Genomic DNA, 57,334 nt, shown 5'->3' on the forward strand with positions numbered 1-57,334 from the left:
CCACTGGCCGGTGCCGCAGCCGACGTCGAGAATGCGGCGCGGCTGCCCAATGGGAGCCAGATAATTGCTGTGCAGGGCGGCGCGCAAGACATAATGCTGGAAGTCGAGGCGGTTGACCTCGCCCAGGTCCTTGGGGAGCAGATAGGGCTGTTCCTGCAGGTAGCGGCGGGACCCCTGCAGGCGAGGGAGAGCGACCTCGCCCAAGTGCCAGCCGGAAGAGGGCTGGACGGGGTCGGCAGCGTGAGCTGCGGAGAGAGAACCACGAGAGCGGCGTCGAAAGAACCACCAGGGCATGAGCAAGACCTCCTTTCTCTGTTGTTGGTGAGAGGTAGAGGTAGCCGAGAAGCTGAGCGCTGCGGGCAGGCAGCGTCAGCGGGTCAAGGCTTCTGACCGTAAGCCACCGTGAAAGAGCAGCAGGAATGCAGCTCATTCCACTCCTGGCAGGCCCTGTCAATGAGTTGGAGCACATCCTGCTCAGGGATCTGGAAGCGAGCCGCCAGCGGGGCACTGATTGCTGTCCACATCGTGCGGAAGTCAAGAGCGAGTAGAGAGCCGATGCGGCCCCCCCATTCGCCTACAGGGATCTTGATGGGACGACATTGGATCTGGTGCAGACGAGCCTGGGCCAGATAGTGATCGAGGGAACGTGCGACGAGGCCCTCGCTATCCAAGCCTCGCAGAGCAGCGAGCTGACCGATGAGAGATGCCACTTGCTGATTGGCTGGCCCAGAGGGAGTAAGGTTGCTGATATGGATGCTTGTCTCGACGAGTTCGATCCAGCCGCCGGGAGCGGTGACCCGAGCCAGCTCCTGAACAGCCGCCGGCCAGGCTGCTTGGGGAATAGCCAGCACGAGCAGGCGTTGATGGACGAAGTCGAAAGAGTTGTCGTCGAAGGGGAGGCCGTGGAGGATATCTCCCTGGACGAAGCGATAGTTGGGCGGGGGGGAAGCAGAGGCTTTGACCAGTTCGAGGTCGAGGCCGATGACCTCGGCCTGGGGGAACTGCTGGGCGAGTTCGAAGGCCCACTGGCCGGTGCCGCAGCCGACGTCGAGAATGCGGCGCGGCTGCCCAATGGGAGCCAGATAATTGCCGCGCAGGATGGCGCGCAAGACATAATGCTGGAAGTCGAGGCGGTTGACCTCGCCCAGGTCCTTGGGGAGCAGATAGGGCTGATCGTGCAGGTAGCGGCGGGACCCCTGCAGGCGAGGGAGAGCGACCTCACCGGGCTGCCAGCCGGAAGAGGGCTGGGCAGAGGTGCTAGCAGGGGTGGTATTCCGAGAGTGGCGGCGGAAGAACCACCAGGGCATGAAACAGACTCCTTTCTTCTTCAAGGCACTCCTGAAATCTGCTCTTAATCGCTGGCGTAAGAGTAACAGTGATAGCTCTCTATGAAACAGGCCAAGCAATTGAAGAGATTCCTCTGACCCTCTGCGTTACTGTCGATCAAGGACAGCTCGTGTACCACTGCTGAAAAAAGAGAAGCCAGGCTCTGCTACTCGGGGGAGAATCATGCGTGATTTGCCTGGTCCCGCCTATAGCTTGCTGCCTGACCTGAGCCATATCTGAGAATTTGATAGTCTGGCACCAGAGAGAGTTGCCTCTCCACAGAGACGCCCACGCTCCCAATAAAGCCGGTGTGGCCATAGATATCGCTTGCTCTTGCCGAAAACGGACGGCCTTGACCGGTGCGGCTCCTTCGCTTAGAGTTTAGAAAAGATGAATGTCATCTGTCAATTTGAATATAATGAAAATGGTGGACACGGTCTATTTTAATGGATTTTTAATGCACCGTTGCCAGAGGCGGGAGTCGCGGAAAGGACGGCCTCAACTGATGGGCGAGTGGTCGTGAGCAGTAGAGCGGAAAACAATAACAGGAGGATGAGCCAGCGTCTGCTTTATAGCCAGTCTAGCAGAGCCACTGGGGACCACTATGGCTGTTCAGTCACCGCAACTCTAATGCGACGAGCAATGCTTACAAGCGTTTGCTCCTGGGTCGCAGGAGGCAGAGTAGCAAGCGGCTTCTGTGGGTCGTTAGCAGGTTCGAAGCTCTGCAGCCCGCTCTCTTCGAAGAGGCAGGGGCTGACAATGATAGGGATAATCAAGGTGCCAGCCAGGCGGGCCCTCTCCAAGAGCTTCGGCAACTGATTGGTCATAATAAAGTCGGACGCCAAAAGCGTAGCGCTGACCAGAACAATGGCCACGCCCGCGCGCAAGATGGCATCCTCCAGCGTCTGCTCCCAGCGACTGCCTGCGCTGATCAGCGTATCGTCCCAGACATCGAACACTCCCTTCTGTTCAAGAGGAGCCAGATGGCTACGCAGACGCTTCAGCCACCGCTTATCTTGACGAGCATAGCAGATAAAGATTTGCTGTCTGCGTGGTGCAGGGCGTTTGCCGACCTTACGAGCCAGCTGCTCCAAATTGCAGTGGCGTAGATAGAAAATAAGGGTCGGATCTTCCGCCAGCAGCACGCCAACTGTGGGATCACAGAAGAGATGATACGCCAGATCGGGATAGGAGGCGATGGCTTGAGGCCAGCTTTCTTTGAAAAAGCGCTCCAGGTCGTGGGCGTGACCTGGCTCCTGCTGCTGTAAAAGTGAAAGCCAGAGCACTCCCTCACGGCTCTGGCTTAGCTCTTCCAGTAGAGAAAGACTGGTTTGATCGTAAGGCCCGCCTGCAACGGCGAATTGCTTGATGGCAAGGTCAAATTTTCTCTCCAGCGTTTCCATCACATCCTGAACAGCCGTAGCAAGGTGATGCCGAATAGCAACTGGTGATGGCTGCGTCTGAATAATATTATTTTGCATGCAAAGATAGTAGCAGAGAAATTGAGCCAGAATAAAGCTACCGTCAACCAGACGGAGAATATCCTCCTTACACTCAAAAATCACATTGAGAGCCTGCTCTCCCTGCCTGATCAATTGCAAAATCTCCTCATCGCTGGCGTGGCCCATCTTGAAGCGATCGAAGCGCATAGCCATATCGAAAGAGGCGGAGCTGATGAAGCTCTGGCCCGTGCCGGGAATGCCGATAATGACAAGCTTGCGATCTTCGGGCTGGATATCCGCCAGTAGCTTCAGATAGTCCACCAGCTCCTGACGCAAGCCAGGCTCCAGGCGATGGAAATCGTCGATAATCACCACACCGCGATGCCACTGCGAGAGAGTACGGAGCCGTTCGCGGTCAGCGGGCGCACGGGCACTCAGGAGAGTGATCGTCGGTCGCTCTGCTCTAGCTATCTCCTCCTCTCCAAGTTGCTGGACAGCTTTTTGCACCGCCGTGGTCTTGCCGATGCCCGAAGGCCCCTCGATGACCACGCCGCGCCCCGGCTCAACAAGTGCCAGCTTCAGGGGCTCGAAGATGGAAGGCGGCACAAAGGTCACTGTGGGCAGCCCCGTACGCTTGAAGACCTCATCCAGGCGGTAGCTCGTGGGAGGCAGCCCTGGTGCTGTCAGTCCGCGTGTCCTGCTCTCCGAAGAGGCAGCCGGTGAGGAGGGCGAAATGCGTCGCCGATTCCGAAGCTCTCTGCAGATCAGGAGGACCTCATGAACGATTTGCTGTAGCGCCCGCTCTCTGGCGATTTCTTCGCTCAGCGCGCGCCCATTGCGTGGGAGCAGTTGCAAAGAAGCGAGCGGTGTTCCCTCAAGCGGGGTAGGCCGGGCAAGAATGGGGATCAGCTGTAACTCACCCCGTTGCGCGCGCTCTAATCCTCGCGAGATGGCTCTTTCATAGGTTGGCGATGCCAGCAGGTCGGGGCTGATCAGCAGCAGGAGCACATCGGCGGACTCGATATGCCAACGTAACTCCGCTGCCATGTGAGCACCAGCCCGCAGATCTGTGGATGTGCGGAGAACGATTCCTGGCAAGACCTCCAAGTAGTCCATTAATGGGAGGAGCGAATAGAGGAGGCGATAATCCTCGCGAGCACAGATTATAAAAACAATGACATTGGCTTCACGGTCAGGCTGCTCCGTTCTATCCATAGATAACCGACTCTCTCCTCGCGTCTCTCCGTTGCCGATGCTGAGGTGCGCGCTCGTGGCTATGCTGGCCTGCCTTAAGCGTGCGGCTGACCAGGATTATATATTATCTAGCTGGGTAATTTTCCACTCACTATTGATCTTCGTCAGCTGCAGATGCACATCATAAGCCACGCCGCTGGAACGAGTGACATGGACAACAACTGTTGCCGTATCGCCGTTGGTACTGCTGCTTGTGATCGAATAGCTGATCACAGGCCCAGCCTGTTGATCGATAACCTGGGCGACCAGCGCGAAGCCGCTCTCCGTTGGGGAGATCTGCTGCCCCTGAATCGCCAGCGTATCGACTTCCAGATAAGAGTAGGCCTCGCTGTAGTTTTGCTGTTGGATCGCCGAATAGTAGTCATTCACCGTCGAATCGGGGTTGACCGTGAGAGCGGCAATAACGCCCACCAGGACACAGCTACCGCAGGCCAGTATCACCACGCCTGCCACGATGGCCAGTGTGATCCAGAGCCAGCGTAAAGAGCGGCGTGGTGGTTGGGGTGGCAGTCCATACTGCACTCCATACTGACTACTATTGACAGTCACCCTGACTGACCCAGCTGGCGGAGGCGGTGGAGGCGTATCATAGGGTAAGCCGTACTGTGTAGGGCCAGCGTATTGCGTCGGTTCGTAATCTCCCCGCAGAGGTGGCGGAGGAGTAGCCTCTTCTCTGCCCTCTGGCCCATAGCTGCTATAGGGCTGATGTGGATCGTAGCTCATCGCTGCTCAATCCCTCACAAACAAATAGCGTGAGTTGCTGATGCCAGCTCCCTTACTCTTCATGGCCAGCGAACATCAGTAGAAACCCTGCAGACTCTTTAGGATGATGGGACTGCTCTGCCCTCCCTTACTAGGAAGAACGGAGCTGTAGATAAAAATTGGGTCATTGGATCTCTTGCCAGATCAGCCCAGCCAGGTAGGTCTATTCCCTCTCCAGGTCCTCCTCTCTGCTACGCTTGGCAACGCCACCTCAGTCGTGTCATCGGAAACGTCGGTTGGCTGCTTCTCTCACAGCCTTGTCGAGAGAGAGAAAGCCCCGCTGATAGTCAAAATTAGCGCCCGCCGAAGGAGAGCAAGGTCTCTCTTGACCGGCACTGGCGGGCAAGTTATGCTCATAAGCAATGGAGCGACGTTCTTTGGGCCTTTGAAGAAAGGACTTCAGGCATGGTCGACAAGCAGATTGCTCCCGAACTCTTTCGCCCGCCGTTGGGCTATCCCGAAGTTCCCTATGACACCCTCGTCCGCGCCGCCGCGGAGCGGCAACCCGAGCGACCCGCCATTATCTACCACAACCTCAGCCTGACTTACAGTGAAGTCATCGCCATGACCAATAGCCTGGCCAACGGCTTGCGTGCGCTGGGTCTGGGCAAAGGGGACATCATCTGTCTCTTCACCTTCAACCGTCCCGAATACACTATTGCCTTCCTGGCAGCCTCCTCCATCGGGGCCGTCATCAGTCCGATGAACCCCTCTTACAAGGAGCGGGAAATCGCCTACCAGCTAGAGAACAGCGATGCGCGCGCCATCCTTGTCCAGCGTGAGCTTGTCCCCATACTCATAAGCGTCCTGCAGGGGCAGACCTTCCCGGCGCTGCGCCATATCGTCGTCACCGGGTCGCAGGTGCCTGAAGCGCTGCCGCAGGCTGTCCCCTTCGCTCGTCTGCTGCGCGAATCCTCGCCGCGGCGTCCTGAGCCTGTTGGCATTGCCCCCGATGACCTGCTGGCTCTCCCCTATTCATCGGGCACCACCGGCCTGCCACGCGGTGTCATGCTCTCACACCGCAATCTAGTCTGCAATCATCTCCAGGTGGTGACCGCGGCCAACCTCTCGCCTGCCGATGCCACCCTGATCTTTCTCCCCCTCTACCATATCTATGGCGTCCTGCTGACTGGTACCTTTCTCATCGCCGGCGGCAGGCAGATCCTCATGGAACGCTTCGAACTGGATACGGCTCTGGCCCTCTGCGAACAGCAGGCCGTCACCTGGTTCTTTGCCGTTCCGCCGATTGTCCAGGCGCTCCTCAATACCAGCGACGAGCAGCTTGCCAGGCTAAGAACAGTCAAATACCTGATGTCTGCTGCTGCCCCCTTAGCGCCCGAGCTGGCCACCCGGCTTCATGAGCGTACCGGCATCAACGTCATTCAGGCTTATGGCCTGACCGAAACCTCGCCCGATACCCACTTCTCCCCGCTTGATCCCGCGCGCATTCGCCCGGCCAGCGGCGGCCTACCGGTCTACGACACTGAACAGAAAATCGTCGATATTGAGACTGGAGAGCACGAGCTGCCTGTCGGTGAGGACGGCGAGATCGTCGTGCGCGGCCCCCAGGTCATGCTTGGTTACTGGAAAGATCCGGCTGAGACGGCACGTGTCCTGCGCAACGGCTGGCTCTACACCGGTGATATCGGCCACATCGATGCTGACGGCTACCTCTATATCGTTGATCGCAAGAAAGAGATGATCAAGTACAAAGCCTTCAGCATTGCCCCTGCCGAGATCGAAGCCGTCCTGCTGGAGCATCCTGCTGTTCTCGATGCTGCCGTCATTGGGGTCGATGATCCTGAAGCCGGAGAGATCCCCAAGGCCTTTGTTGTCCTCCGCCCCGGCCAAACGGCCACGCCCGAGGAGCTGATGGCCTTTGTCAACAGCAAGGTAGCGGGCTACAAAAAGCTGCATCGGGTGGAATTCATCGAGGCTATACCGCGCGTGCCCTCGGGCAAGATCCTGCGCCGCCAGCTCAAAGAGCGTGAGCGTGCGCGTCGCCTCACCAACACCGAGGGACCCATTGTTTAGAGCGCCAGCGGGTCAGCTCAGTTAGCTGGGCGTGGTCTCCAAGCGAGAGCTTTCAACAGCGCCCAGCGCGAGCAGGGCCTGTTTCTCCAAGGCACTCAGGCCCTGCACTCCCTGGATGTTCATCCCTTCATAGGGGCGCGGCAGGCTAAGAATGCGCTCCAGGCGCCCAGTTGTGGCCTCCCAGAGGCGGATCTCTCCCTCGTTGCCGCCGCTGGCAAGCAGAGAACCTGCCTCAGCCGGGGCAAAGCCCAGGGCGCGCACCATATACTCGTGACCACTCCTTAGCACATGGTGCAGCCTGCCATTGCGCTGCCAGAGGCAGAGCCTCAGATCATCGCCGCTACTTGCCAGCCACTGACCATCGCCGCTAAAAGCAAGGCAGCGCACCCGCCCGCGATGGCCCTGGAGACGTTGCGGGCGGGCCTCGCCCTCGATCTCCCAAAGCAGCACCTGGCTATCCTCAGCGCCGCTGGCTAGCAAGCGACCATCGGGGCTGAAAGCCAGCGCGCGCACCGGGCGGCTGTGGCCCATCAGCGTACGCACGCAGCTGCCGCTATTGACGTCCCAGAGGCGCAAAAGTGTATCGTCGCCCCCGCTGACGAGCAGGCAACGGCCCGCCTCGTCTCCCGGCCTGAAGGCCAAAGCCCGAATCCAGCAGCCGGCTCGCAGCTCATGCACCATCTGGCCGCTAGCCAGATCCCACAGGCGCACAATCTCATCCTCGCTGCCGCTGGCCAACCAGTGGCCGTCGGGGCTGAAGGCCAGACTATGCACCCAGTCGCGATGACCGACGAATTGTCGTTGCACCTGGCCATCGGGCATCGACCAGAGCCAGATTACCTCATCCTGCCCGCCACTGGCCAGCCATTGCCCGTCGGGACTGAAAGCCAGACTCAGTGGTTCATGCCGCGACTTGTGGAGTAGCCGCAACAGGTGTCCGCTGCTCCAGTCCCAGATCGCGATTCCTTCCCCCTCATAGGCTGCCGCTAACCAGTGGCCCACAGGATCGAAAGCCAGCGACCGAATGCGGCGCGTATAGCCATGCAGACGTGTCAGCACATGTCTCTTCGCCCAGTCCCATAGACAGATCGTCTGATCATCACCGCCGCTCACCAGCCAGGACCGCCTGCTCTCAGGGTGGAAGCTGACCGTACGGACGCCATGAGTATGGCCCGTCAGCGTAGCAACCTGCTCTCCCGTCTGCGTCCGCCAGAGGCGAACGGTCGTGTCCTCACTACCGCTGGCCAGCCACTGGCCATCAGGACTAAAGGCCACCGTCCAGACACGATTCGCATGGCCTCGCAAGATGGCCCGTTCCGCCCCGCTCGCTACCTCCCACAAGCGCACCGTGCCGTCGTCGCTGCCGCTAGCCAGTAACGTTCCAGCCGCCCCAAAAGCCAGCGAACGTACCTGATCGTGGTGTCCCTGCATTATATGCAGAGGCTGCTCCCAGCCTGGCAGGTGCCAGATCCGCAGCGTGCCCGCGCCGTCGCCGCTAGCCAGCCACTGGCCATCAGAACTCAACGCGACCGCCCAGATGCGCCCCTGATGCCCCTCCAGCGTGCGCAGGCACTGCCCGGTTTCCAGATCCCAGAGGCGCAAAGTCTGATCATCGCTGCCGCTCACCAACAGGCGACCGTCAGGACTGAGCGCCAGGGCCCGCACCCGATTCGTATGCCCCTCCAGCACACTCAGACAGCGACCAGTCTCCAGGTCCCAGAGACGCAGCGTCCGGTCATCGCTACCGCTGACCAGCCGTCGCCCGTCATGAGTAAAAGCCAGGGCCCAGACCCCATCAGCATGGCCTTCCAGCTGCTGGAGCAAATGCTCGCAATCGCCATCATACAGACGGATCTCGCCGCTTGCCGTCCCCACAGCCAGCTGCTGCCCGTCGGGGCTAAAAGCGCTGGCCAGAACGTTGGTCAGGGTACTCTGAAAAACCGTCGCCACGAAATGCGCGAAGGCAAAATTCACCTCCTGCAAGCGTGCTCGTTGCAGGTAAGCCTGGCGGATCGTCAGCCTTGAGAAATCGAACTCGCGCAGATCCCACTGGAGGTAAATCAGCAGCTGAAGCACGTTGCCAGCAAGATAGCCACCATGCGGGTAGTGCGCCAGCCGCTCTCGTTCGAGCGCTCGCTTGAACCGCTCCTTAAGAGCCGTCTGGCCCAGCTCGCTACACACCATCTCGGCCAGCGGCGCCAGGAGCATGCGCACCTGGCTCTCACGCACATAGGCACGTGCCTGCGCTTTCACAAAAGCAAACTGTTCCCAGGTCAGGAACGTCTCCTGCAAGCAATCTTGACAGGCGCGGCGCACCAGCTCATCCTGGATATGTTCCATGATCACCGGTTGCAGAGTAAACTGCCCTTGCTCATGAACCTCGATCAGCGAACGGCGGCGCAACGAATCCAGCGTCTCGATCAGCTCTCGCTGAGCCTCTGGTCGCAGCAGATCAGCTCGCAGCTCTTCCAGGGTAACCGCCTCCTGCTCAATCGCCAACCACGAGAGCACCTCATGTTCGCGCGGCGCCAAACGCCGGAGCTGCTCCTCCAATACCTCACGAATATCGCCGAAGGCGGCCCGGTTTTCGGCAAGGAAGGCCGCAATCTGGCCAGCGAACAACTCGCGGATCGTCTCCGCCACCAGGCGCAGTGCCAGAGGATTCCCCCCATAGCGGCGTAACAAACTGGCCACCTCTTCTGCGCTGCCAGAGATGCCCTTTTCCTCAAGAATAGCTCGCCCGGCCTCACCACTGAGACCCTGCAAGGTCAGTGAGCGCACCGGACTGCTCTGGCCCTTCAAACGCTCAACCTCGCGCAACTTCTCGCGGCTCGTCACCAGAATCACACTTTGATGGGCCTCACTGCCCAGGCGCTCTAATAAGCGACCGTAGACCTCGTACTCGGGGCGATAGGCGCCGGCCCGCTGACCACTTTGCAGGAGGGCATCGAAATTATCGAGCACCAACAAACAGCGACTCTGGCGTAGCAGCTCCATCAAGAGCGAGAGCTGCTCCTCCACTGAAGCAGGTGGGGTACTCAGCTGCTGATTGGAAAAGAAGAGCAACCAGTCCTTCAGCACCTGACTCAGCGGCGGTGCACTGCGCAACGAGCACCAGTAGCCATACTCAATCTCAGCTTCCACCTGCTCAACCAGGCGCGCAACAAGCGTCGTCTTCCCGATGCCCCCGAGGCCACAGACCGCAATCAGGCGGCATTCTGCAAACCACTGGCGCAACGTCTGTAGCTCTTGCGTACGACCGAAGAAGTGGACAGAGGCAGGTTTCGCTCCCCACTGCGTGCGGGGCTGCTCGACAAGCCCTAGCTCTTCAGGACTCTTCTCCAGCACCTCGCACAGCTTACGCAACAGAGCGGGACGAGGCAGACCATCGCCGGTCTCCCAACGCTGCACTGTCTTCTTATCCGAACCGATAAGCGCGGCGAGATCCTCCTGTGACCAGCCCCGACGCTGTCGCTCACGCCTGAGCTGCTGAGGAAATGTGATTCGAAGCATGGCAAGTTCCCCTCTCGTCTCAAACCTGGCGGCTTCTCGCTTGTCCCATTGTCAGAGCGCACTTCACTTGAGACCTGGCTCCTTCCTCCTCTGCTCCGCCTCCGGCTTGCTACGGATGCCCTCCTCCCTTGCGCGGGCCAGTGAGGCGCTCTGTCGCCCTAGTAGCCTCAGAATGTCCGGCCAATGGCCTCTAAGAGGGACTCAAATGTCTCCGGTTTTGGATTTCTCTGCGGCCTTTTTCCAGCTATCTTTTATCTCAGTACAGAAACACACACAATACATCTTGGTAGAGAAATCAGATATATTGATCGAAATTCTCTTTAGTTATACAGGAGAGCGGGTAGCCCTCACTCTTGCTTGCCAGGAGGAGAAGGACAGATGGGCAGTCCACAGCTGTTGGCTCTGAACTGGGAAGAGCTTTATGCCCGACTGCGTCGTCTGGTACGGCGGCTGATTGCGCGCTACAGCGTCGCGGCCTGGCGCGGTCAAGAAGAAGATCTGGTTGAAGACATCGTCCAGGAGAGTGTCAGGCGCTTCATCGAGCGTCAGCCACGTGTTGAGCGTGGAGAGATCGAACCGGTGCGGTCGCCGGAGCATATGCTGTTCACCATTGCCTGCAACTGTTGTCTGGACCTCTATCGGCGCGAGCGACGCCTGATTCACACGGGTGGGGAGTATCTGCCCGTGCTCGGAGGGATGGAGGCTGGGGAAGCGACAGAGCAGGCCCTGGAAAGAGTTTATCAGCAAGAGCTGTTTACCATTGTGGCTCGCGAAGTAGAACACTTCCCCCAGGGGCAGAGGCGTGCCCTGCTTATCGACCTGGCTGAATTGATGAGCTTTGATGAGGAGCCGACAGCGCTCCAGAATGCCTTTCTGGAGCAGGGCATCGATCTCAGCCACTATCGTGACTGGCCGGAGGACCGGCGGCAACATGAACAGCGCGTTGCCCTGCGCAACCACGCCTATCGGCGTCTGGCGCGATTGCCCAGTATCCGTGCCTATATTGCGGGCCATGAGCACTAGCTCCGCGGCTTATAACCCCAGACCGTCAAAAAGAACTGCAGGCCGCAGAAGCTCTCATCCGCTGCCTCGGTGCGCGCCTGCTCATAGAGGCGATTGAAGGCCTCACGGCTCAAGCCGACCACCTTCAGATAGAACGGTTCGAGCAGCTTAAGAGAGACAAGGCCGTTCTGATACCAATCCTCGTAGCGAGGCGTACCGGCGGAAATGCTCTCGGCGTAGGCGCGCATCTGGATCGAGACACAGCCGGCCTCACGTAGCAAGCGCTCCAGCATGGGCAAAACATCGAGGTGGTGCCGTGTCTCCGAGAAGGTATAGCCAGCGCGTGTCAGTCCAAGGGCCAGCAAGAGAGACAGCTCCTCGCAAGCCGGTTTATTGCAGATCGGCAGATCCGCCTCTGTCAGACGAATAATGCCGCCGGGGCGGCAAATGCGCATGCACTCCTGTAGAAAAGCGGGCCAGGAGCGGGCCGGCATGAACGTTGAGATGAAGCGAGCATTGATTAAATCAAAGCTCTCATCCTTAAAAGCCAGCGGCTTTAAGGCATCCATGACCTGGAAAGAGACATTTGGCAACTGCTGAGTCGCGGCCAGTGTGCGAGCGAACTCGATCATCCGCTGACTGATATCGATGCCGACCACACGGAGATGGCGATAGGTCTCAGCCAGCTCCAAAGCCCAGCCACCAGGGCCGCAGGCTACATCGAGCACATCCTGCAGGCCCGAGACATCTGTCAGCTCTGGCAGGGGGCCGCCCATAGCCCGGCTAGCCAGCTGGCCATGATGCAGCAGGCGAGCCAGCTCAGCCGTATTTTCCGCGTCGATAATATAGGTGCCGCTGCTGTTCAAGAGGGTCTCAGCCTGCTGGAGACCGGTCAGCATAGCCCATGTGATCCTTTCTTTTCTTCCCTGGAGCGTGGCATGCGCTGAGCTAACTGTGCTCACTCAGGGGCCTGCTCCGTCCGCGACTGCACAGGAGTGGCCAAAAACGCCGCCATCACCTGCTCCTCAGCCTCGCGACGCGTCAACGGCTGGCCCCGTCGCTCAGCCTGACTCAGCAGTTCATTCACGCGTTGATTGAAGGTTGCCATATAGGCATTCTGGACAGCTTCAGAGGGCATCAAACGCAGCTCAATATCTTTGATATCATAGAACTCATCATCACGAAAAGCCAGGCTCAGCAGATAGGCGTAGTTTTGAATGAGCGCCTGCCGTCCGTGCAAGAAGTAGTCGCGCTGCGTACTGATGATCAGTAAGGCGCCGGCCACCTGTCCCGCGCGCTGCAGGGGGTAAGCGGCGGCACTGCGGGCCTCGCTGACTAGAGCCTGGGGAATGACAAAGTCGGAAGCCTCCTGCAGATTCTGCACCACGATCGGGCGGCATTGGATGACTGCGTAGCCGACCAGCGACTCGGCTCCCAGAAAGTAGCCACGACGGGCGATGCTTGTCAGGGCCTGACTCTTCTCCAGAAAGACCTCCCGGAGACAGGTCACCTTCTGCTGAGGAGGAAGCGGACGTTGACACTGGGCAATGCTGGCGGCAATACCGATATGCTGCGGATCGAGCTGGCGAATCAGCTGCTGCATCACCAGGTTCATAATCGTCCAGGAGCGCAGGCTCTCCACGACCGTCGCGTGGGCTTCGAGAATACGCGCATAGAGCACCGGCGGTACATCCTTCACCACCGGGTCGATGAAGACCGAGCCGGGGTCATCCTCCAGCGCGTCCGGAAACTCCTGGCGGATCAGCTGGATCAGCTGCTCGCGATGGGGCGGTAGCGCCTCAACCAGGCGATTGAGCAGCGAGCGTGGCCGCGGCGACGATTCGTGCGTCGCCCAGCGGGTGAGCGTGACCGGATCAACGCCCATTTCGTTGGCGATGCGCTGTTTCTCTTTGGTATCCCGAATAACAGCAGCGAGGAACTCACGCCAGGTTCTGGGTTCTTGCATGGCTTCTGCCCCATTTTAGAGAGACTGCCATCCAATTATAGCCTACTCTCCCCCGCCTTGTCGATCCTGTCCACTCTCCGCGAGTGAATTATGTGACTTCTGTACAGAAATTTCTCCCTACAGACTATGCAATTGGTATTGACAATTGTAAATGGGGAATGGTATATTCAGCAAAGCAGGAAGTGCCTGCAAGAGTAGCACCCCTGCCGATACCAGAAGAGGGGTACGCTGTGCCCGAGGGGGTAAGGGGGAGAGAAGCTCTCGGGCACCCGGCACGACATTCTACAAAGAAAGGACAGATCATGGAGGAACTACTGACCATTAGCGAGGTTGCCAGAGTCTTGCGTGTTGATGCGACTACCGTGCGCCGTTGGGTAAAACACGGTGTCCTTGATGCTGTATTGCTGCCCCATAAGGGCCGTCGCCACTGCTATCGCATCAAGCGAACTACGCTCAATAAGGTCATGAACTCGACCAACGTGTAGCGCAAGCCCTGGTGCCTGGCCGGCACTACACGACCGGCGGCCTCTGCCCTCTCGTTTCTGCCAGGGCTGAGGTAGTGCCAGCGCGGTGCTCACATCACGCACATGTGATTACGAGATTCTCGCTCGCCGGAGCGCGAGCGTGTAATCAGGGCGGGGCCAGCGATCCTCTGTCTGCAGTGCCTGCAGCTGATCGCTGGTTATCGCCCTGGCTGATTTTTAGAGTGGAATAACATTACATCTCACTGAAGCATAATCCCACTGCAAAACCCCCTCTTCCTTGCAGTCGCCGCCCGTAGCCTCTCCCCAGCTCCCTGGTTGGAAGTCCAGCTCCACGGGTGATATGATGTTGCTGGCCAGGTGACCAGGCACACGCCCCGCGGTTTGAGCTGTATCCATGCCTGGCCTGCGCCAGCGGGGAAGCAGAGCCTGTCTGGTGGCCCCAGGGAGGCTGTTAGTGTTGGGGACCCATCTTGTTGACCACCAGCCCGGCCGGTTCAAGGAGTCACGAGAGCAATGGAGCTTTGGATCTGTGTCACCTGTGGTACCCAGTTCGCTCCCAGTGAGGAGCCACCCCGTGAGTGCCCCATCTGTCTTGATCAGCGACAATACGTGGGCTATGAGGGCCAACGCTGGACGACCCTGGCTGAGCTGCGGGCCAGCGGCCTGCGCAATGTCTTTAAGGAGCATGAGCCGCGCCTGATCGGCATTGGCAGCGAGCCGGCTTTTGCCATTGGTCAGCGCGCCTTGCTGGTGCAAAGCACCGAAGGCAATCTTCTCTGGGACTGCATTTCCTTCCTTGATGAGGAGACGGTTGAGCGGGTTCAGGCTCTTGGCGGTTTACGGGCCATTGCTATCTCGCATCCACACTACTATAGCAGTATGGTGGAGTGGGCCGAGCGCTTCTCGGTTCCTGTCTACCTGCATGCCGCCGACCAGCGCTGGGTGATGCGCTCCTCTGAGCATCTGGTCTTCTGGTCGGGGGAGCGGCTTGATCTGTTCGGCGGGCTGACGCTCATACGCCTGGGAGGCCATTTCCCTGGGGGCACGGTCCTCTACTGGCCTGATGGGGCCGATGGTCGGGGGGCGCTGCTCAGTGGCGATATCATCCAGGTGGTGGCCGACCGACGCTGGGTCAGCTTCATGTACAGCTATCCCAATCTGATTCCGCTGCCTGCTTTTGAGGTGGAGCGTATCCGCGCCGCCATTGCCCCGTATCGCTTCGAGCGCCTCTACGGGGCCTGGTTTGAGCGCGTGGTCTTGTCCGAGGCCCACGCGGCAGTCATGCGTTCGGCTGAGCGTTATGTGCAGGCGCTGGCTGGCCAGTTGCCGGCCTGAGTCGTACGGGCGAGCGAGCGGCTTTGCATTGTGCTTTCTGCTGATCCTGTACCTGCTCGCTCAGGCGCCGCGCAGATGAGGGCTGCATTGTCGTTGACAATTGTCGCTTCTGTCAATGGGAGCCAGTGCGACGAAAGGAGTCTGTGCCATGCAGTATGAACTGGTCGAGGTACGTTATGAGGGTGACTATGCCACCATCACGCTGAATCACCCTCAGCGGCGCAATGCTCTCTCGCTCAAGATGATGGAGGAGCTGACAGCGGCCTTTAATGAGGTGGGGGAGAGTCCCGTGCTAGGGGTGATCCTGGCCGCTAATGGTCCGGCCTTCAGCGCCGGCCATGATTTCGCCGACATGGTAGATCAGGACCTCATGGCGATGCGCCGCCTCTTGCAGGTCTGTACTCACTTGATGAATACTATTCAGGCCATTCCTCAACCCGTGCTGGCCCGCGTGCATGCCATTGCGACCGCCGCAGGCTGCCAGCTTGTGGCCACCTGCGATTTGGCGGTGGCCTCGACCGAGGCGAAGTTTGCCACCCCAGGCGGAAAGGGGGGCTGGTTCTGCACCACGCCTATGGTGGCGGTCAGTCGCAATATTGGACGCAAGCGCGCCCTGGAGATGTTGCTAACCGGCGAGCCGATCGATGCCCAGACAGCGTATGAGTGGGGGCTGGTGAATCGGGTGGTGCCGCCCGAGTGCCTGGTGGAGGAGGCCCAGCGCTTGCTAGAGGCGGCGACGCGCGGCAGCTTTATCTCTAAGGGCCTGGGCAAGCAGGCTTTCTATGCGCAGATTGATCTGCCGCAGCCCCAGGCTTATGCCTACGCGCTGGAGGTGATGGCGGCAAGCTCACAGCTGCCCGATGCTCAGGAGGGGATGCGAGCCTTTCTGGAGAAGCGACCTCCGCGCTTTCTGCGTCCTGGCGAGCGCTCCGAATAAGCACCTGGAGCGTGCTCTGCCTCGATGAGCCGTGCTGCGTTCCGCCGGCCTGGCCTCTCCTGCCCATTCAGCGCAACGGCCCTTGTCTGTGAGTAGGGCACCCGGCCTCCCGCTGCGCTTCGCATGGCCGGGCGAAGCGCAGCGCAGCAGAACGGCGGGAGAAATAGGCGCCTGACCACTCAGGCTGGCAGAAGAGCCAGACAAGTGATCGGGCGCCTGTGAAGGGCAGGACAGGGCTGCCCGATCTACGGCCCGGTCATCCTCATCCGCTGCCAGCTAGTCTGACTGCTCGCGTAGAGGCTGCCTATGAGGGCGGCAACGAGCATGATGCTCGTCAGGGCGATGACACTGTATTGCCAGTGGGCATTGTCGAGCTGCTGGGGAATCCAGGAGACCAGCAGCGAGGAGACGACCGAGACGAGCGAGGCCAGCGGGCCGATTACAAGGGCTGGCCAGAGCAGCCAGCGTGGCATGATCAATCTGGACTCCACCTGCTTCCGCTGCTTCAGGAGCAGAAGCGCAAGGTCGATGTAGATGAAGACCAGAATCGTCTGCCAGACTGTTCCCACCGAAGCGATGCTAACGTTGTAGAAGATCAGCGAGAAATTGCGAGCGTCGGCAAAGAAGAGGATAGAGGGGATGGCCAGAAAGATCAGCAAGGCCAGCAGCGCTGCGATCGTCGTCTGGAGAGCAATGGCGCTGGTTGGCACACGCTCGCGGTTGAGCTGCCCGAGGCGCCCAGGCAGACGCTGATCGATGCTTCCTACGAAGAGCACGCGGGCAAACGAGTAATTGTAAGCCGTAGCGGCCATTAAGTAGGCAAAGAGCAGCGCCACCACGGTAATGTTGCCGGCCACCTTCCCCAGAACGCTGTCCACCACTGAGATCAGAACGAACGGATTGGAGGTTGTCACGGTTCCCTGAACAAGCAAGAGGGTCAGAGTGCTGGCCAGATAGCCGAAAAGCACGACCAGGGTGCTCCAGCGCAGATAGCCCGGAATGGCCTCGTGCTCGTAGATTTCCCCGCCCATGTTCAGAGGCATGGCGGCCCCTCCATAAGCTCCGCAGATCAGGCCGAAGAGACTCAGGCGCTCTAGCGTGGGTGTCCAGTCGGCAAAGGTGCGGAAGCTGGTAGCTGGTTGGTGACCGCGCAAGAGCCAGATGGCCCCGGCGCCGCTGATGAGGACGATGCTGAGCAAGCTGGCACAGAAGCCGACATTGACCAGGTGTTGCGCGGTACGCAGGCGGCGACTGGCGAGGAAGCCCGATAGTAAGATCAGCGCCAGAATCGCCAGCCCTTGTTGCCAGGGCTCAGTCAACCAGCTGTGGTTCAGCCCCTGGAGATAGCTGATCATCGTAGCGGCGGAAGTCACGATGAGCAGAGGACCGGGTAACCACCAGCAGAAGCCGATGAGAAAGCTCCAATAGCGACCGAGGGCATGATGGGTCCAGTTGTAAAGGCTGCCATCGTGTGGAAACAGCACGCCGAGTTGAGCAGAGACGATCACGGACGGCAGGAAGTAGAAGACGCCTCCAAGTAACCAGAGAAGCAAGGCCGCCGCACCACTGCTGGCGGCGGTGGTTGAGTTTGTCAGATAGAGCATGCCCAAAACGCAGACCGCTGTGAGATCAAAGGTCCCTAGCACAGGCGGCATGGCCTTGAGCACATAACTTTCTGAGGGAAGCTCCTGTTCTGCTGCTTCTGCTGACTCGGGGGTGACTGTTGATGGTCTCATTGATGCTCCTTTGTGCCTTGCGAACCTGATAGTGCGGGAAGGCTCAGACTGCTCAAAAGACCTTCGCCGGGATCGAACAGGGTGCGTGTGGCTGGTTCTGGTCTTGTGGCAGCTTGCCCTGGCTTTCCCTGCTTCTCTTCGTCCGGTCTTGTATGCGTGTGCCTCACACGCAGGCATTCACCTGACACATGATGCCCATCGTGGTTCACATGGCATAGAGACTGGGAAAGCTCTACAAGAGAGAACGTAACCAGGACGTATATCTCTCATGGCACCTCTCGCCTGGCTCAATCCTGTTCATGCGTTAGGAGGACTCGAAATGTGCAGGATGCGAGATTCCTCTCCAAGGATAACACAGGTTTGTTGCTGGCTACCAGGGGGGAGAGGAAAGTAGCCTTATTGGGGGACAAGCTCTCGTGTAAGAGGTAGCTGTTTGGAGATAGTGATCGGACTAGCTGTTATCTGACAGGCGTTGCTTCAGGCGTGCAATAGCGCGCTCGGTGACCTCCAGGCCAGCGCGCAAAACTGCCTCTTTGTACTCACGCACGAGCATCTGATACTCTAGCAGGCGAGGGCGGCGTGTAGGCCGGTTGGCATATTGCTGACGCGCCCATTCCATGTGTTGTAGTTGCCGGAGCAGGCTTTCACGATGTTGGAGAAGATGCTGAAGGGCCGTGGCGTCTGAGGTCTCGCCGCAGAAAAAGAGCTTGGTCAGGAATTCGTCCTTGGTAAAGCGCTCGGGGGTCGGCTCACTAAGCCAGCGGTCTAACTCGGCCTGTCCCCGTGGCGTCAGGCGGTAGAGTTTGCGGTTGGGGCGGCTCTTCTGCTCAATGACCTCAACCTCGACCAGACCTTCGTGTCTGAGGCTTTTGAGCGTCGTATAAATCTGACTGCTGCCCGCGTTCCAGTAACTGGCGATGGCTCGATCGAAAGCCTGTTTGATGTCGTAACCTGTCATGGGCCGCGTACCGAGCAATCCCAGGATAATGTAGCGAAGGGTATTGCGCGAAGCGAGCGAACTGGGGGGAACCTCCTCTTCCCCTTCCTCTTCTTCATAAGCCGAGTGGGATAGTCCTTCAACCATAGGGCCTCTTCTCTTATCTTCTCCAGCTAAGCTGATGGCATGGCTCTGGCCTTACTGCCAGAGCAAGCAGGCAAATAAGTAAGTAGGGCGATATGCTGGCAATGCTGGCGGCCAGGGACCGCCGTGGAAAGCCATCGCATTTTACTATTATAGCATTGTTCTCGGCGTCAGACAGAAGAGAAGGCGAGAAAGCAGGCGGCACTCTCTCCTGGGGTTCGGAACCCAGCCCAGATCATGGTCAAATTTTTAACCTCTCTTTCTTCGAGTCGTATATCTTTACGAAGCAAGCAAACCTTCCGCCAGGTGGAAGGGAAGTGCCGGCGAGAGCTGGTGGAGATTCTGTGGCAGGGGCCTCATCCAGGGAAGTAGCTAGGCTGAGACAAAGCAGAACAGGAGTGTATATGAGTACCCGTTTCTACAACACTAGAGATATCGATCTGGAGCGTCTGGCCCATGATCTGGAGAGTATCTTGCAAGCGAAGGGCTATCAGACGCAGCAATTTGGCAACAGCGATCACAAAGTGGTACAGTTGAGAAAGGGAGGCGACTTTGAGCGGCTCCTGGGCTTACAGGCCGCGCTGGCCGTGGTGATCCAACGCACAGCTGGGGGGATCTCGGTGACCACAGGTCAGCAGCAGTGGGCCGAGAAGGCGGTGGTGGGAGTGGCTGGCATGGCCATTCCGCCGCTCTGGCCTTTGCTCTTTACGGCGGGCATTGGGGCCGTGCGCCAGGCGGCGCTGAGCAATGAAGTGCTCTGGATTGTCGACGGTCTGATTCGGCAGCAGCAGCCAGGGGTGCAGAGCTGGCCACCTGCGCCTGGTTTTGGCTTCCCTGGCTGGCAGCCGCCACAGCCTCCTCCCGCGCCGTCTGGACCGCAGTCGCCTCCTCCGCCCGCAGAGCCTGCTCAGTAGACAGGAGGAGGCTCTGCGAAGCTGATAGTGTTGGCGTACCTTCTGTCGAATCGCGCCAGGTCTACCTGCTGGTGAGTTAGATGAGGCCGCGCCGTTGCTATAGCCGGTGGGGTACGGCGCGGCCCTCCCTTGCTCTGGTTGGGCCTGTGCCCTAAGCTGTTACTCTCTGTCGGTGAGGAGCGAGGAGGGCAGCGGTTACTGCTGAACCGACAGGGCAAGTAAGAAGCGCCTCGCTACCGCAGAAGAGGAGAGACCTATGGATGCCCGATTTTATACATCGCAAGAAATCGATATACCGCGTCTGGCTACCGATCTAGAAAATGTCTATCGCGCCAAGGGGTATCAGACGCAGCAGTTTAGTAATCCCGATCAGGCACTGGTGCAGTTGAAGAAGGGAGGTGACTTTGAGGCTGTGCTTGGGATGCAGGCCGCGCTCTCGGTGACGCTGCAACGGGTCTCGGGGGGAGTGCTGGCGATGATTGGCCAGCAGCGCTGGATGGATAAAGCGGCGGTGGGGACGATTGGCGCCGTGGGGGCAATGGTTATCCCTGTGCTGCTGCCACTGGCGATTACTGCTGGTGTTGGGGCCGTGCGTCAGGCGAGCCTGGCCAATGAGGTGCTCAATATCGTTGATGGCCTGGTGCGTCAGCAGCGTCCCGAGGTGCAGATTGGTCCCATCCCACCCTCTCTTCTGCCTCAGGTTCAGCAGCAGTGGGGAGGACCAGCGATGTCGACGGGTCCCTATGGAGCGGTGCCGACGCCGCCGCCGGGTTCGCCGTCCTATGTGCCGCCCTACGTTCCGCCCGCGCCGGCTCAGGCAGCCCCTGTGGCGCCCGTGGCCAGGCCCAGCGCCGGTCTGCGCTGTCCCCAGTGCAATACGCCCTATGAGCCGGGCGATACCTTCTGCTCGGGCTGCGGGCGAGCGCTCAAGCAGCTCTGTCCCAATTGTAAGACGGAGCTAAAGCCTAATGCGGCCTTCTGCCCGAAGTGTGGAGCTTCCACCTTCCAGCCCCAGGGCCCAGGAGCGCGGAGCGCCCAGCCTCCTGTTCAGTCAGCTCCGCCCCCAGCACCGACGAAGCCGCCGACAACGCCTGCTCCTGCCCCCTCGGCTAAGCCCCCAATCCAGCCCTACGCTTCCCAGGTGCCGGCCCAGCCTCCGGTGATTCCAAAGCCAACGGTGACCTTTATCCCCGGGCCTGGTACCCAGGGAGGAAGTACGAAGGCTGACACCGGCTCTAATGCTGAACCAACCATTGCGGCCTCTACTATGCCCGCCAGTCAGATACCTGCCTATCAGCCGCCGGCCCCAGCAGCTCCTGCTGCTCCTGTGCCGCCGCCGCCGCCACCAGGCCCTCCCCAGCCGATCAAGGCTCGTCCGGCCAGTGAGCCACGCCCTGATCCCAATGCCCCTTGGGGACGGCTGATCTTTAGCGATGGCCGCGAAGTTGTCCTGACTGGTGAGCGCCTGGTTGTAGGACGCTATGATCACGATTTGGGTGGCTTGAAGCCTGATATCGATCTGGGTCCTATGGAGCATGCAGATACGGTCTCACGCGTTCATGCGCTTTTGGAGCATATCGGCAGCACCTTTACTCTGACGGACCTGAACAGTACGAATGCGACCCGCGTCAATGGGCGTCGTCTGGAGCCGGATAAGGCCACTCCTCTCAACGATGGCGACTCGCTTCACTTCGGTAAGGTCAACTGCACTTTTCACAGACTCTAAGAGCATTCAAGGCCGCTGCTCCCCGGTCTGGTCTGCCTGACTGGCAGGCGTACCGGGGAGAGCCGCGCAGGTCGGACACTGGCGCTCTCTGACTGCTTTCCCCCGCTGCAAAATATCTCTCACCTCGTGTAGGCACTTCTCCTAAAAGGACCGCTGATCTGCTCTCTTGCTGGCAGCAGATCTCTTTCGTCTGAGCCTAAAATTTGCATTTCGCCTCGTCTTAACAGACAAGCCTCTTGCCAGGAGAGAAATACTATCTATAGTAGATGTGCATCTATAAATTTTACAAAGACTGAGAGGAGACGACAATGCAGCAGAAGTCAGAAAGAGGCAGTGACTGGGAGGGCAAGACGGATTCCCGCGTTTGGGCGCTATAGCTAGCGAGCCAAGGCGACGCTGGCTGCTGCGACGTATCATGCATTAAGAGCTGGAAGAGTATGGCTTGATGGCCACGATCTGCTCTGGAGCTTGCTCGACGAGCCGGGGGAGGTGATTAGAAGTCTGCTCCTGCGATTGGGAGTGGATCGCGCCCGTCTGGCGCAAATGCTGGGCCAGGGCCAGCAAGCGGAGGCGAGCATCTGGGAGGTCGACCAGATTCGTGAAGGGCTTACTCCTCTAGTCTAGCGCGGCAGACCCTGAGAGTCGCTGTGGCGGAGGCTGATTCCCTCCGCACACGCCCATTGTCTGGAGTCCTGGCCTGGCTGCTCCTCTGGCAACTAATGATTGTCTTTCAATTCCTCCTGAGCAGCGAGTTTGGTCTGGCTGCGCTGAGCGTGGCACTTTTTGCTTTCTGGCTGGACTACAGACTTCTTCTTAACTCCATCGTCTATCGTCAGGAGATGCGGGCGGACAGATTCGCTCTGGAGCAAACTGGGGATGTGCGGGCCTACCAGAATGCGGTGATTCGTCTGGCAAACCTCAGCCCTGGAAGTGGGCTGGGACGGCGGACGGAACGACCGAGGAACCGCAGTTACCCGTTCTTAGTGAAACGCCTGGCCCAGGTCGATCTTCTCAGGCTTCAGCAGCAAGAGCGGGCAGGTAGAGCCGACTTGCCCTGGCAGGAGTCTGTGGGTTAAGATAAAGCGGAACAAGTTGAAACGTGCTAGCCCAGGCGAGCACTGCCGCTGACCATCACGTGGAGGAAGGTAGCGTTTATGGAACGAGAGCCGTTGATACGACCAGAGCAGCAGAGAGAAGGGAAGCCGGCTGCGACTGTCCAGCTTGATCCCCAGCGCCAGCAGCAGGCGCGTGAGTATGCGCGCATCCGGCGGCGCCTCTGGCTTGTGGGGTTAGCCATCGCCGCCGTCGGTCTGGTGGCGCTCTTTCTCTTCCGGCTCGACCTCTGGCTGCGCGACCTCTTACAGCCGCTGGCCTGGCAACCACTGGCTGGCTGGTACCCGCTGCAGGTGGCTGGCTACTTCCTGGTCTTACTGCTGGTATACGAGCTGATCAGTGCCCCTCTCACCGTCTATCGCGGCTACATCCTACCGCGGCGCTACGGCCTCTCCGTGCAGACGCTGGGGGCCTGGCTAGGTGACCTGCTCAAGGGCTTGCTATTGAGCATCGTGTTGGAGCTGGCGGCCCTGGAACTCATCTATCTGCTGCTGGCCAGGCAGCCGCTGACCTGGTGGCTCTGGGTAGCGCTGGTGATGCTCCTCTTCTCGGTGGTGCTGGCCAATCTGGCCCCTGTCCTGGTTCTGCCGCTCTTCTATCGCTTCACCCCTCTACCTGACGGCGAGCTGAAAACGCGCCTGCTGGCCCTGGCCGAGCGTGCCCGCACGCGCGTACGCGGCGTCTTCACCATGCACATGAGCAGCAAGACCACCGCAGCCAATGCGGCCCTGATGGGGCTGGGGAACACACGCCGCATCGTCATCGGCGATACGCTACTCGATCAGTACACGCCCGATGAAATCGAAGTCGTCCTGGCTCATGAGTTGGGCCACCATGTCCACGGAGACATCTGGAAGCTCATCGCCAGCCAGTCGCTTTTGACCCTGGTCGCCCTCTATCTGATCAATGTCACGCTGCACTGGCTGGCCACGCCGCAGCTTGGCTATCACGGCCTGGCCGATCCGGCGACCCTACCCCTGATTGCTCTGGTCAGTGCTGCCGTCGGCCTGATCTTCATGCCTTTGGGGAACGCCATCAGCCGCTATCTCGAATACCAGGCCGACGAGTATGCCCTGCTGACAACGGGCAAAAGCGAGGCCTTTCAGAGCATGATGACACGCCTGGCGAACCAGAACCTCGCCGAGGCTGAACCGGCCCCACTCGTCGAGATCCTCTTTCACGACCATCCCTCGATCAAACGTCGGCTGGAACACGCCGCGGCCTTCGCACACCGTCAGAGTCGCGACAATCTGAATCTGGTCAGGCGCTGACCTCATCGCCAGGACCGCGCGAGACCAGGCGGAAGGAGCGGATGAGTGGAGAGCCGGACCGCGTCCAGGCCAGGGACGTTGCAGCCGAAGAGTGCGAGCGGCGCGTCCGTGGCCTGGGCCGTCTACCCCGGCAGCGTTTGCTTGACGCTGCCAGACCCGCTCAAGCTCAGGAGCGCAGGGCCTCCATCAGCGCGCTCAGAAGCTGGCCGGCCTCATCTACCGAGCCGCCTGGCATGCTGAGCAGCGGTTGATCGACGCCGCGCTCGGCCCATAGATCCAGCTTAGCCACGATTTCGCGTGGCGTTCCCACAATGCTCACAGCGTCCAGCATGTCTGGATCGACGGCCTCGATAGCACTCTTCATGCCTTGCTTCCAGCCCTCGATGACAGCCTGGACCTGGGGGCCATAACCGTGGCGAGTCAGCATCTCGGCGTAATAGACCCCCATCTTCCCAATATAATAGGCCAGGGGGGCTGCAGCCTGGTAGCGAGCCGCCTGGCGCATCTGCTCATCGGCGTTCTCGGGCAGAATAACGCTGGTGATATACGGAGCAATCAACGCGCTGTGAGGGGGGCGTCCGGCTCGCTGCGCGCCCTCGTCCAGGTGCTGACGCAGCTCCTGCCACTTATGGCCAGGCCAATAGACCGGCAGCACACCGTCGGCGATCTCCCCAGTTTGAATAACATTTTTCGGCCCCATAGCCGCCACGTAGATCGGTACATCCGCGCGCAGCGGCGTGAAACGCAGCTTAAAACCGCGTTCCAGCTTAAAGAACTGTCCGTGATAGACCAGCTTCTCGTGACGCAGGATCATTCTGATGATCTCAACATACTCGCGCGTGCGCTGCAGGGGCTTTTCGAAAGGCACGCCATGCCAGTGCTCAATGACATTGGCGCCCGAGGGGCCGAGACCGAGGATCATACGCCCCCCAGAGCGCTCATCTAAAGTGGCCACGGTGCTGGCGATCAGGGCCGGGGTACGTGAGTAGATATTGGCAATGCCGGCGCCAAGCTTGATGCGCCTGGTCACACGAGCCAGGTCGGCCAGCGAAGTAAAGAGTTCGTAGCCCCAGGACTCGCCCAGCCAGACAGAGTCGAAGCCCAGCTCATCGGCAATCTTGACCTTCTCGACGATCTCGTTCCAGGCTCCAGGGAATTGCGGCGAGTCAGCCACCAGCCCCACACGGCTGCGATAAGCCTTCGTCGCTGCAGGCGTGGGATCAACGCTCATGCCTGCGTACCTCCATTGGTAGAATTTGCTGCTATGCTGAAATTATAGCGCATGCTAGCCTTCAACTGGCCATGCTGCTGCCTGGCTGGTCTCTCAGCCTATCAGCCTGAAAGCCTCTCTCGGCTGGCGAGCCGTCTCTCTACGCGGAGACGAAAGTAAAGGCTCTGGCTCCTGGTGTGCCCTCTTATCGCTCAAGGCGCTTGCTTGCCAGGCAAAGCCCGGTCTGTCAGGGTTTCAGCATCTTTTTGCGCTGGTTCCATTGATCGAGCGAGCGGACCACGAAGCGTGGCTGGCCATACAGATAGATGGCCAGACAGTAGTAGTCAGGTTGCCCTACCTCGGACAAGATACGTGCCTCCACCTTTGGAGCTTCCTGTTGAATGAGTGTCTGTAGCTGCTGTGCCTCTTGATATCTGAGCATAGACAAAACCTCGGCTCATCAGAGCCGGTCTGTGATCATTTTACCCGCAGTAACGGAGAAGGCTGGTTAAGCATTGCATTGATAAACGAAAAGGCTAGCACCGCGAGCCTTCAGGCCGGGGAAGCGGGGAAGCGAGAGCCAAAAAAGGTCTAGCGGAGCGCTGTCTTGCTGGGCGGGGGTGAAGAGAAGAGAGATCAAGAGAGGCGCCCGGGGTCAGAGACTGACCGCAGGCGCCTTGTCCAAAGGAGGAGGGGAAAAGATGATTCTATGGCTTCAGGTGAGCGCGCAGCTCTGGCCATTCAAGGTGAACGAGCCTGGCGCAGGGTTACTGGTGGTCCAGCTTCCATTAAAGCCCAGCGTTGTCGCGGTACCTGGGGCCAGGAGCGCATTATAGCTCAGGCTGCTGGCGCTCACCAGGCTCCCCTGCTGGCTGAAGGTGGCATTCCAGCCCTGAGTGACCGTTTGGCCGGCACTGAAGACAAAGGTCAGCGTCCAGCCGTTGATTGTGGTTGTCCCACTGTTCGTCAAGGTAATGCTGGCCGTGAAGCCAGCGGGCCACTGGCTGGTGACGCTATAGCTCACGCGGCAGGCGTTGCCCGTCGTTGTCGCTGTCGGCGTAGGGGTGGGCGTTGTCGTAGGCCGCGCTGTCGGTGTTGGCGTGGGCGCAGGCGTAGGAGTAGCTGTCGTGCCACCGCCGGTCACCTGGGGTCCCACCTCCAGCTTGAGCGTATCGTACATAGCGCCGCCGCCGCTGCTGACCGAAGTCATTGCGAAGGCCACCGTATTGCTGCCGACCTTCAGCAGCGAGGCCGGGAAGCTAAAGACCATCAAATGGTAGTAGCCGCTCTGGTTAGCGCTGCGGTAAATTGCCGCATCATTAGTGTAGGCGGGATAGCTACCGATGGCTGTCCCGTTCACACGGATCGTTACGGCGGCGGTGCGTGTCATACCGGCCAGCGCCACCGTCAGGTGGGCGTCGCCGCTGTAGCTTTGGCTCAAAGAGAAGTTGACATTCCAGGTCCCGACCGCCGTCTGAGCATAATACCAGTTGTTGGCTGGCGTGCTGGAGCCGATAGTGTAGGTCAGATTCGCTGGGGCCTGGTTCCAAAGACCATACTGGCGCGGCAGATTGCCCAGACGGAACTCCGCCGCCTTGCGGTCCGCGGTACCGATTTGCCAGAGGAGGGTACTATAGCGCACTGGCGTCCAGGTCAGGGTTCCCAGATTGGTACTCGTACCGCTGACGTTCACATTGTCCAGCTCGTACTGATCGGTGATATCCCCGATACTGCCACCGTTGGCCCAGGCATAGAGACTATAGCTGCCAGGGCGCACCTGGCGAAGGGTGAAGTTCCCAGCGCTATCGGCCACCGTCGTAAAGATGTAGCTGGCACCCTGGGCGTAGACATCGCCGCCTGGTTGGGCCAGCGTAATCTGAGCGCCGGCGGCGGGACGTCCATCGGCCAGACGCAGGGTACCCGTCACTGTGGTCCGTGTGAGCGGATAAGCCGGATTGGAGAGCCAGCTATAAGGCCACTGCTGCTGCTGGAGCGCGGCCTGGGTCTGGGCATCGCTGATGCTGCCATTGTTCAAGTAGACAAACCAGGGACCGAAGAACTTGCCGCTGGGGATCGTCACCTCTGGTGTGCCAAAATGTGCACTGATGAGCATGTTCAGAACAACAGCATCGCCAGTACTGCTATCGACGTGAACCGTCAGATCCTGCTTCAGCGGGCCGCCATTGTTGTACTCGTGGCTGGGCGAAATCAGCCAGACGCCGTAGCCATTGCCGTAGACGCCGTGGAGCAAATCCTGGCTCATCAGGTAGGTAGCAGCATCGTATTTCGTATAGATAGTGCCATCACTAAGCTGATAGGTTGAGTCCTGCAGCTCGGTGGCCGACTGAATCTGACTGAGCGTGGGGAAGGCAATGGCGGTCTCAACGCCGTTATAGCCTGTGCGAAAGATCGAGCCGTCGACGCGGTAGAGCGTGCGAAACTCGCCGACGGTCCCGATGCCCGTGGCCAGAAAGTAGGAGTAGAGGCCACTAATGCCACTGCGGACCACGTAGTGCAGCTCACCCCAGCTACTGATATAGGCGATATCGACCATACTAGAGGTATTGGTCACGACAGTGAGCTGGGTGGGACTGAAGCCCGTACCGCCGTTGATCGAGCTGTAAAAGCCCTTGGCTGGCCCAATCAGCTCCTTGCCCTGCCAGACCAGCGAATAGCCAGTCCCCAAACTGTTAAATTTGATCGTAAAGATGCCATTACTGATTGTGGCAGTCATGCCGGAAACACTAAGGGTCACGGGTGAAGCGGCGTGGGCCGGCTCTCTCTGTAGCGCGGGCATTACAAGACCCCAACCTGCAACGAGAACGAGGATCAGCAAACTGGAGAGCGCGCCCGGGAGGAGCATGAGACGAAACCTGCATCTGGACATGCTGCGATTCCTTTCTGTCTGAGGCAGACTGCTTTCATCCTGAAAAGCAGGCGTAACGCGGTTAACCAAGGCTCCCTGAAGTTGAGGAGGGGCCTGTTCTGGCCCTTGCTAGTTCTTCTTCCCTGTGCATAGAAAAGTATACATCAAAAGACTCGCGGCTGGCAGGAGGTGAGAAGAATGTCAGACCAGGTAAAGGGTAGCAAGGCTTAGAGAGACGTTGACCTGCTTCATAAGCTTATCCTCATCCTACGAAGACGCTTTGGCTTATGGTAAAGTTTGAGAGTATAAAGATAGCAGAAAAGGAGCGGTGATCATTTCATGAAGCAGAGAGGGGAGAAGTCTATCGACTATCGCAGTCTGAGCCGGACGGTCGCGCATGCCCTGCGTCATCAGCCGGCACTGTATGGACTCCAGCTAGATGAAGAGGGGTGGGTCCCGGTCGCTGAGCTGCTGCGGGCCTTGCGTCAGCATCGGGCGAGCTGGCGCGACGTGCGAGAGGAAGATCTAGAGATCATGATAGCCAGTGCGGAGAAGCAGCGCTACGAACTGCGCGATGGGAAGATACGAGCCCTCTACGGGCATTCGCTGCCGCGTCGTCTGCCCAAACAAGAAGCCATCCCGCCGGAGATCCTCTATCACGGAACCTCGCCGGCAGTGCTTCCCGCCATCCAACGTGAGGGACTCAAACCGATGCGCCGGCAATATGTGCATCTCTCCGTAGATATCGCTACCGCCAGACAGGTTGGAGGGCGCCGAACACCGCAGCCTGTGGTGCTGGAGGTGCGTGCGCGTGAAGCCAGCGAGCATGGTATCCGTTTCTATCGCGGGAACGACCAGGTCTGGCTGGCCGATGCCATTCCGCCGGCCTTTATCCGCTTCCTCTGAGCAAATGAGATCGCTGGTCAGTGCGCGTCGCCCTTTTGTGCTCGTAGCTGATCCGTTCCGCGCTCGCCGTATCTATCGCGGCCAGTCGACCGAGAGCAGAGACGACAGCCTGCTTAAGCCGCGCCTGGTGAGCCAGGCTGTTGTCTCCAGCAGCCTCTTTTTTGCGTGTTCCCTATGAATCAATGGATGCAAGATAGGCTCTGCTGTGGTTATCCTTAATGGGAAAGAAAAATCTGCAACGTCTCTCCCATGAGGAGGAGAAACAGAGCGACCGGTATGGCACAGGAAAAGGAGCGTGATAAGTATGATGACCGGTTATCAGATCTCGCAACACTCGTGGTGGATACTGGCCATACGCGGAGTAGCGGCCATTCTCTTCGGTATTGCAGCTCTGCTCTGGCCTCATCTTACCCTTCTGGTATTGATTTACCTCTTTGGTGCCTATGCCCTTGTTGATGGTCTTGTCGCCGTGGCTGTGGCGCTCCAGGAGCGCAACATTGTTGGCCACTGGTGGATTCTGCTGATTGAAGGGCTGGCCGGCATTTTGGTGGGCCTGCTGGCCTTCTTCTGGCCGGGCATTACAGCCCTGGTCTTGCTAACCCTGATAGCCATCTGGGCCATCTTCACGGGCGTGATCGAGGTGGCGGCGGCCCTGAGTTTCCGACGTGCGTTCGGCTTGGAATGGACGCTGGTCCTGGGTGGCGTGGTCTCCATCCTCTTAGGGATTGCCCTGGCCTTGAGTCCTGCGGCTGGCTTACTGGCGCTGGTCTGGCTGATTGGCCTCTACGCCATTGTCTTTGGCGTTCTGCTGCTCATCCGGGCCTTCCAGTTCCGCTCCGTGCTCTCCTCGTGGTGAGAGAGCGTGCGGAGGGTCTGGGGAGCGCGAGCTGAAGCCCGCCCTGGCTCGCTCTGCAAGGAGGTCCCCAACAAGTCCTATGCCCTTTGTCCGCTCTGACACGCTTTGATATAATGCCCTCATCTCACACCACATTCTCCTGGTGCAAAGCAGGCAAGGGGCGAGAAAAGAGGCAATGGCCAGAAAGATCATCGTGCTGTTGCTGGCAGTCAGCGGGCTGGTGGGCCTGGGGCTGGGCTATGTCTGGGGCGGCTTGCAGAGCTATGCCCACTATCAGCAGGCGAGTCTGGCGGATCGCCAACACTGTGGTGGCCAGCTCCCGGTACGTGTTTGTGTGAATGCTCCCCAGGAGGTGTTTTCCGCCTTTTATCCCTCTTACCTGCACACCGGGAGCCCTGTCGTAGAGGTGTTCTTCAGCAGCCTGGCTGGCCCGCAGCCACTGCGTATCAGCGTAGCCATCGCTGGTTTTTCGCAGATGGAGACACGCACGGTGAGTGCGGTGGAGCGGATGCAGAGCGCGGGCTTTGTGCCACCACTGCTGAATGGGGTCCTGCAAAGGCTGACCAGTGATCGTCAGACCCAGCTGCAGGTGACGGTCACCGATGTGCGTGGTACTCGCTATTACAGCAATGCCATCCCCTTGCAGCTCCATTCGCGGCGCCTGATGGCCTGGTCGGCGGCCAATCGATTACGCATCGCGGCCTGGATAACGCCGACTGCTTCCGCAGTCGAGGAGCTGGTAACGCGCGCGACGGCCTACCTTCCTCAGCAGCCGCCGCCGGCTCCGCTGGCGATGACGGGCTATTCGGGGACGATTCTGCGTCAGGTCCTTGATCAGGTAGATGCCATCTTCGATGCGCTACGACTCGACTATGGCCTACGTTGCCAGCGCCAGGGTGTCCCCTATGCTGGACCGGAGAGCACAGCCTCGGCAACCCAGGCCATTCGCCTTCCTTCCGAGGTCCTCCAGCAGGGCAGTGGCTCGGATGTCGAGGTAACGCTCTTGCTGGCTTCGGCGGTGGAAAGTATTGGCCTGCATGCTGTCATTGTGGTGTTGCCCGATCGCACCTTACTCGGGGTAGCGCTCTCCCCCGATGAACAGGGTTTTGGTTATTGGGATGCGAGTCAGCTGAGTGCTGCTATGACAGGCGATGCCGTGAATATTGCCAGCGATGCGCTCTATGCTAAGGAAGAGAAGCAGGGTGCTGTCATCGACAGGATTCTGGTTTCTGAGGCTCGCCATGCCGGCGTTGAGCCGATGCTCTAGAGCGATGGGGCGTGTGTAAGGAGGGAGTGCTACGAGTAGCGTTGCTTTCCCTGAATGGTTTAGCTTCGGTTGCTACGGTGGCCTCCTCTGTTGCTTACTTACGATGGCCGGAGAGGTCGCCTATAAGCTGCTGGGCCGCCGCGGAACGAGACGCCAGCTCGCTGGAGCGCTGCTGGTGGGGGGGTTATCTGCTCTGTTGATTGCTCCCGCCCTTATCTGGTTTTATCTGCGTTTTATACCCCTGCAACCAGCACTCCCGCCTGCGGAGGTGGCGGCCATGCTAGCCTATGTGGCCCTGTGTGGCTGGGGACTGCCGCTGACCACAGCCCTGGGATACGGCCTCTTCGCGACGCCTCTTTCCGTCGCGCTCCACGGGACCCGCGCCCTGACGCGCAACCTGAGTGCTCCCCAGCTGGCAGCATCTCCGGCTCCCTATGCGCCGCATCCGCCTGGCGTGACTGCTCCTTTTGTCTTCAATGCCGACACGCCTTGGGGGTGGCTGGAGCATCGCAATGGCCGCTTGCAGGGTCAACGGCTGGCTCTGACGCGCGCTTTTGTGCGCCTGGGGCGCGGAGAAGAAAACGATATCTGGCTCGATGATGATCTGGCCTCGCGCTATCACGCCGAACTGATCTGGGATAATGGCCTGGTGTATGTGACTGACTGCCACAGTCTGAACGGTGTCTTTCTCAATGGACAGCGCGTCTCTGGTTCTGCCCCCGTGCACTCGGGCGATATCCTAGAGATCGGCTCCTTGCGCTTCCTCTTTGAGCTGGCCACGCCGCCGCGCGCGGCGGCCCCGACTGAGGATGATCCTTTGCTCCGCCATCCTCATCCGCTGCGCCCGGTGCGCCTGCGTAAGAGTGAGGCCGCTTCGCCAGTCACCGCGCCGCCGGTGACGCCCCCAACGCTAACCACGGCCTGGGAGCCTCCATTTGAGGCCAGACCCACGCTCGACGAGCCGCAAGCCTTGCTCCGGCAGACGCCGCTGCCCTCCTTCTCAGAGGCCCCCCAGACCGTCACCACGCCCTCGGAGGCTCTGCCTGCGATGCGCGCGGTGACCCATCTCTTGCTCATCTGCAATGGGACCCTGGTGGGCCGCAGCTTCGTGTGCAACGGGCCGGCCCTGGTGATCGGCGCTGATCCAGGCTGCGAGGTCTACCTCCAAGATCCTTCCTTGGCCCCGCGCCATGCTCTCTTGCTGGTACGCTCTGAGAGCCTCTATCTCCAGGACCTGACCGATGGCGCGACGCTAGTGAATGGGGAGCCGCTCAGCGGGCCACGCTTGCTGGAAAGTGGTGATCTGCTGCAGTTAGGGGCCGTGCTGCTTCAATACAGACCCCTGGTCAGCTCGCCAGTAGCGGGCACGAGTGCGGGAGCCTCCGCCTCCAATGAATCGCTCTTTTCTGCAGCCCAGCCGCAGCTACAGTCACCGGTGCAGCCGCAAGCACAGCAGTTCTGGCCCCCAGAACATTGAGTCTTGCTTGCTTCCGCTCCGCCCTACCAGTCCAGACGGATCTGGGCGGCGGCGTTGCGAGCGAGCAGCGGCTTGCCCTGACCCGGGTAGAGATAGTAAATCTGGAGATCACGCAGCACGCGCAGCGTCTCCTGCTGACCCCGCTGGTCGCTGCTAGCGTGGAGGATGGGCATCCCTCCCTCGGTCGTGCTGATCGCGGCCCCGCCGATTAACTCCCAGGAAAAAGGATTATAGAGGCAAAAATAGCCGCGTGCCGCTCCACTGGTGGCGATCACGCGCCAATCCTCGTGGTGTGGCAGGCCGCCGACATCTTGCAGCCAGATACTGACCTGGCGTAGATGAGGGGCGGTAAGAGCGAACAAGGCATCGAGCGAGAATAGCTCACCGGTGCGAAAGGGTAGAGGAATGCTCAGATTACCGCCTTCGTACCCGCGGCCTTCCTCTCCCGGGGAGGAAGCACGGTTCCTCGTCTTGGAGAGCGCGGCGACTGGCGCTGCGCAGCGCTGACGCAGCGTCTCGATACCCCCGCTTTGGTTTGTCTCCAGGCTGGTCAGCACAATCAGATCGATATCGGTGGGCGAGCGCCTCAAAAAGCGCTCGATGTAGTACAGGATCAACTGCCCATTCAAGGAGGAGCGAGGATCGACGACCACCAGACCGCCATCGTCGATCAGGTAGGTGTTGAGCATGCCAAAGCGGTCGGTGATCGTATGCACCTGGCGAAGCTTCTGGGCGGTCCGGGTCGGGGCTTCCTGCCCGGGCGAAATAGCAGTCATGCGTCTCTCCCCTCTGATAGCGCGATAGCTGCCTTTCCTATCCTATCACCCAGGTCAAGTGAGAGCGGAGCCGGGCGGCGCCATCAGGCTGTGTTGCCGCTGCCTCTCTTACTCAGAGTGGTGGCTAGAAGATCGGCGCTAAGGACGGGAGCAGCGGCAATGTGGTATACTTGGAATAATCGGTCTTATGCCTGATCATGGAACCTCATTGAGGGAGTTCATCAAGCAATGACATCCTTCCCTACAGATGGATCATGGCCGCAGTATACCTACATTGTGCCTGAGATCTACACCCGCGCCAGAGTGCGCCTGATTGGCCTGGGCACCTATGCACCTGCAGGAATCATCACCAATGATTTTTTTGCCTATATTTCGACCCGCCTGGGCGATCCGCGCAAGGCCGAGGATCTGGAGCGGGTGACAGGTCTCATTACCCGCCATGTGCGCGCGAGCACACTAGAGCTGTGCCGCCGGATGGCCGGTGATGAGGCACCCGGCCTGATCGACAGTCCCGATGCCCCGCGCGATGAGTCGCTGGTCGATATGGCCGTCGTGGCAGCGCAGCGGGCCCTCGAAAGCGCCGGTCGCTCAGCTTCCGAGATCGATATGATTATTGGCGCCTCCTCCTCTGATAACGATGCTTTCCCTACGATCGCCGGGCAGGTCCAGCATCGCCTCGGCCTCAAGCCCATTCGCGCCACAATGCTGCGTGGCGCCTGCGCCTCCCAGACCGAGGCTTTTCAGGTCTGTGCCGAGGCGCTTTCTTGTAGCACGGCGCGCCTGGTGTTGCTGGTGACGGCGGAGGGCCTGCTGCCTAATATTATGCACATTCTGGATTGGAAGACCAGCTCGCTTTTCGGCGAAGGCGCTGCGGCCTTCTTACTGGAGCGCGGCGAGGAGGGAGATGAGACCTACGCCATCAGTGGTTATGATGCAGGCCAGGCTCCAGCCCTGTTTTATCAGACGCCGCTGCGCAAGGATTCTATCGAGATGGCCGAGGTCGATATGAAGATTCTTCAGCTCTATCGCGAAGGGAAAGGCAAAGAGCTGGCGCAGCTGCTCTCACAGAATCTGGTGGGCTATACCAAAATGAACGGCAAGGAGGTCTTCCGCGAAGCCCCGCGTGCTATGGCGGAAGCGGTCGATGCTTGCGTACGCCATGCTGGCCTCCCCTATGACGAGGTTGCCTACATTATCCCCCATCAGGCCAACTCGCGTATCACGCGCCGCCTCGGCGAGCTGCTGATTCACGATTATGGCTGGCCGGCTTCAACAATGGAGAAGCTGGTTGATAATTTCCGCTATTATGGCAATCTCTCGAATGCCAGCATCGCCGCAGCAATGGCCGAGCTGATCTATCATGACCAGTTAAAAGACGGCCAGTGGCTGGCGTTGCCTGCCGTTGGCGGTGGTATGCACTATGGCTGCTGGCTGGTGCGCTATCGCGCGCTGAAGAATCCTCGCGCGGTCATGAAGCCACTACAGCATCAGTAGCCTCGCCGCGCCGAATTGAGTAAGTAGGAAGAAAAATGCTCCTCGATGGCGAGACGGGGCGGTCTGCTGGGTCCGCGGTAGCTGATCGGCGCCCTCCGTCCCGCTTCCTGCTGCTGCTTCTGTTCTTGGGCCCTCTGTGGGCGCCTCTGTCCTGACTTTGCTGCCTGGCAGGATGGCTGGCTTCTGCCTTCTGCTGCGGCAACCTGGCGAGGTAAGAACCTGGCCAGAGCCAGGGAAAACAGCGATTAGCTTGATTGGCGCTGAGAGAGATAAAGGCGGCGGTGTATGCGAGTCAGGTCAGCATGCGCTCGTAGGTGACGTAGGGACTGTCGGCGAGTTGGTATTCGGCCCCGGCGAAGGTATCGCGTACCATCAGCAGGTCGGGAACGTGAGCGCGCACTGCCTCCAGGTTACGCTGCGCCGTCAGATGACGCAGGAGATAGGCGAGCTGGCCGATGGTGTCGGCAGTCGTACCGTCAATATAGCCAATGAACAAGTATTTACCGTGGCGTCCCTCGCGCTGCTCAATCATCATCAGCCCATCAAGGCGTTCCCAACGGCGCAAGAGATAGATCTCGCCAGCGTTGATCTTCGCCTTCAGCAAGCGATCGCTAATACTATAGGCGATAAACCCTGAGTAGTAGAGGCCACCAGTCAAAGGGAAGATATTCGAGACATTGAGGTAGTCAATGATCTCCTCCAGGTCCTCGACTCGTGCCGGCTCTGGTCGGGGGAGAGAGGCCAGGCGCTGTGGCAGTTCTGGCAAAGGTGGAGCCTGAAAAGGGAAAAAGCTACCGACCTCATGCATACGACTTTTCCTGGCCAGAGCGATGGCGGCGCTGTTGCTGGCCTCGGTAAGCAGGCGTACCGTCCTTGCTCCCAGGCGCATAGCCTCAGCCAGCGCGGCCTGATGCAAAGCGGTCGCGACTCCCTGACGGCGATAGGACGGGTCAACGCGTAGACCTTCCAGCCAGGCTTCGTACTCATTGAGCATGCGCAAATGGAGTAGACCTACGGCTCGCCCGTCACTGGCGGCCACCAATAGCCTCCCTTGCTGGTCCCCTAGCCAGGCATCCCAGGCCTCGGCAATGTAGTCCCCCCACTCCCAGGTATGAGCGCAAAAAGCGAGCACCGTCTCACGATCCTCTGGACGCGCAGAACGTACCTCGAACGTTGCCATCCTGCTTGCTCTCCTTCCCCTCTTCAAGCCAGGGTAGTGCCTGCCTGCTCACTGGCTGCGGTTCTCCATCAGATATAATACAACAAAGAGGCGACTCGCCTGGGATGCGAGCCCCTCCACTCGCTCAAGAGGAGAAAGCAGGTCAGGATGGCGGAGCGCCCTTCTTGGACTAGACAGCAGGGGGAAGTGCGTCAGGCGATCAAAAGGAGCAAAAAAGAAAATCCTGTGCAGGAAATGCAGCGAGAGATTCAGAGAGAGCAACTCCCCTGGTATCGGGCATTACATCGAGGTCAGCTCTTGTTGGCTCTCTACGCACTGCTGCTCGGTCTGTTCGCGCTACTGGCCTGGTGGGTTCATGTTCACCCGGTACTGACCATTGACGTGGCTATTACGCGCGAATTCCAGGAGGAGCAGAGTCCCTGGCTACGCACGCTGATGCTGGCAATCAGCTTCATCGGCAGTGTGCCATTGCTGGCGGCGGGGCTGGTGTTGGCCACGGCCATTCTGCTCTGGCTCGGACGCCTGCGCCTGGAAGCCTTGATTCTGCTTGGTAACTGTCTGAGCAGCGAGCTACTCAATCATACAGTCAAGCTGCTGGTAGCGCGTCCGCGTCCCTCGCCCACGCTGGTTGAGGTTTGGCAAGCGGCCAGAGGAGCCAGCTTTCCAAGCGGGCACGTCATGGCCTATGTGGCCTACTGGGGTTTGCTGTTCTCCTATGGCCTCATTCTCTTCCAAGGCCGGAGTTGGTGGCGTATCCTTCTTCTGCTCCTCTCAGGCTTTTTCATTGTTATGGTAGGGCCATCGCGTATCTATCTTGGAGACCATTGGGCCAGCGATGTCCTCGGTGGCTATCTCCTTGGCGGCGTCTGGCTGAGCCTCTGGCTGCTCCTCTACCTCCGCCTGCGGGGGCGTGGCCTGCTGGCCCCGGTCACCTTGCGCGAGAAGCCCGTGTCGCCAGAAGAGAGGGAGGAGTCTGGTTCTTCGGCTTCCTGGAGCGGTCGGGATCAATCTTGAGGGAAAGGCGTGGAGAAGGCTGTTGGAAGTGCGTGGGCGGGGGCCAATGCCAGATTTAAGGCGGTTGGTGGAGCGCTTGCCTCTGATCGCCGGGCTGTGATACACTCAGCCCAGGCCGGTGGTGTGGAGGGCGAAAGAGAGCCTTCCCGGCAAGTTCTGCCTGGGCCTGCAGCAGGCAGGCCAGGGACTCCCCGTTCAAGCTCCACCGCTCCACCGGCGAAAATTCTCCACGGAAGGACGCCCTCTGCTCGTTCTATGAAGCTCAACGACGATACTGACTATCAGCGTTGTTTTGTCTGTGGCCAGCGCAACCCCTACGGGCTGCAGCTGGTTTTTCGTCGTGAAGACCAGAGCATCGTCGCCGATTTTCAGCCGCGCGAGGAGCACCAGGGTTTTCCTGGCGTCATTCACGGCGGCATTGTGGCTTCCGTCCTGGACGAGACCTTGGGACGGGCCTCGCTGCTCGCTCAGCAGCCTCAGTGGACCATGACGGGCAAGCTGGAAGTGCGCTATCGGCGTTACGTCCCTTATGGGCCATTATTGCGAGTGCGCGCCTGGCTGCTCAAAGAGCGGCGCACGATGCTGCAGGCTCAGGGGGTGCTGACGCTGGCCAGCGACGAAAGCACGCCGCTGGCAGAGGCGCAGGGCATCTTTTTACCGCTGCCAGAAGCCTTTGTCGACACACTCATGCGCGACTATCCAGGGCTACGGCAGTTCTTCACTGGAGAGCTAGAGGAATGAGCGCTGAGCGAGGCGCTAGCCAGAGCCTGGCGTGCTGTCAGCTTCGCGGTGGGAGAGAGCACTCAGTCAAAGAGTGTCATCGGAGCAGCCAGCGAGCCTGATAATTGGTCCAACAGGGGGAGGCAGGCCCGCTGTGCTGCCCGCCTCCTGGTAGCCTGGCGAAGGAGCGAGCCGGGCGTCGACCTCCCACTTGCGAAGAAGGCAGTCTCCTTACGGCTAAGGCGCTCTGGCTTGGCTAGAGCCGAAGGGAGAGAAGCCGGCCCGGCGCTTTCTCATAAGAGACGGCTATCGTTACCAGGCGCAGCGGAGGCAGGCGGCTCCGACTCGTTGCGGCTTGTGCCAACCTCGGGAGGAACCGGCGCTGAGGTCGGCTCCGGTGGAGCGATCACCTGGGGGGTACCCAGAGGAGCCCGCTCGTCGGGGGCCGCTGTGGCGCCAGTCTCGGCCAGAATAGCGCGCAGCTGCTCGCCGTCGAGCGTCTCGTGGCGGCGCAGCTCCTCCGCGATGCGGTCGAGCGTGCGGCGATGGCTGGTTAGCAGATCGATTGCCTGCTGGTAGCAAGAGCGCACGATGCGCTCAACCTCTTCATCGATCAGCTGGGCAGTCTCCTCGCTATAGTCGTAGGGCTGGCCGACCTCCATTTCGGAGACGCCCGAGAAGGGGCTGGGGCGCTCGCTGTAGGAAATCGTTCCCAGGCGTTCGCTCATACCCCAGCGCGTCACCATCTGGCGAGCGAGGGCCGTCGCCTTCATCAGGTCGCTTTGGGCGCCTGTTGTAATAGTGCCGAAGACGACTCGCTCAGCGGCCTGGCCCCCGAGAGCGTAGGTGATCTGCGCCAGCAGATACTCCTTTGGATAGTTATAGCGATCATCCAGGGGAGTTGACATCGTCACACCCAAGGCCTGGCCGCGCGGCACGATGGTCACCTTCGTGACCGGATCGGAGTGAGGTGTGAGCAGGCCCACCAGAGCATGACCACCCTCATGGTAGGCCGTCACGCGCAAGTCTTCCTCGTTGAGCACCAGCGGGCGCTCGGCGCCCAGCAGGATCTTGTCAAGGGCATCTTCGAAGCAGCGGCGATCGATGTAGTCGAGGTTGCGACGAGCCGCCAGCAGGGCCGCCTCATTCGCCAGATTGGCCAGGTCAGCGCCCACCATGCCCGGCGTCGCCCGCGCAATTGCCTCCAGGTCCACATCCGGGGCCAGCGGCAGATTGCGCGTATGGATACGCAGGATAGCCAGGCGTCCGCTCCAATCAGGGCGGTCCACCGTCACGCGGCGGTCGAAGCGACCGGGGCGCAGCAGGGCCTGGTCCAGACCGTCGGGGCGGTTGGTTGCCGCCAGAACCACCACCGCCTGATGCGACTCGAAGCCATCCATCTCAACCAGCAGCTGGTTCAGCGTCTGCTCGCGCTCCTCATTGGTATTGATGCTGGCGCCGCGCTGGCGTCCGACGGCGTCGATCTCATCGATAAAGATAATGCTGGGGGCGGCTTTCTTAGCCTGATCGAAGAGATCACGCACGCGGCTGGCGCCCACGCCCACCAGGACCTCGACGAACTCGGAGCCGGACATCGAGAAGAAGGGGACGCCGGCCTCGCCGGCCACGGCCCGCGCCAGCAAGGTCTTACCGGTGCCTGGAGGACCAACCAGGAGGATACCGCGGGGGATCTTGCCGCCCAGGCGCTGGAACTTCTGGGGCGTCTTCAGAAACTCGACGACCTCCTGCAGCTCGTACTTAGCCTCATCGACGCCGGCCACATCGGCGAAGGTCGTGCTGGGCCGGTCCTCCAGGATCAGGCGCGCGCGGCTGCGACCAAAGTTAAAAATGCCCTGCTGCCCCTGGGTAGCTCGACGAGTAACAAAGAAAAACAATCCCAGCAGGAAAGCCCAGGGAAGCACCGTTATCAGCAAGTTAATCCAAAAGCTGTTGTCCGGCGGGGCCTGATTAATCACAGTCACGCCTTTGGACAGCAGCAGCGGGATCAGCTGCGGATCGGTCTGTGGCTGTGGCAATTGGTAGACGTGGTACTGTTGATGGCCGTCCACCGGCTGGCGGAAATCGCCGACGATGTCTGTCTGCCCAATAAAGGTCGCCGTCTTGATGTTGCCGGCGTTGATCTCCTGATAGAACTGAGTATATGTCAACTCCTCCCGTTGAGGGGAAGAACTGCTATTGGCGTTACTGATATAACTATATAAGTACAACCCCAGTACCAGCAGTACTACCAGCAGCAGCCAGAAATTCAGGTTTGAGGAACGCGGCGGCTGCCCAGAGGGGCCGCGCGACTGGTTAGGCGATGACTGCTGTCGCTGCGACTGGCGCGGCGGCACTGGTAGCAACGGGGGCGGCGGCGTATTGTTATTTTGATGGTTGCTTTGCTGTTGCGCGTGGTACAGACCAGATAATGGCTCTTTTTCCATTGCGAGACGTTCCTGTTTTCTGGTTGCGCCGTCTTTGGCTGAGAGCGGCGTCTACCCCGCTCCCTGGCACTGGCGTGACGCTTTCAGGTGCTCCCTATAACTATCCTATTATATCCCACACGAGGGGAAATTGCACACTGGCAAGAGAGGCGCAGCGCGCGGGAGAGTGACCAGTCCAGTCCAGTCTGCCAGGCAGATCGGTAGTTGCCAGGCTGCCCAGCTGCTGGAGATCCGCATCGCTGGTCTGACTCCCTTTCCGTCGTTTCAAAAGATATTTACGAACGAGTCTCGGTAGAGGTGCAAGCGAAGGTGACCTTCTGTCCCCCAAGCGGCTGGCTGGGGGCTTGCTCTGCCAGGACGAGGCGGTCTACAATCAAGAGGCAGGTGCTGGCCTACTCGTGCCAACTAAAACCATCAAGGGAGATCACCGGGGGGCATGGCCGATGACTACAGATGAATCTACAGCTGTGCAGATCGCTCCTGCCACTGGCGAGCAGCTGACAATTATACAACATTTCTTGCGTGAAAGCCATCTCCCACTTGCTGGCCTGGAACGCGACCTGTGGCGGGCCTGGCTGGCCTGGAAAGATGGAACGCCGATCGCCTGCGCCGGTCTGGAGCGCTATGGCGAGCGAGCCTTGCTGCGCTCAGTAGCAGTAGCTCCTCCCTGGCGCCGGCAAGGGATTGGCAGTCTGCTTGTCCAAGCGGTAGTGCGAGAAGCGCAGTCGCTAGCTATCCGAGAGATCTATCTCTTGACCGAAGGAGCCGAGTCCTTCTTTGAGCGGCTGGGCTTCCGGCCCATCGCTCGTGACGACGTACCAGAGGCCCTGCACGCCTCAGCAGAGTGGAGGGGGGCCTGTCCTCAGACGGCCACCGTCATGGTACTACGCGGAGGCTGATCTCAAGCCCTCGCAGCCCGTCTTGCGGCTCTGGAGCAGCAGGCTGAGAACACTGTACGGACGCAGACCGATCCCCCGCCTGCGCTTGAGGAGAAGAGGCTCTGCGTCCTTTCAGGCGAAGCCGCGTCTTCTAAAAGAAAAGTCTGTGCACGAGGAGGCCACACCGATGTCCAGCGTGACTGAACGAGCCTGGGTTGCCTTACATGAGCCGCTGCGTCTCTTTATACGTCGTCGACTGCCTGACGAAGAGAGCGTAGACGACCTCTTACAAGAAATTTTTCTACGTATTCACCAACACTCTCAAGAGCTGCGTTCCGATGAGAAACTAGAGCACTGGGCCTATCGCATCGCCCGTCATCTGGTCTGCGATTACTACCGTCGGCGTCGCAACCTTCTATCACTGGAGGATCAGCCTCAGAGCCAGGCGGCCACGAGCGAGGTTCTGCTGCATTCTGAGCAAGAGCAAGCCAGCGAGGTCGCGCGGGCAGCCATCAAGCGATCCTTGCAGGAGCTAATCCACTGCCTGCCTGCACCCTATCGCGAAGCATTGATCCTTACCGAGTATGAGGGACTCTCACAGCGCGAACTGGCCCGCCGCCTGGGACTCTCCTTCTCTGGGGCCAAATCGCGCGTCCAACGGGCGCGTGAGCGGCTCCGCCAGCTTCTACGGGCCTGCTGCCAGTTTGAATTTGATCGCCTGGGGCGAGTCATTGGCTACCAACCACTGACCTCCTGTTGCCTGGGACCCGAGGAAAGCGAGCAAGGTGGCAGCGCTTGCCTCGATGAGAGTACCTGTGCTGCAAGCTCCGGTCGCTAACTTCTCTGCTATCTCCTCACCTGGGTCACCTTACCGCCTGGCTGGCTGCGTCCTTTTCGCCGGAAGGGCGTCTTCTCTTCCAGACAAAGAAAAAGCTGCGCTGGTCCAGCGCCAGCCGGCCAACCAGTCAGAAGGAGGAAAGCCCCGTCATGGCAGATATGCCTTTTAAATCAGAAGAAGATCTACGATCATTCGTTCAGCGTTACTATCAAGTAAACGTATTGAATGCTGCGGTTGCTTGCTGCTGTGAAGATCGAAAGCAGGTGCCCAGCCAGTGTGACTGCTATGCTCCTGAGCGACTCAAGGATCTGCCCGCAGAGCTGCTGGCCAGTGCCTGCTGCTGCGGTAATCCTCTCAAGCAGGCCGAGCTGAAACCCGGGGAAAGCCTGCTCGACCTGGGCTGCGGCACGGGGCTTGATCTGCTGCTGGCTGCTCCGCAGCTACAGCCTGGAGGAGTAGCCTACGGTGTTGACATGAACGAGGTTGCGCTGGAGCGGGCCGAACAGTATCGGCGCCAGCTCGGCCTGGAAAACGTGCGCTTCCTACAGGGGGTCATCGAAGCCATCCCTCTACCCTCGGAAAGCATCGACGTCATCATCTCCAACTGTGTCATCAACCTGGTGCCTGACAAAGGGCGTGTCCTGCGCGAAGCCTACCGCCTTCTCAAGCCAGGCGGTAGATTGATCCTGGCCGATACAGTCCTTGAAGGCGAGCCGCCGGCCAGGCTCCAGCGCGAACCGTGGGCCTGGGCAGCCTGCCTGACCGGCGCCATCAGCGCGGAGACCTACCGTGAGCTGCTAACGGCCATTGGCTTCCACGCAGTTGTTGTCGAGCTGGCTGCAAGAGACTGGGACTGGCCGCCATTTGTCAATCAGGAAGAGCGCCATCGCCTTGAGGGCCGCTGGCTCAGCGCCTGCATTCGTGCACGCAGGCCGTCAGCTTAGCCTGGGCTGCCTTTCAGCGGCAACGCAAGCCAGAGCAGAGCCAGGCAGGAGTGCAGCCAGCAGCCCGGCAGCAGTGGCAAGCAAGCGGCAGCTGTGCACAGGAGGCAGGCATGATCAGGGGGCCTTGCCGTCTTGATCATGCCTGTGCCTGGGCGTGCAACTGCAGCACAATTGAGGCTGTGGCCCCAGGCGCGATCTCCAAACGGTCGCCGGGCCGATTCAGCGCATCCTCACTACCGACCGTTGGCTCAAAGCAGACAAAGGCGTGGTCTGGGCGCGTCGGCAACTCCGTCCACACCTGCATATTATGCAAAGCATAGCGACCATCCTGGGGCAGCTCAGTGATCGTCAGCGTTCCCTGCTGAGGAAAAGTGATCGTCACCTCGCCGGCGAAAGGGTAGGGGGTATCCGGCGGCTGGTGCTCCCAGTCGATCGCCGCTGCCTCGAAGCCAGGCAGGCCCTGCACCTGCAAGCGCGGCTTATCGGCCTGAGCCACCGCCAAATACGGATGGAAACCCGGCGCGATCGGCATCATCTCAGCGCTGCGATTCGCCATCTCCAGCGTATAGGTCAGCCTGCCGGGCGTTACTGCCACCGTCACCGTAAAAGTAAACTCATAGGGATAGCAGGCGCGTGTCACCTCGCTACTCTGCAGCTGCAACTGGGCCTGATGCTCGTCTGCCGCCAGCAGGGTCCAGGGCAGCAGGCGACCGAAGCCATGGATTGGCAAGGTAGTCCCTTTCTCCACAAACAGGCCATTGCGCAGGCGCGAAAAATTCGGGATCATCAGTGGCAGGCCCCAGCGGCGCACATTGCCAGTGGTCAGGGGGCGATAGAGCACCTCCCAGTTTCCAACCTGGAAATGCGAAACCAGGCAGATCTCAGGGATCACCCCCACCAGCGTCCCCTGATCGCGTAGCACCAGCTCGCGTTCTGTCGGAAAACGCAGAAAATCGGGGGGAAGCAGAGAAGAACTCATCAGCCAGACATCTCCAGAGAAAGAGTCTCTAGCCGCTATTGTAAAAAGCAACAGCGGCCAAAGCAAGCTCAGGCACAGTTGGCGTCGGAGGGTGGGAGAGCGAGGCGCTCCACGCTCACTACCAATAAAGAGAGGCGGCGCCGTTGGGCGGGCCGCCTCTCCGTCGCATTGCTAACGACAAACGGGAGACCTCTTCCAGAGAGAGGAGCTTACTAGGAGCTTACTCGGCCTCCACGTAGACCTTGCTGCTCGCTTCCAGCACCTCTGGAGCGCGGAAGCGCAGCACCAGAGCGATGATGATCCCGAGCACCAGCCAGACCACTGCCAGGGGGAAGGCCCATGTCAACGGCGCCTCGTACTGCTGCGTTGCCTGGAACCAGAGCACGATCAGCAGCACCACCGTTGGGATCAGCGGCAGCACAATATGGCGGAGGACATTAAACTCACTGGGGTGCTCGCGCAGGTAAAAGACTGGCACCGCCACGCAGGTTGCCAGGTAGACCAGAATAATGGGCAGCACAATAATCGTACCGATCAGGGCGAACGCTGTCGCTGTCCCAAAAGCGAGACCGAGCGCCACCGTCAGCACAATGCCCACCACCATAGTGAACACAATGGCCACATCGGGCGAAGCAAAGCGGTTCAGATGAGCCAGCACGCCTGGCAGAGCGCGCACACGACCCATAGCATAGAGCACGCGCGACACGGCGTTCACGCCGGCATTCGAGTTCGCCAGCGCGCTATTCAGAATCGCCAGGTTCACAATGAGGCTGAAGCCGCCCCAGACGCGCTGCGCCATCGTTCCCCAGGGGTTTGGATCGCTGGCATAAGCAGCGATCTTGGCCGGACCCCAGCCGACCACGGCAGCATAAGAGCAAAAGACGTAGAAAATACCGATCAGGAGAGCGGCTAACACAATTGCCAGAGGCACAGTACGGCGTGGATTACGCGTTTCCTCTGCCAGAGGGGCTGAGGACTCATAACCGGCGAAAGCCAGCACCGTGAAAATCATTCCTAGCAGCACGCCCTGCCAGCCGCCAAAGCCCGACTGTGCACTGGAAGCCGGATTGAAGGTTGCCAGCGTATTATTGTTCCCGGCAGTCACAATCAGCCACAGAGCCAGCAGCAAGAAGACCCCGATCTCGATGCAGCCCAGCACCACGCCCACATCAGCAGAGACCTTGATGCCGAAATAAGTCAGAGCGAAAATCACCACTGCGAAGATGACAGCCCAGATTGCCCATCCATAGGGGCCCAGAGGCACGATCGAAGCGGCGACTGGTCCCAGAACCAGCAGCTGCAGAGGAACAATCAACAGATAAGCCAGATCGAAGATCCAGCCGGTCACCCAGCCGGGCACAGCCCCGAGCGAGCGGCTGATATAAGTAAAGAAGCCGCCAGCGGAAGGCAAGTGGCGCGCCAGCTCCCCGATATTCAAAGCGATCAAGACGCTAACCACCAGCGTAATCGTCACCGCCAGGGGGAGAGCGGCTCCGGAGAAAGGCACCGCGGCACTCAAACTAAAAGAAACTGCGGAAGCCGGCGCCATTGTCGTAATCGACTGGAAGAGCACACCGGGCAAGCCGATCGTCCCGGATCGCAGGTTGCCCTGCTCCTCGGTTGGTGCGCTAGACTTAAGCGTCATGGCGATCCACTCCTTTACAAACAACAAAATAACGGCAAATGAGCAGCGTGGCAATTCGCTGCTCGTGGCACAAGAGAGGCTGTGGCCCCACCGGGACGGGGCAGCAGCGTGGCAGGAATCAGAGGGCGCAGCGAGCGGACCTTGAGCCTGGTGCGTGGCAGATCGGGTTGATCCAGGCCGGGTTGAGTCGCGAAACTGCGCCTAGCCAGCGGCAAGAGCGAAGGAGACGACCGCTCCGGCACCCTGGAGCGGAAGCAAGCAAGCAAGGTCCGTTCACGCTTCGAAGCTCTGGTCCTGCCAGGCAGCCTGGCTAATAGCGAACATACTGGCGATGCCGCAGACCACCAAGCAAATCATAGTCAAGCCGCCCACAATGTACCACCACTGGCCATTGCTAATCTGTTGTGGGATCGGCGAGTACAATAATGTTACAATCATTGCCATTAAGCAGGCAAGAGGTGCGACGATAATGCAGAGCCACAGCACCGGGAGTGGCACCACCAGCAGGCGCAGGAGGCGCTCACGCTGGCGGAAATAGAAGACCGCCAGGTCGACGAAGATAAAGATCGACGAGAAAGCCCAGACCAGAGTCAACACCGAGAGCGTCACCGTAAAGACCACTGTAGCCAGGTCGGTGGGCTGCCCTAGAGGCAGGAGATAAGGCAGCAGGAAAATCAACGCGGCGCACAGGCAAGCCACCACCGTCTGGAAGACGATGGCATTCGCGGGCTGGCGATTGCGGTTCAAACGGCTCAGCCCCAGCGGCAAGAAGCGGTCGATACTGGCCACCATCAGCAGGCGGGCAAAGGCCACATTCAAAAGGGTAGCGAAGATTGGGAAATAGGCAATGACACAGACCGCGGCCACATTCCCCAGGAACTTCCCAAAGACGTGATCGATGACGCTGATCACCGCAAAAGGCCCCTGGCTGGCGGCATCGGGACCGAGGACGACCAGGAGAGCGAAGGTGATCACCAGATAGCTGAGAATCACAAAGAACGCTCCCCAGGAGACATGACGGGAGGCGATACGATCGCTGGCCATTTCGCCGCCAAGAATCATCGAGACATCGGCGCCGAGGTAAGCCAGCACCACGCTCCCGTAGAGCACGAAGTTGGAGGGATCGATGCCCCAGGAATGGAGATCGTTGAAGGGCGTCGCCGTACGATGACCAGTTGCCAACCAGATCAGGGCTGCGCCACCGAGTAAGACCACCACTGCGTAGGTCAAAAGCGTAATCACATTGATCACCAGGCGCAGGGTGCTCATCGGCTGCAGTGCCAGCACGGTGGAGATGATCAGCAAGGCGATACAGAGTAAGCCCTGCTGCCAGGGCTGCGTCAGCCAGGAGGAATTAAGGCCCTGAATGAAGGCGATGCCGATGCTCAGGCTGGCAACCATTGCCAGCAGACCTGGCATCCAGAAAATCAAGCTAGCGAAGAAGCCCCAGAAATTCCCCAGAGCGCGATGAGTCCAGACATAGGTAGAGCCTTCGTAGGGGTAGAGAACACCCAGTTGGGCAACACCGATCACGCAAGGGATAAAAAAGACCACGGCTCCCAGCAGCCAGTAAGTAAAGGCGGCAGGTCCCGCTCCTATTGTACTTACTGGATTATTGATGAAGAGCATGATCATCATGAAGATCATCATCATGTCGAACATGCCGAGAGCCTGGGGCATTGTTCGTAGAACATAACTTTGGGAGGGGAGGTCGCCCTTTTGCCGATCCAGACGCTGCAAAGCTTCTAAAGCCATTGTGATGAACTCCTGAAGGTTCAGATCGTCCAGAGCCAGGGCCAGAGCCGGAACAGCGGCACTGGATGGTCATCCGGGTACCGGCGAACTGAAGAGATCGCGGCGGTCAGCGCAGCGCTGGCTGACTAGTCGTCTCCTTGACCTTGGCCGAGGCAGCAGGAACAATGACCATGCCGAATAGCAAGAGTGATCTCTGCAGTGAAAGAACTCCTGGCCTGCTGATAGAAGTTGCGAGTCGCTTTCCCTATCCTGGACGCACGGATAGGAAAACGTGGAGAATATATCAGTATAATAGATGAGCTGAGAGCTGGCGTCTAGCCTCTAATGTATAGATAGGAATGAAGTAATATTTGCCTCAATCAAAGGTACCTCTCAAGCGGCAAGTCGAGGGCGGGGGTGCGCGCTATCGCCTGAACTAAAGAGAAACGCCGGCTGGCAAAGAGAGGCAAAGAAGCTGCTCCTATTGCGTTTTGTTGCTCTGGCGTTTATACTGTAACCTGATAGCGTCAGAAGGTGGTTCTTTGTAACAGATGGCCCGTTCGACTGCGGGCGGCCACCCCGAAGGGGATAGTGGGGCAAAAAGAAGTAAAAGAGTAGCAACGGGAAAAGAAGTAAAAATTCCTGCTTGAATGAAGAAAGAAGAAGCTGATACAAGAAAAGCGGCGAACGAAGTGAGTGCGCAGGGTTCTGCCGAGCGGGCGACGTCGAGTGCGCGCGACCGGCTGAAGAGGGCGGGCGAGGCTTCGTCGTGGTTCGTAGCGGGTGAGGTGGAGCGGAAGGAGGAGAGGCCGTCTGCGCAGGGGCAGATTGCGATCAAGGGGACGCGCCACGGTCTGCTCTTAACGCTGGAGCCGGAGACGCCCTTTAGTGAACTGCTGCAGGCTCTGGCCGAACGGCTGGCCGAGGCCCCTGATTTTTTTCGTGGGGCCACGCTGACGGTTGATACCCGGCAGCGGATGCTCCAGGCTGGCGAGCGGGTTCAGCTCGAAAATTTGCTGGCGCATTATCGGATGTCGATTGCTTCACTGGAGCAGGTTGCCGGCATGCGCCGGGGTGGTCTGGGCGAGGGGGCCAGGCTGGGACTGGGTGTGAACGGAGGGCCTGCCTATACTGCTACCGGGCCATATGCGTCATACTCTCCCTATGAGAGGACAGGAGCAGGGGCTGTGACTGTGGACCTGGGGCTGACGACGGGTCAACGTGATCCGCGTGAGTCAGATGATACGCTCTTTTTGCGTCGGACAGTGCGTTCCGGCCAGGCGATTCACCACCACAGCAATATTGTGGTCCTGGGCGATGTCAATCCTGGAGCGGAGGTGGTGGCGGGGGGTGATGTGATCGTCTGGGGGGTCTTGCGCGGTATGGTCCATGCCGGCTATCCCGATAATGAGCAGGCACTGGTCTGTGCGCTTCTCCTGGCGCCGGTCCAGCTGCGCATCGCCCATTTGCTCTCTCGCCCGCCCGAGGGACTGGAGGTGCAGCCGCGTCCCGAGGTGGCCTCGATCCGCCAGGGGCAGATTGTGGTCGAAACCTGGCTCAACGGTCGCCCGCCGCGTAAGTAGAGAGAGAAGACAGGCAGGGCGGGCCTTGCCGTTCGCTGGTGCAGTTCCATCCGCGGTTGCATCGCTGCTCTGGCCACCTGGTCAGACTGCGCTCGCTCTCACTCGCCAGCCAGTCTCTCTGCCACGCTGCTGATTGGTTGCGCTGAAACTGATCGGAGCGGCTGGTGATGAGGCGTCTCCCTGGGCCGGCTGGAATCCGTGGTGAGATTAGAAGAGGCCCAACGGTGGCTAACAGAACAAGTTGAGCGAGACGAGTCGGAATCGCTGCTTGCTACTCTGGCTAGCTTGTTTGCCGCTTGAATCTCTGGCTGGCTGTTGACTGAGGTGAGTGGCCGACTGGCGACTGATCGATGCTGTAATATTTTGCTAGGTGTGCGAAAAGAACGGTGTTTTCCGAATCGACAGGGAGCATGCGCATGGATAGCCGGGTGATCACGATTACTTCGGGAAAGGGCGGCGTTGGCAAGACAACAACAACGGCGAACCTGGGAACAGCCCTGGCTATGCAGGGTAAGAAGGTGGTGGTAGTAGACTCGGATATCGGGCTACGCAATCTCGATGCTGTGTTGGGACTGGAGAACCGCATCGTCTACGATCTGGTCGATGTGGTCGAGGGTCAGTGTCGCCTGCGCCAGGCGCTGATTAAAGATAAGCGTTTGCCCGAACTCTATCTATTGCCCGCTGCTCAGACACGTGATAAAAACGCCATTAACAGTGTCCAGATGGTGCAGCTCTGCCAGCAGCTGCGCCAGGAGTTCGAGTTTGTGCTCATCGATTCGCCCGCGGGGATTGAGCAGGGCTTTCGTAATGCGATCGTGGGCGCCGACGAGATTATCATTGTGACTAACCCCGAGATGGCCTCGGTGCGCGATGCCGATCGCATCATCGGGCTGGTCGAGGCAGCGGGCAAGCCGGAGCCGCGTTTGATTCTCAACCGCCTGCGCCCGGATATGGTGAGACGCGGTGATATGATGGATGTGGCGGATGTGTTGGAGGTGCTTGGGATCGATCTGCTGGGTATTGTTCCCGAAGATGAGTTGATTATTGTGGCCACCAATAAGGGCGAGCCGGTGGTCTACGATAAGCGCTCGCGTGCCGGTCAGGCATTTATGAATGCTGCGCTGCGCATTCTGGGTGAGGAGATCCCTCTTGAGGAGCTGATGGAGGCGCCAACGCTGATGGAGCGTTTGCGCCGCCTGGTGGGCTTTGGCCCCGCTGTCATTGGGAAGCGCACACGGTCCTGGCCGTCCTGATCAAGGAGGCGATGGTGCATGAGTATGCTTGATTTTATGGCCAGTCGCAAGCGGCCCAGGCCCGGCGAGCTGGCGAAGGAACGCCTGAAGGTGGTCCTGGTCCAGGACCGGGTGAAGGTCAACCCGGAGCTGCTGGAGCAGATCAAAGCCGATCTGCTGCGGGTGATCTCCGAACGCCTGGAGGTCGATGAGCAGCATGTGGAAATTACGATGACCCGTGAAGACCGTTGGGATAAGCTGCAGGCCGCTGTCCCAATCAAGCGTCAGAAGATTACGTTTGAGTGGGACCCACCCTACTATGGGCCGTCTGCCGAGGGGCTGCAGGGGCCGCTCCAGGTGGAGGTTGAGCGCGAAGAGCCATCGTCATAGCAGGTAATGCAAGAGCGATGGAGATCGTCACCTGCTCCGGCAGAGAGAGGGCGAAAACTGCGCCGGCATTTCTTTCTCGCTTGAGATTGCCGGCGTTGGTGCTCTCTGGAGTGTTCAGGGCTGGCGCTCCTTCCTGGTGTCCACCGCTCTGCTGGCAGGGCATGGGCAGGGAACCTGCTGTCCTCTCCCGGCCCCGCTCCAGTTGCGCGTTTGGCTGCTATGAGTGGCCATCATTTGCCCCAGCTGATCACACTTGTCAGGCCCTGGTCTGCTCTTCTGAATGCCTTCCTCTCCTATTTCTCCGGCTTCTTCTGCTCTTTGTCTCCCTGCTTGTCTGTCGACCGCCCCGCCGCCCCGCCGCGCTGACCCCTGTCCGGTTGCCTTGCGTGCTGGCTTAGCGATGATGCCTTTCCATACGATATTTTTGCAAAATATAATAGATCTATTGAAAAGTTAAGAAATCTGCAATACACACTTTTGTTTCTTAACTCAAATTTCATAGCATCGTAACCGTTGAAGAAGCATAAAGAGGTATAATAAAAGCGTGATCTCAGATCGGGGCTTGTTTGAAGCTGAAGAAGCGGGGGTGGTATGAGAGAAGGAGCGTGCTCCTTCTGATCGACTACGGTGCAGGAGCACGCACGAGCGTGTTCCTGTCGCGGTAGTGAAGTGCCAATGCGCGGGCACGAGCAGACGCGGAGAGGTCTGGATGTGGAGTGTGCGCGGGTAGGAGCTGGCTTTCGCTGCGGCCAGCGCCTGGAAGCGTGTCATGTTCTGGCCTCTCGGTGGTGGCGCGTCGTAGGCGGTGCGTGGAGGTACGGGCACGTTGTCCACTGCGCGAACCGAAGCGCACTGCTGCGGCGCTGCTATATACGGTGCCGCCGGGCTGCAGCTAAGGCGCGGACGGTGCGGGACAGTATGGTCCGACTCGGGGCGGGTTGCCTCCGCCTGCCGGATGCGTGCATGCAAAGGCAGGCAGGCCGGCAGGAGGTAGCTATGTGGTGGTGGGGTGACGATGCCGCCCGCCTCGGGAAGGGCCAACTGAAGGCCGCCCGTGAGGGGGTCTCCCGCGATGGTGGGGGTGTTGTTCGTTGGTTGTGGTGTACGATTCTCGTAGCGGACTCGTACGATGGACTACCGTCCGGCCAGTATCTCCTTCTGGTACCCGGCGTATCATTGTATATAGCAAGGGATGATGTGTGGTGTGGTGCGTGCCTCTGTCTCCATACGTGTCCCTCGCGGAGGCACTGGGGTGTCACCGGCTTCCTGCCGGCACTTCAGTATCGCGACAGGAAGGATCAGCTGGCTGTCATCTCTCTGGGGGACTGGGTGGTGGCCCTGTTCTTTACACAGGGGTGGATGTGTGATGAGTGAAGACAGCAAGAGCGACAAGAAGATCTATATTCTGGTTGAGCGCGCGAGTAACTTCTCTCGTGGGGTGAGTCGCGCGCTCTGGCCTGCTACGGCGCGGCGCCTGGTAGAGACCAGTCGGGCGGCTCAGCGCCGCCGCGCCCGTTTGATGCGGCGGCGTTCGTCGTTACCGCCGACGCTGCCTGCGGCTCTGCCGCAATGGCTGCCGCGCCTCTTTTTGGCCGCGCTCGTGGCGTCCTCCATGCTGAGCGGGGGGACGCTCGTGCTCGCTGTGCTCTGGCATCTCTGGTTTCTGCCGTTGTGTGCCGCGCTCGCTCTCGCCGTCTCTCTGCTCGCGCTCAGATCGCGCTGGCCTGCTAATGTTCCTTCTGTGCCTCTCTCGCAGCAGACGGTGATGGATTCCTCCCTCCCTGCCTCCTCTTCGGCTGGCGTGCCCTGGAAGAGTCTGCCTGGTCAGTTGGGAGCGCCGGAGACCCCGATGCCAGATCCGCCCTCGCTTGTGCGAGTGCTGGAGACTTTCGACCTCTCGCGCGGCGAACTGGAGCCGGCCCTGACTGAGGTCTCCTGGCCGCCCTCGCCTGCTGCTGGGGCGCGCTCCGATTGGGATGAGCGCGCTTCCTCCGGCGGGGCTGCTTCCGTGGCTCCTTTGCCAGACGAGCTGCCCTGCTCCTCTCCATTGGCCGCCCCCTCTACGCCGCTCGCCGCGCTCGGCTTTGGCCCAGCTCGCGCCGGCGGTAACTCGCAGCCTGGGCTGCCGGGGCGCGCTCTGCCTGACCAGCCACAGCCTCCCAGGTCCGCCAGTGGCCAACCGGGGGAGATCCCCCTGACGCGGCCCTTCGCTAGCTCTGAGGCCAACGGACAAGGCGAGACGGGGGGTGCTCCCTCTGCCGCCGTGGAGAGTAAAGGTGAGGAGGGGGAGGGCGAGAAGCTATGACCTTTGGGGGAGATCTGTTGACCTGGCTCGCTCATACTGGGTATGATTCCCCAGAAAAAGAGAGCCTTGGCCGTCTGGCTGGTGCTCAAGAGCTAGACCAGCCAGCAGGCAGGTCCACCGGCAGCAGTCGGCAGCAGTTCCTTTCCCTGGAGGCAGCAGTGAGCGAGCAGCAGATTCAGAAGGTAAAAGTCAGGCGCTTAGCGCATGTGGGCCTCTGGTCTGGCGATGTGGCAACACAGGCCCGCTTCTATCGCCAGGTGGTAGGCCTTGATCTGCGCTCAAGCGAGATCCGTACCGTGGGACAGGAGATGGAGGTGGAGGCGGCCAGCGCTTTCCTCGCTTTGGGCGATGAACATCACTGTCTGGCTCTCTTCGCCGATACCCGCGATTCCCGTCCTGGTAAAGCCGATAGCCGTTTTGTGCTGCCTCAGAGTCGACTGCATCATATGACCTTTGAGGTGGATACGGAGGCGGAGCTGGCGGCCCTGGCTGCTCGCCTGAATATGCTCGGCGTGGAGCTGGCTTTCGAGCCGCGCGACGGCGAGAGCGAGCGCGGCGATACGCTCTGGTTCCGTGATCCCGATGGCAACCGTATTGAGATCTCGGTGGCGTCCGATGAAGCCTTCTCGCAGTACGCCGCCGCCAGTGGACGTCGACAGGCGCGTCTGCGCCCCCTGGCTCTTCAGCACCTGGCTCTGCAGACGCCACATCTGGAGACGATGGTCGAGTTTTATACCGAGGCTCTGGGCTTTGATATCTCAGACTGGTTGCTGCGCGAGTGGGCCTGGCTGCGCTGCAATACCGATCATCATACCCTGGTGCTGATCCAGGGACGCCCCGATGTCGATCACATCGGTTTCCGCATCGACAGCGGCCTCGATCTACTGGCCTGGGCCGATTATCTCAGCCGCCAGGAGACACCCGTTCTCTGGGGACCTGGGCGCCACGGTGCTGGTCACGATCTCTTCCTGCGCTTCGCCGATCCAGAGGGCTGCCACGTTGAGCTGTCTGCCGAGCTGGAGCAGTACTACGATCAAGATGTGACGACGCCGCCGCGCCTCTGGCATGCTCGTCCTCGCGCGCTCAATCTCTGGGGGACGCTGCCTCCCTGGATTAAAGAAGAGGTCTCAGTCTGATCTTCCCCCCATTGTCCTACTGCGCGACTGTGGTCCTTCCTGGTCTGGATAGGGGCAATGAGGAGGCGGCGTAGAGAAGTGTCCAGGGGCACGAACGGCGGACAGATAGGGAAGGCGGCGAAGCTGGTTAGCTGATTGGCCAGGTTGAGTCAGGTGAGTAGTAGAAGAGATAACCCTCTCCCTGGCCGGACGAGGTGACGGATTCTCCTGATCCGTCGCCTCGTCGCGTTTTTGGGCATGGCCGACGCTGACGCCGGCGTCGGCAGTAGAGCAAAGGCAGGCTCAATGTGCGTTAGCGAGCCTCTGAGACACCGACAATGCGGTTCCTCATAACGCCGATCTCGGCGATCTCGGTCTCCATGATGTCGCCGGGGCGCAAGAATTCGGGCGGCGTGCGGGCGAAGCCAACACCGCTCGGTGTACCGGTGGCGATGATGTCGCCTGGCTCCAGCGTCATCCCGTTGGAGAGCACAGCGATGATGCGGGGGATAGAGAAGATCATCTGATCAGTGGTGGCCTCTTGCTTGGTGACCCCGTTGACGCGCAGGCGCAGGGTAAGCCGCTGGGGGTCGGGGATCTCATCGGCGGTGACGATCCAGGGACCCATCGGACAGTAGCCGTCGATGCTTTTGCCGCGAAAGTACTGCTGGTGCTGGGCCTGCAGGTCACGAGCCGAGATATCGTTGAGCACAGTGTAGCCGAAGACGTAACTGAGGGCCTCGTCTTCGCGGATGTGCTTGCCTCCCTTGCCGAGAATGACGGCCAGCTCAACTTCCCAGTCGATCTGCGTCGAGACGATAGGATCGATGACCACGTCGCTGTAAGGCCCGTTGACCGTAGTGGGAGCCTTGGTGAAAATAACGGGGTGCTGCGGGAGCTGGGCCTCGCGCCCGCGGGCTGCGGCGGATTCGCGGGCGTGCTCGGCGTAGTTCAATCCCAGGCACATGATATTTTTGCGCGGACGAGGGATCGGAGCCGCGAGCTGGACGGCGGAGAGTGGTTGCACGAGGCCACTTCCCTGCAGGGCGGGAATCGCACTCAAACGCCCGTTGGCTTGGTGGGCCTGCTCTAGCAGGGCACGCAAACCCCGCTCCGCCTGCCCATACTGCTCGATGAGAGTCTGCATCTGGTCAGGGACACTGAAGCCAAGGGCGCGCGCTCCTTGAGCGGCATCGACAATCTCGTCGTTGAGCACCAGACCCACGCGTACGCGCGGGTTATCAGGTGTTGAAAAGCTTGCCAGTTTCAATGATGGTTCCTCCCTTATTCTGGCTGGTGGATCCCTCTTGCATAATAGTATGTCCCCCAACAGGAAAAGGCAAGGTGCTATGCGGCTCCATCCCTGCTAGCAGCGCTAGAGAGCTGCCCTGCCCTGCCCTGCCTTACCCAGGCTTGGCAGTCTACTGCTATCCAGGGAGCGCTCAAAGGCAAAAGAGGACGCAGAGGGTGGCCTGTCCGGCGCGCATGCGGCTCCCGGCTCTACTCGGCGGCGAGGGCAGCGCGCATGACCTCCAGTGGCGCAGGCTGGCCGGTCCAGAGTGTGAAAGCCAGGGCCCCTTGATGGAGCAGCATCGGCAAACCATTGGAAGCCTGCATTCCCAGTGTCCGCGCCTGGCAGAGCAGCTTTGTTTCCGCCGGGTTGTAGATCATGTCGAAGACAAAGGTTTCGTTGCCGAAACGCGCCAGCACTTCGCCGGGGAGCGGACTGAGATCCTCGTGCATACCGACCGGGGTGGCGTTGATAATGAGCGAGAGCGGGTGCGGGATCAGGAACTCGGGATCGCTGAGACTGAAGACCTGGGGGACGCTCAGCTCCTGACGCTGGGCCGTCAGAAAGTCGCCGACCTCTGCCGCCAGATGTTGGGCGCGCTCCAGATGACGGTTGACGATGATCAATCGTTCGACGCCGGTGCTGGCCAGGGCGAAAGCTGCCGCCCGCGCTGCTCCACCCGCTCCTAGGATGATAGCTGTATAGCCCGTCAGCGAGATCGTTGTGCTCTCGCTCGGCTTGCCAACACCTAGCTCCTGTAGGGCATGTAACAGACCAGGCGCGTCGGTATTATAGCCATGCAGGTAGCCATCACGCGGCACAATCGTGTTGACCGCCCCGATGCGTGCCGCCAGCGGATCGACGATGTCGAGTAGGGGGAGCACTGCCTGCTTGTGCGGAATAGTCACATTGGCCCCCAGATAGAGCGGATCGAGCAGGCGGGCGACACATGCGGCCAGCTCATCGGCAGGCGTTTGCCATAGCTCATAGACCGCATCGATACCCAGGGCATCGAGAGCCGCCTGCTGCATGCGCGGCGAGAGCGAATGCGCCACGGGATCGCCGATCAGGCCCAGGCGGAAACGACTGTGCCGATTCTGCAAGTGCTTAATCACTGGTGCTTCTGCATCCATAGTTACTTTTTCGGCCCTGCTTTGCCTTCAGTCGAGAGCTGATAGATCCTACTCTGCCGGGTGCATCCTGTTTATCGCTATCACAAAGAGTATGAACATGTTCAGCGTACCACAGGCTGTGGCCTCCGTAAAGGGGGCGAGCAATGCCTGCGGGGATGCTGCACATATGGTACTATAACAGTATCATGTCCAGGTCAACAGAAACCTTCCTCAAGGGAGATGGAGAGAACCTATGGCAGTTGTGCCCCGCCTGGCCTCAGCGGTTATGCTGCTGAGGAACGAACACGCCGGAACTGGAATGGAGGTCTTTATGGTTCGGCGTGTTGTCCAAAGCGAATTTATGCCTGATGTCTACGTCTTTCCCGGTGGCTCCATCAAGGCTGATGACCGCGCCGTCGAGGAGAGCGCTCAACTCTGCGCCCCTGTTCCCGCCCGTGAAACAGTGGCTGACCCCGAGGGGCGGACAGCTCTGGGCACGGGAGCACGAGTGGCGGCCATTCGCGAGCTATTTGAGGAAGCAGGGGTCTTGCTGGCTTATCGCAATGGCTCGCTGCTGGCCCTGACGGAGAATGAGGCCGAGAGGGCGCGCTTCGCCGACTATCGCCGTGCCTTTCATGAGCGACGAGGCTCGCTGGTCGAGCTGGCCCAGCGTGAGGGATTGCAGCTTGCCACCGACCAGCTTCACTACTTTGCTCACTGGCTGACACCGGAAGGCATGCCGCGCCGCTTCGATACCCACTTCTTTCTCGCCCTGGCTCCTGGCGAGCAGCAGGCTGTCTACGATCACCTGGAGACCAGCGACGGCCTCTGGATCAGGCCATCTGAGGCCCTGGCCCGCTACCAGGAAGGTAGCTTTCCCCTGGTCTTTGCCACCTTACGCCAGCTCGAAGAGTTAGCGGCCTTTGCCAGTGCCGAGGAGGCTCTGGCCTTCGCCGCCTCGCATTATGTGGCTCTCAAGCAGCCACGCCTGGTGCAGGAAGGCGATGGCTATCGCATCTACCTCCCTGGCGATGAGCAGGGTTGGGAGGTGCCACCTCATATGACCCAGGGCTGAGCTGTAGGTCGTGACACCGTCTGGTCTGCTGGAGAAGCGCGTGAGAGAGAGGAGCATTATGGAACAGGAGCAGAAGCCACAAGAGGAAGCGCAGCCGTATACGCTG

At 59.9% G+C, this 57,334-nt stretch carries 47 protein-coding genes (2 of these 47 cut by a window edge); 27 read left to right on the forward strand and 20 right to left on the reverse strand.

The window, feature by feature from the left end:
• The 4 genes from KTAU_RS17700 to KTAU_RS17715 form a co-directional block, all read right to left on the reverse strand.
• On the reverse strand, positions 1-294 hold the beginning of the coding sequence (locus tag KTAU_RS17700) for a class I SAM-dependent methyltransferase (protein WP_151729619.1). Its footprint begins 648 nt before the window's first position; the window shows 294 of its 942 coding nt (coding positions 1-294); its start codon is at positions 292-294; its stop codon lies off the left edge, out of view.
• 83 nt (positions 295-377) lie between these two features.
• Positions 378-1,307 carry a class I SAM-dependent methyltransferase gene (locus KTAU_RS17705; protein WP_151729620.1) on the reverse strand — a complete coding sequence of 310 codons (930 nt, stop codon included), beginning with the start codon at positions 1,305-1,307 and terminating at the stop codon, positions 378-380.
• Positions 1,308-1,928: 621 nt separating this feature from the next.
• A complete protein-coding gene (locus tag KTAU_RS17710; protein WP_151729621.1) occupies positions 1,929-3,983 on the reverse strand; it encodes a TIR domain-containing protein in 2,055 nt (684 codons plus the stop codon).
• Positions 3,984-4,079: 96 nt separating this feature from the next.
• Positions 4,080-4,745: an Rv0361 family membrane protein gene (locus KTAU_RS17715; RefSeq protein ID WP_151729622.1), complete on the reverse strand. Its 666-nt coding sequence runs from the start codon at positions 4,743-4,745 to the stop codon at positions 4,080-4,082.
• A 444-nt stretch (positions 4,746-5,189) separates the two neighbouring features.
• Between KTAU_RS17715 and KTAU_RS17720 the strand changes: the two genes are divergently transcribed.
• Positions 5,190-6,818, forward strand: coding sequence for a class I adenylate-forming enzyme family protein (locus tag KTAU_RS17720; RefSeq protein WP_151729623.1), 1,629 nt, complete (start codon positions 5,190-5,192; stop codon positions 6,816-6,818).
• Positions 6,819-6,839: 21 nt separating this feature from the next.
• Here KTAU_RS17720 and KTAU_RS17725 read toward each other — a convergent pair whose 3' ends face one another.
• Positions 6,840-10,331, reverse strand: coding sequence for a WD40 domain-containing protein (locus tag KTAU_RS17725; protein ID WP_151729624.1), 3,492 nt, complete (start codon positions 10,329-10,331; stop codon positions 6,840-6,842).
• A gap of 378 nt (positions 10,332-10,709) precedes the next feature.
• Between KTAU_RS17725 and KTAU_RS17730 the strand changes: the two genes are divergently transcribed.
• Positions 10,710-11,354: an RNA polymerase sigma factor gene (locus tag KTAU_RS17730; RefSeq protein WP_151729625.1), complete on the forward strand. Its 645-nt coding sequence runs from the start codon at positions 10,710-10,712 to the stop codon at positions 11,352-11,354.
• Here KTAU_RS17730 and KTAU_RS17735 read toward each other — a convergent pair.
• A complete protein-coding gene (locus tag KTAU_RS17735) occupies positions 11,351-12,232 on the reverse strand; it encodes a class I SAM-dependent methyltransferase (RefSeq protein ID WP_151729626.1) in 882 nt (293 codons plus the stop codon). The genes KTAU_RS17730 and KTAU_RS17735 overlap by 4 nt on opposite strands.
• Positions 12,233-12,291: 59 nt before the next feature.
• Entirely contained in the window at positions 12,292-13,299 is a 1,008-nt protein-coding gene (locus KTAU_RS17740) for a GAF domain-containing protein (RefSeq protein ID WP_151729627.1), read from the reverse strand.
• Positions 13,300-13,601: 302 nt separating this feature from the next.
• On the opposite strand from KTAU_RS17740, the gene KTAU_RS17745 reads away from it, so the two are divergent.
• The 3 genes from KTAU_RS17745 to KTAU_RS17755 all read left to right on the forward strand — a co-directional run bounded on the left by KTAU_RS17745 (position 13,602) and on the right by KTAU_RS17755 (position 16,056).
• A complete protein-coding gene (locus KTAU_RS17745; protein ID WP_052890794.1) occupies positions 13,602-13,784 on the forward strand; it encodes a helix-turn-helix domain-containing protein in 183 nt (60 codons plus the stop codon).
• A gap of 513 nt (positions 13,785-14,297) precedes the next feature.
• The gene (locus KTAU_RS17750; protein ID WP_151729628.1) at positions 14,298-15,119 is read left to right on the forward strand and encodes an MBL fold metallo-hydrolase; all 822 of its coding nucleotides are present in this window, start codon (positions 14,298-14,300) and stop codon (positions 15,117-15,119) included.
• Between the two features lie 148 nt (positions 15,120-15,267).
• Entirely contained in the window at positions 15,268-16,056 is a 789-nt protein-coding gene (locus tag KTAU_RS17755; RefSeq protein WP_151729629.1) for an enoyl-CoA hydratase-related protein, read from the forward strand.
• Between the two features lie 245 nt (positions 16,057-16,301).
• On the opposite strand, the gene KTAU_RS17760 is transcribed toward KTAU_RS17755, so the two are convergent.
• Together KTAU_RS17760 and KTAU_RS17765 are read right to left on the reverse strand one after the other, a co-directional pair.
• Positions 16,302-17,792, reverse strand: a complete 1,491-nt coding sequence (locus KTAU_RS17760) for an APC family permease (protein WP_170293408.1) — start codon at positions 17,790-17,792, stop codon at positions 16,302-16,304.
• Between the two features lie 451 nt (positions 17,793-18,243).
• The gene (locus tag KTAU_RS17765; RefSeq protein WP_151729631.1) at positions 18,244-18,876 is read right to left on the reverse strand and encodes a PadR family transcriptional regulator; all 633 of its coding nucleotides are present in this window, start codon (positions 18,874-18,876) and stop codon (positions 18,244-18,246) included.
• Between the two features lie 401 nt (positions 18,877-19,277).
• On the opposite strand from KTAU_RS17765, the gene KTAU_RS17770 reads away from it, so the two are divergent.
• The 5 genes from KTAU_RS17770 (at position 19,278) to KTAU_RS17785 (ending at position 23,897) form a co-directional block, all read left to right on the forward strand.
• Complete coding sequence (locus tag KTAU_RS17770) at positions 19,278-19,787, forward strand: hypothetical protein (protein ID WP_151729632.1); 510 nt, start codon at positions 19,278-19,280, stop codon at positions 19,785-19,787.
• A gap of 256 nt (positions 19,788-20,043) precedes the next feature.
• Positions 20,044-21,513 (forward strand): double zinc ribbon and FHA domain-containing protein, encoded by a 1,470-nt coding sequence (locus KTAU_RS17775; protein WP_151729633.1) that lies wholly within the window; start codon positions 20,044-20,046, stop codon positions 21,511-21,513.
• A gap of 489 nt (positions 21,514-22,002) precedes the next feature.
• Positions 22,003-22,137 (forward strand): hypothetical protein, encoded by a 135-nt coding sequence (locus KTAU_RS22200; RefSeq protein ID WP_265576334.1) that lies wholly within the window; start codon positions 22,003-22,005, stop codon positions 22,135-22,137.
• 23 nt (positions 22,138-22,160) lie between these two features.
• A complete protein-coding gene (locus tag KTAU_RS22070) occupies positions 22,161-22,589 on the forward strand; it encodes a M48 family metalloprotease (RefSeq protein ID WP_151729634.1) in 429 nt (142 codons plus the stop codon).
• 78 nt (positions 22,590-22,667) lie between these two features.
• Complete coding sequence (locus tag KTAU_RS17785; RefSeq protein ID WP_151729635.1) at positions 22,668-23,897, forward strand: M48 family metallopeptidase; 1,230 nt, start codon at positions 22,668-22,670, stop codon at positions 23,895-23,897.
• A 166-nt stretch (positions 23,898-24,063) separates the two neighbouring features.
• Here KTAU_RS17785 and KTAU_RS17790 read toward each other — a convergent pair whose 3' ends face one another.
• The 3 genes from KTAU_RS17790 to KTAU_RS17800 all read right to left on the reverse strand — a co-directional run bounded on the left by KTAU_RS17790 (position 24,064) and on the right by KTAU_RS17800 (position 27,994).
• Positions 24,064-25,128: an LLM class flavin-dependent oxidoreductase gene (locus KTAU_RS17790; RefSeq protein WP_151729636.1), complete on the reverse strand. Its 1,065-nt coding sequence runs from the start codon at positions 25,126-25,128 to the stop codon at positions 24,064-24,066.
• A 226-nt stretch (positions 25,129-25,354) separates the two neighbouring features.
• On the reverse strand, positions 25,355-25,549 hold the full coding sequence (locus KTAU_RS17795) for a hypothetical protein (protein ID WP_151729637.1): 195 nt from the start codon (positions 25,547-25,549) through the stop codon (positions 25,355-25,357).
• A gap of 273 nt (positions 25,550-25,822) precedes the next feature.
• On the reverse strand, positions 25,823-27,994 hold the full coding sequence (locus tag KTAU_RS17800; protein WP_151729638.1) for a polysaccharide lyase family protein: 2,172 nt from the start codon (positions 27,992-27,994) through the stop codon (positions 25,823-25,825).
• Positions 27,995-28,312: 318 nt separating this feature from the next.
• On the opposite strand from KTAU_RS17800, the gene KTAU_RS17805 reads away from it, so the two are divergent.
• The 4 genes from KTAU_RS17805 (at position 28,313) to KTAU_RS17820 (ending at position 32,479) form a co-directional block, all read left to right on the forward strand.
• On the forward strand, positions 28,313-28,879 hold the full coding sequence (locus KTAU_RS17805; protein ID WP_174844077.1) for an RNA 2'-phosphotransferase: 567 nt from the start codon (positions 28,313-28,315) through the stop codon (positions 28,877-28,879).
• A gap of 304 nt (positions 28,880-29,183) precedes the next feature.
• The gene (locus KTAU_RS17810; protein ID WP_151729639.1) at positions 29,184-29,735 is read left to right on the forward strand and encodes an HdeD family acid-resistance protein; all 552 of its coding nucleotides are present in this window, start codon (positions 29,184-29,186) and stop codon (positions 29,733-29,735) included.
• Between the two features lie 175 nt (positions 29,736-29,910).
• The gene (locus KTAU_RS17815; protein WP_151729640.1) at positions 29,911-31,002 is read left to right on the forward strand and encodes a hypothetical protein; all 1,092 of its coding nucleotides are present in this window, start codon (positions 29,911-29,913) and stop codon (positions 31,000-31,002) included.
• Between the two features lie 175 nt (positions 31,003-31,177).
• The gene (locus tag KTAU_RS17820; protein WP_228026523.1) at positions 31,178-32,479 is read left to right on the forward strand and encodes an FHA domain-containing protein; all 1,302 of its coding nucleotides are present in this window, start codon (positions 31,178-31,180) and stop codon (positions 32,477-32,479) included.
• A 23-nt stretch (positions 32,480-32,502) separates the two neighbouring features.
• Here the strand turns inward: KTAU_RS17820 and KTAU_RS17825 are convergent, their stop codons facing one another.
• Positions 32,503-33,255: an MBL fold metallo-hydrolase gene (locus KTAU_RS17825; RefSeq protein ID WP_151729642.1), complete on the reverse strand. Its 753-nt coding sequence runs from the start codon at positions 33,253-33,255 to the stop codon at positions 32,503-32,505.
• 228 nt (positions 33,256-33,483) lie between these two features.
• Here KTAU_RS17825 and KTAU_RS17830 point away from each other — a divergent pair, with 228 nt between their 5' ends.
• On the forward strand, positions 33,484-34,749 hold the full coding sequence (locus tag KTAU_RS17830) for a 3-oxoacyl-ACP synthase III family protein (protein WP_151729643.1): 1,266 nt from the start codon (positions 33,484-33,486) through the stop codon (positions 34,747-34,749).
• Between the two features lie 292 nt (positions 34,750-35,041).
• On the opposite strand, the gene KTAU_RS17835 is transcribed toward KTAU_RS17830, so the two are convergent.
• On the reverse strand, positions 35,042-35,929 hold the full coding sequence (locus tag KTAU_RS17835; RefSeq protein WP_151729644.1) for a GNAT family N-acetyltransferase: 888 nt from the start codon (positions 35,927-35,929) through the stop codon (positions 35,042-35,044).
• Positions 35,930-36,163: 234 nt separating this feature from the next.
• On the opposite strand from KTAU_RS17835, the gene KTAU_RS17840 reads away from it, so the two are divergent.
• Together KTAU_RS17840 and KTAU_RS17845 are read left to right on the forward strand one after the other, a co-directional pair.
• Positions 36,164-36,943, forward strand: coding sequence for a phosphatase PAP2 family protein (locus tag KTAU_RS17840; protein ID WP_170293409.1), 780 nt, complete (start codon positions 36,164-36,166; stop codon positions 36,941-36,943).
• A 255-nt stretch (positions 36,944-37,198) separates the two neighbouring features.
• Positions 37,199-37,684, forward strand: coding sequence for a PaaI family thioesterase (locus KTAU_RS17845; RefSeq protein WP_112431332.1), 486 nt, complete (start codon positions 37,199-37,201; stop codon positions 37,682-37,684).
• A gap of 272 nt (positions 37,685-37,956) precedes the next feature.
• Here KTAU_RS17845 and ftsH read toward each other — a convergent pair whose 3' ends face one another.
• Positions 37,957-40,107 carry an ATP-dependent zinc metalloprotease FtsH gene (gene ftsH / locus KTAU_RS17850; RefSeq protein WP_151729646.1) on the reverse strand — a complete coding sequence of 717 codons (2,151 nt, stop codon included), beginning with the start codon at positions 40,105-40,107 and terminating at the stop codon, positions 37,957-37,959.
• A 443-nt stretch (positions 40,108-40,550) separates the two neighbouring features.
• On the opposite strand from ftsH, the gene arsN2 reads away from it, so the two are divergent.
• The 3 genes from arsN2 to KTAU_RS17865 all read left to right on the forward strand — a co-directional run bounded on the left by arsN2 (position 40,551) and on the right by KTAU_RS17865 (position 42,767).
• Positions 40,551-41,006, forward strand: a complete 456-nt coding sequence (arsN2, locus tag KTAU_RS17855; RefSeq protein ID WP_151729647.1) for an arsenic resistance N-acetyltransferase ArsN2 — start codon at positions 40,551-40,553, stop codon at positions 41,004-41,006.
• Between the two features lie 166 nt (positions 41,007-41,172).
• On the forward strand, positions 41,173-41,823 hold the full coding sequence (gene sigZ, locus KTAU_RS17860) for an RNA polymerase sigma factor SigZ (protein WP_151729648.1): 651 nt from the start codon (positions 41,173-41,175) through the stop codon (positions 41,821-41,823).
• 149 nt (positions 41,824-41,972) lie between these two features.
• Positions 41,973-42,767 (forward strand): methyltransferase domain-containing protein, encoded by a 795-nt coding sequence (locus KTAU_RS17865; RefSeq protein ID WP_151729649.1) that lies wholly within the window; start codon positions 41,973-41,975, stop codon positions 42,765-42,767.
• 136 nt (positions 42,768-42,903) lie between these two features.
• Here KTAU_RS17865 and KTAU_RS17870 read toward each other — a convergent pair whose 3' ends face one another.
• From KTAU_RS17870 to KTAU_RS17880, 3 genes are all read right to left on the reverse strand, one after another.
• Positions 42,904-43,746, reverse strand: a complete 843-nt coding sequence (locus KTAU_RS17870) for an aldose epimerase family protein (RefSeq protein ID WP_151729650.1) — start codon at positions 43,744-43,746, stop codon at positions 42,904-42,906.
• Between the two features lie 220 nt (positions 43,747-43,966).
• On the reverse strand, positions 43,967-45,391 hold the full coding sequence (locus KTAU_RS17875; protein WP_151729651.1) for an APC family permease: 1,425 nt from the start codon (positions 45,389-45,391) through the stop codon (positions 43,967-43,969).
• A gap of 273 nt (positions 45,392-45,664) precedes the next feature.
• Positions 45,665-47,146 (reverse strand): APC family permease, encoded by a 1,482-nt coding sequence (locus tag KTAU_RS17880; protein ID WP_151729652.1) that lies wholly within the window; start codon positions 47,144-47,146, stop codon positions 45,665-45,667.
• Positions 47,147-47,817: 671 nt separating this feature from the next.
• Here KTAU_RS17880 and minC point away from each other — a divergent pair.
• The 5 genes from minC to KTAU_RS17905 all read left to right on the forward strand — a co-directional run bounded on the left by minC (position 47,818) and on the right by KTAU_RS17905 (position 53,771).
• The gene (minC, locus tag KTAU_RS17885) at positions 47,818-48,708 is read left to right on the forward strand and encodes a septum site-determining protein MinC (protein WP_170293410.1); all 891 of its coding nucleotides are present in this window, start codon (positions 47,818-47,820) and stop codon (positions 48,706-48,708) included.
• Between the two features lie 416 nt (positions 48,709-49,124).
• Positions 49,125-49,961 (forward strand): septum site-determining protein MinD, encoded by an 837-nt coding sequence (gene minD / locus KTAU_RS17890; RefSeq protein WP_112431349.1) that lies wholly within the window; start codon positions 49,125-49,127, stop codon positions 49,959-49,961.
• 18 nt (positions 49,962-49,979) lie between these two features.
• Positions 49,980-50,330, forward strand: a complete 351-nt coding sequence (gene minE / locus KTAU_RS17895; RefSeq protein ID WP_112431350.1) for a cell division topological specificity factor MinE — start codon at positions 49,980-49,982, stop codon at positions 50,328-50,330.
• A 1,366-nt stretch (positions 50,331-51,696) separates the two neighbouring features.
• Positions 51,697-52,635, forward strand: coding sequence for a hypothetical protein (locus tag KTAU_RS17900; RefSeq protein WP_151729654.1), 939 nt, complete (start codon positions 51,697-51,699; stop codon positions 52,633-52,635).
• Positions 52,632-53,771 carry a VOC family protein gene (locus KTAU_RS17905; protein ID WP_151729655.1) on the forward strand — a complete coding sequence of 380 codons (1,140 nt, stop codon included), beginning with the start codon at positions 52,632-52,634 and terminating at the stop codon, positions 53,769-53,771. The genes KTAU_RS17900 and KTAU_RS17905 overlap by 4 nt, the downstream gene beginning before the upstream one ends.
• A 292-nt stretch (positions 53,772-54,063) precedes the next feature.
• Here the strand turns inward: KTAU_RS17905 and KTAU_RS17910 are convergent, their stop codons facing one another.
• The gene (locus tag KTAU_RS17910) at positions 54,064-55,020 is read right to left on the reverse strand and encodes a fumarylacetoacetate hydrolase family protein (protein WP_228026524.1); all 957 of its coding nucleotides are present in this window, start codon (positions 55,018-55,020) and stop codon (positions 54,064-54,066) included.
• Between the two features lie 230 nt (positions 55,021-55,250).
• Positions 55,251-56,174: a shikimate dehydrogenase gene (gene aroE, locus KTAU_RS17915; RefSeq protein WP_151729656.1), complete on the reverse strand. Its 924-nt coding sequence runs from the start codon at positions 56,172-56,174 to the stop codon at positions 55,251-55,253.
• 232 nt (positions 56,175-56,406) lie between these two features.
• On the opposite strand from aroE, the gene KTAU_RS17920 reads away from it, so the two are divergent.
• The gene (locus KTAU_RS17920) at positions 56,407-57,228 is read left to right on the forward strand and encodes an NUDIX hydrolase (protein WP_151729657.1); all 822 of its coding nucleotides are present in this window, start codon (positions 56,407-56,409) and stop codon (positions 57,226-57,228) included.
• Positions 57,229-57,286: 58 nt separating this feature from the next.
• Positions 57,287-57,334, forward strand: partial view of an MBL fold metallo-hydrolase gene (locus KTAU_RS17925; RefSeq protein ID WP_151729658.1) — the 5' portion only. The gene runs 780 nt beyond the window's last position; the window shows 48 of its 828 coding nt (coding positions 1-48); its start codon is at positions 57,287-57,289; the stop codon falls past the right edge of the window.

This window comes from Thermogemmatispora aurantia (assembly GCF_008974285.1).
GTDB classification, from domain to species: Bacteria; Chloroflexota; Ktedonobacteria; order Ktedonobacterales; family Ktedonobacteraceae; genus Thermogemmatispora; species Thermogemmatispora aurantia.

Excerpts from the sequence above, each read along its gene's own strand:
- KTAU_RS17735 (WP_151729626.1), bottom strand. The coding sequence starts at position 12,232 with ATGCTGACCGGTCTCCAGCAGGCTGAGACCCTCTTGAACAGCAGCGGC.
- aroE (WP_151729656.1), bottom strand. The coding sequence starts at position 56,174 with ATGGATGCAGAAGCACCAGTGATTAAGCACTTGCAGAATCGGCACAGT.
- KTAU_RS17765 (WP_151729631.1), bottom strand. The coding sequence starts at position 18,876 with ATGGTTGAAGGACTATCCCACTCGGCTTATGAAGAAGAGGAAGGGGAA.
- minE (WP_112431350.1), top strand. The coding sequence starts at position 49,980 with ATGAGTATGCTTGATTTTATGGCCAGTCGCAAGCGGCCCAGGCCCGGC.
- KTAU_RS17745 (WP_052890794.1), top strand. The coding sequence starts at position 13,602 with ATGGAGGAACTACTGACCATTAGCGAGGTTGCCAGAGTCTTGCGTGTT.
- KTAU_RS17755 (WP_151729629.1), top strand. The coding sequence starts at position 15,268 with ATGCAGTATGAACTGGTCGAGGTACGTTATGAGGGTGACTATGCCACC.
- KTAU_RS17805 (WP_174844077.1), top strand. The coding sequence starts at position 28,313 with ATGAAGCAGAGAGGGGAGAAGTCTATCGACTATCGCAGTCTGAGCCGG.
- KTAU_RS17825 (WP_151729642.1), bottom strand. The coding sequence starts at position 33,255 with ATGACTGCTATTTCGCCCGGGCAGGAAGCCCCGACCCGGACCGCCCAG.
- arsN2 (WP_151729647.1), top strand. The coding sequence starts at position 40,551 with ATGACTACAGATGAATCTACAGCTGTGCAGATCGCTCCTGCCACTGGC.
- KTAU_RS17715 (WP_151729622.1), bottom strand. The coding sequence starts at position 4,745 with ATGAGCTACGATCCACATCAGCCCTATAGCAGCTATGGGCCAGAGGGC.
- KTAU_RS17770 (WP_151729632.1), top strand. The coding sequence starts at position 19,278 with ATGAGTACCCGTTTCTACAACACTAGAGATATCGATCTGGAGCGTCTG.
- KTAU_RS17830 (WP_151729643.1), top strand. The coding sequence starts at position 33,484 with ATGACATCCTTCCCTACAGATGGATCATGGCCGCAGTATACCTACATT.
- KTAU_RS17870 (WP_151729650.1), bottom strand. The coding sequence starts at position 43,746 with ATGAGTTCTTCTCTGCTTCCCCCCGATTTTCTGCGTTTTCCGACAGAA.
- KTAU_RS17710 (WP_151729621.1), bottom strand. The coding sequence starts at position 3,983 with ATGGATAGAACGGAGCAGCCTGACCGTGAAGCCAATGTCATTGTTTTT.
- KTAU_RS17835 (WP_151729644.1), bottom strand. The coding sequence starts at position 35,929 with ATGGCAACGTTCGAGGTACGTTCTGCGCGTCCAGAGGATCGTGAGACG.
- minD (WP_112431349.1), top strand. The coding sequence starts at position 49,125 with ATGGATAGCCGGGTGATCACGATTACTTCGGGAAAGGGCGGCGTTGGC.
- KTAU_RS17875 (WP_151729651.1), bottom strand. The coding sequence starts at position 45,391 with ATGACGCTTAAGTCTAGCGCACCAACCGAGGAGCAGGGCAACCTGCGA.
- KTAU_RS17725 (WP_151729624.1), bottom strand. The coding sequence starts at position 10,331 with ATGCTTCGAATCACATTTCCTCAGCAGCTCAGGCGTGAGCGACAGCGT.
- KTAU_RS17880 (WP_151729652.1), bottom strand. The coding sequence starts at position 47,146 with ATGGCTTTAGAAGCTTTGCAGCGTCTGGATCGGCAAAAGGGCGACCTC.
- KTAU_RS17845 (WP_112431332.1), top strand. The coding sequence starts at position 37,199 with ATGAAGCTCAACGACGATACTGACTATCAGCGTTGTTTTGTCTGTGGC.
- KTAU_RS17730 (WP_151729625.1), top strand. The coding sequence starts at position 10,710 with ATGGGCAGTCCACAGCTGTTGGCTCTGAACTGGGAAGAGCTTTATGCC.
- sigZ (WP_151729648.1), top strand. The coding sequence starts at position 41,173 with ATGTCCAGCGTGACTGAACGAGCCTGGGTTGCCTTACATGAGCCGCTG.
- KTAU_RS17840 (WP_170293409.1), top strand. The coding sequence starts at position 36,164 with ATGCAGCGAGAGATTCAGAGAGAGCAACTCCCCTGGTATCGGGCATTA.
- KTAU_RS17920 (WP_151729657.1), top strand. The coding sequence starts at position 56,407 with ATGGCAGTTGTGCCCCGCCTGGCCTCAGCGGTTATGCTGCTGAGGAAC.
- KTAU_RS17900 (WP_151729654.1), top strand. The coding sequence starts at position 51,697 with ATGAGTGAAGACAGCAAGAGCGACAAGAAGATCTATATTCTGGTTGAG.
- KTAU_RS17785 (WP_151729635.1), top strand. The coding sequence starts at position 22,668 with ATGGAACGAGAGCCGTTGATACGACCAGAGCAGCAGAGAGAAGGGAAG.
- KTAU_RS17740 (WP_151729627.1), bottom strand. The coding sequence starts at position 13,299 with ATGCAAGAACCCAGAACCTGGCGTGAGTTCCTCGCTGCTGTTATTCGG.
- KTAU_RS17795 (WP_151729637.1), bottom strand. The coding sequence starts at position 25,549 with ATGCTCAGATATCAAGAGGCACAGCAGCTACAGACACTCATTCAACAG.
- KTAU_RS17905 (WP_151729655.1), top strand. The coding sequence starts at position 52,632 with ATGACCTTTGGGGGAGATCTGTTGACCTGGCTCGCTCATACTGGGTAT.
- KTAU_RS17800 (WP_151729638.1), bottom strand. The coding sequence starts at position 27,994 with ATGTCCAGATGCAGGTTTCGTCTCATGCTCCTCCCGGGCGCGCTCTCC.
- ftsH (WP_151729646.1), bottom strand. The coding sequence starts at position 40,107 with ATGGAAAAAGAGCCATTATCTGGTCTGTACCACGCGCAACAGCAAAGC.
- KTAU_RS17790 (WP_151729636.1), bottom strand. The coding sequence starts at position 25,128 with ATGAGCGTTGATCCCACGCCTGCAGCGACGAAGGCTTATCGCAGCCGT.
- KTAU_RS17750 (WP_151729628.1), top strand. The coding sequence starts at position 14,298 with ATGGAGCTTTGGATCTGTGTCACCTGTGGTACCCAGTTCGCTCCCAGT.
- KTAU_RS17810 (WP_151729639.1), top strand. The coding sequence starts at position 29,184 with ATGATGACCGGTTATCAGATCTCGCAACACTCGTGGTGGATACTGGCC.
- KTAU_RS17720 (WP_151729623.1), top strand. The coding sequence starts at position 5,190 with ATGGTCGACAAGCAGATTGCTCCCGAACTCTTTCGCCCGCCGTTGGGC.
- KTAU_RS17775 (WP_151729633.1), top strand. The coding sequence starts at position 20,044 with ATGGATGCCCGATTTTATACATCGCAAGAAATCGATATACCGCGTCTG.
- KTAU_RS17815 (WP_151729640.1), top strand. The coding sequence starts at position 29,911 with ATGGCCAGAAAGATCATCGTGCTGTTGCTGGCAGTCAGCGGGCTGGTG.
- KTAU_RS17760 (WP_170293408.1), bottom strand. The coding sequence starts at position 17,792 with ATGAGACCATCAACAGTCACCCCCGAGTCAGCAGAAGCAGCAGAACAG.
- KTAU_RS17865 (WP_151729649.1), top strand. The coding sequence starts at position 41,973 with ATGGCAGATATGCCTTTTAAATCAGAAGAAGATCTACGATCATTCGTT.
- KTAU_RS17705 (WP_151729620.1), bottom strand. The coding sequence starts at position 1,307 with ATGCCCTGGTGGTTCTTCCGCCGCCACTCTCGGAATACCACCCCTGCT.